At 64.0% G+C, this 54670-nt stretch carries 55 protein-coding genes, 1 tRNA gene and 2 pseudogenes (1 of these 58 running past the window's edge); 27 read left to right on the forward strand and 31 right to left on the reverse strand.

The features are described 5' to 3' along the window. The 7 genes from B4383_RS21040 to B4383_RS26795 all read right to left on the reverse strand — a co-directional run. Positions 1-54, reverse strand: partial view of a hypothetical protein gene (locus B4383_RS21040; RefSeq protein ID WP_078293127.1) — the 5' end (the start) only. Its footprint begins 231 nt before the window's first position; the window shows 54 of its 285 coding nt (coding positions 1-54); it begins with the start codon at positions 52-54; its stop codon lies beyond the left edge, outside the window. Positions 55-67: 13 nt separating this feature from the next. Beyond that, positions 68-322, reverse strand: coding sequence for a hypothetical protein (locus tag B4383_RS21045; RefSeq protein WP_078293128.1), 255 nt, complete (start codon positions 320-322; stop codon positions 68-70). Then, positions 319-486 (reverse strand): hypothetical protein, encoded by a 168-nt coding sequence (locus B4383_RS26790; RefSeq protein WP_176138416.1) that lies wholly within the window; start codon positions 484-486, stop codon positions 319-321. The genes B4383_RS21045 and B4383_RS26790 overlap by 4 nt, the downstream gene beginning before the upstream one ends. Continuing rightward, complete coding sequence (locus B4383_RS21050) at positions 483-1232, reverse strand: hypothetical protein (protein WP_078293129.1); 750 nt, start codon at positions 1230-1232, stop codon at positions 483-485. Before B4383_RS21050 ends, B4383_RS26790 begins: the two co-directional genes overlap by 4 nt. A gap of 168 nt (positions 1233-1400) precedes the next feature. Next, positions 1401-1625, reverse strand: a complete 225-nt coding sequence (locus B4383_RS21055) for a hypothetical protein (RefSeq protein ID WP_078293130.1) — start codon at positions 1623-1625, stop codon at positions 1401-1403. Further along, a complete protein-coding gene (locus tag B4383_RS21060) occupies positions 1622-1921 on the reverse strand; it encodes a hypothetical protein (protein ID WP_286154558.1) in 300 nt (99 codons plus the stop codon). The genes B4383_RS21055 and B4383_RS21060 overlap by 4 nt, the downstream gene beginning before the upstream one ends. A gap of 208 nt (positions 1922-2129) precedes the next feature. Continuing rightward, a complete protein-coding gene (locus tag B4383_RS26795) occupies positions 2130-2300 on the reverse strand; it encodes a hypothetical protein (RefSeq protein ID WP_164497502.1) in 171 nt (56 codons plus the stop codon). A gap of 112 nt (positions 2301-2412) precedes the next feature. Between B4383_RS26795 and B4383_RS21065 the strand changes: the two genes are divergently transcribed. Next, complete coding sequence (locus B4383_RS21065; RefSeq protein WP_078293132.1) at positions 2413-2991, forward strand: helix-turn-helix transcriptional regulator; 579 nt, start codon at positions 2413-2415, stop codon at positions 2989-2991. After that, complete coding sequence (locus B4383_RS21070) at positions 2984-4171, forward strand: site-specific integrase (RefSeq protein WP_078293133.1); 1188 nt, start codon at positions 2984-2986, stop codon at positions 4169-4171. The genes B4383_RS21065 and B4383_RS21070 overlap by 8 nt, the downstream gene beginning before the upstream one ends. 68 nt (positions 4172-4239) lie before the next feature. On the opposite strand, the gene B4383_RS21075 is transcribed toward B4383_RS21070, so the two are convergent. Next, a tRNA-Gly gene (locus tag B4383_RS21075) sits at positions 4240-4313 on the reverse strand. Positions 4314-4429: 116 nt separating this feature from the next. Further along, positions 4430-5098: a TetR family transcriptional regulator gene (locus B4383_RS21080; protein WP_078293134.1), complete on the reverse strand. Its 669-nt coding sequence runs from the start codon at positions 5096-5098 to the stop codon at positions 4430-4432. Between the two features lie 154 nt (positions 5099-5252). On the opposite strand from B4383_RS21080, the gene B4383_RS21085 reads away from it, so the two are divergent. The 4 genes from B4383_RS21085 (at position 5253) to B4383_RS21100 (ending at position 10522) form a co-directional block, all read left to right on the forward strand. Continuing rightward, positions 5253-5684 (forward strand): MmpS family transport accessory protein, encoded by a 432-nt coding sequence (locus tag B4383_RS21085; protein WP_078293183.1) that lies wholly within the window; start codon positions 5253-5255, stop codon positions 5682-5684. Next, positions 5681-8584: an RND family transporter gene (locus B4383_RS21090; RefSeq protein WP_078293135.1), complete on the forward strand. Its 2904-nt coding sequence runs from the start codon at positions 5681-5683 to the stop codon at positions 8582-8584. The genes B4383_RS21085 and B4383_RS21090 overlap by 4 nt, the downstream gene beginning before the upstream one ends. 303 nt (positions 8585-8887) lie before the next feature. Then, on the forward strand, positions 8888-10180 hold the full coding sequence (locus tag B4383_RS21095; protein ID WP_078293184.1) for a trypsin-like peptidase domain-containing protein: 1293 nt from the start codon (positions 8888-8890) through the stop codon (positions 10178-10180). 69 nt (positions 10181-10249) lie between these two features. Beyond that, entirely contained in the window at positions 10250-10522 is a 273-nt protein-coding gene (locus B4383_RS21100; RefSeq protein WP_078293136.1) for a DUF2218 domain-containing protein, read from the forward strand. Here the strand turns inward: B4383_RS21100 and B4383_RS21105 are convergent. After that, positions 10519-10710: pseudogene (locus B4383_RS21105) on the reverse strand (hypothetical protein); the annotation flags it as partial. The gene B4383_RS21100 and the pseudogene B4383_RS21105 overlap by 4 nt on opposite strands. A gap of 385 nt (positions 10711-11095) precedes the next feature. Between B4383_RS21105 and B4383_RS21110 the strand changes: the two are divergent. Continuing rightward, the gene (locus B4383_RS21110) at positions 11096-11308 is read left to right on the forward strand and encodes a CsbD family protein (RefSeq protein WP_078293138.1); all 213 of its coding nucleotides are present in this window, start codon (positions 11096-11098) and stop codon (positions 11306-11308) included. A gap of 31 nt (positions 11309-11339) precedes the next feature. Here B4383_RS21110 and B4383_RS21115 read toward each other — a convergent pair whose 3' ends face one another. The 3 genes from B4383_RS21115 to B4383_RS21125 form a co-directional block, all read right to left on the reverse strand. After that, positions 11340-12143 (reverse strand): transglutaminase family protein, encoded by an 804-nt coding sequence (locus B4383_RS21115; protein WP_078293139.1) that lies wholly within the window; start codon positions 12141-12143, stop codon positions 11340-11342. Between the two features lie 128 nt (positions 12144-12271). Then, on the reverse strand, positions 12272-13150 hold the full coding sequence (locus tag B4383_RS21120) for a formylglycine-generating enzyme family protein (protein WP_078293140.1): 879 nt from the start codon (positions 13148-13150) through the stop codon (positions 12272-12274). 17 nt (positions 13151-13167) lie between these two features. After that, on the reverse strand, positions 13168-14595 hold the full coding sequence (locus B4383_RS21125) for a DoxX family protein (protein ID WP_078293141.1): 1428 nt from the start codon (positions 14593-14595) through the stop codon (positions 13168-13170). A gap of 77 nt (positions 14596-14672) precedes the next feature. Between B4383_RS21125 and B4383_RS21130 the strand changes: the two genes are divergently transcribed. After that, the gene (locus B4383_RS21130) at positions 14673-15092 is read left to right on the forward strand and encodes an MmpS family transport accessory protein (RefSeq protein WP_078293142.1); all 420 of its coding nucleotides are present in this window, start codon (positions 14673-14675) and stop codon (positions 15090-15092) included. On the opposite strand, the gene B4383_RS21135 is transcribed toward B4383_RS21130, so the two are convergent. After that, positions 15085-15984: an alpha/beta hydrolase gene (locus tag B4383_RS21135; RefSeq protein ID WP_078293143.1), complete on the reverse strand. Its 900-nt coding sequence runs from the start codon at positions 15982-15984 to the stop codon at positions 15085-15087. The genes B4383_RS21130 and B4383_RS21135 overlap by 8 nt on opposite strands. A 23-nt stretch (positions 15985-16007) precedes the next feature. Here B4383_RS21135 and B4383_RS21140 point away from each other — a divergent pair, with 23 nt between their 5' ends. Continuing rightward, positions 16008-16715, forward strand: coding sequence for a L,D-transpeptidase family protein (locus B4383_RS21140; RefSeq protein ID WP_078293144.1), 708 nt, complete (start codon positions 16008-16010; stop codon positions 16713-16715). Between the two features lie 43 nt (positions 16716-16758). Then, the gene (locus B4383_RS21145; protein WP_139360953.1) at positions 16759-17436 is read left to right on the forward strand and encodes a L,D-transpeptidase family protein; all 678 of its coding nucleotides are present in this window, start codon (positions 16759-16761) and stop codon (positions 17434-17436) included. 688 nt (positions 17437-18124) lie between these two features. On the opposite strand, the gene B4383_RS27255 is transcribed toward B4383_RS21145, so the two are convergent. From B4383_RS27255 to B4383_RS21160, 3 genes are all read right to left on the reverse strand, one after another. Then, positions 18125-18904, reverse strand: coding sequence for a hypothetical protein (locus B4383_RS27255; RefSeq protein ID WP_286143778.1), 780 nt, complete (start codon positions 18902-18904; stop codon positions 18125-18127). Continuing rightward, positions 18901-20076 carry a hypothetical protein gene (locus B4383_RS21155; RefSeq protein ID WP_078293187.1) on the reverse strand — a complete coding sequence of 392 codons (1176 nt, stop codon included), beginning with the start codon at positions 20074-20076 and terminating at the stop codon, positions 18901-18903. The genes B4383_RS27255 and B4383_RS21155 overlap by 4 nt, the downstream gene beginning before the upstream one ends. A gap of 229 nt (positions 20077-20305) precedes the next feature. Then, positions 20306-20539, reverse strand: a complete 234-nt coding sequence (locus B4383_RS21160; protein WP_078293145.1) for a helix-turn-helix domain-containing protein — start codon at positions 20537-20539, stop codon at positions 20306-20308. A 76-nt stretch (positions 20540-20615) separates the two neighbouring features. Here B4383_RS21160 and dcd point away from each other — a divergent pair, with 76 nt between their 5' ends. The 3 genes from dcd (at position 20616) to B4383_RS21175 (ending at position 24444) form a co-directional block, all read left to right on the forward strand. Then, positions 20616-21185 carry a dCTP deaminase gene (gene dcd / locus B4383_RS21165; RefSeq protein WP_078293146.1) on the forward strand — a complete coding sequence of 190 codons (570 nt, stop codon included), beginning with the start codon at positions 20616-20618 and terminating at the stop codon, positions 21183-21185. A gap of 117 nt (positions 21186-21302) precedes the next feature. Continuing rightward, positions 21303-23003 carry a hypothetical protein gene (locus B4383_RS21170; RefSeq protein WP_078293147.1) on the forward strand — a complete coding sequence of 567 codons (1701 nt, stop codon included), beginning with the start codon at positions 21303-21305 and terminating at the stop codon, positions 23001-23003. A gap of 97 nt (positions 23004-23100) precedes the next feature. Beyond that, positions 23101-24444, forward strand: coding sequence for a UDP-glucose/GDP-mannose dehydrogenase family protein (locus B4383_RS21175; protein ID WP_078293148.1), 1344 nt, complete (start codon positions 23101-23103; stop codon positions 24442-24444). 17 nt (positions 24445-24461) lie between these two features. Here B4383_RS21175 and B4383_RS21180 read toward each other — a convergent pair whose 3' ends face one another. The 4 genes from B4383_RS21180 to B4383_RS21195 all read right to left on the reverse strand — a co-directional run bounded on the left by B4383_RS21180 (position 24462) and on the right by B4383_RS21195 (position 33292). Then, the gene (locus B4383_RS21180) at positions 24462-25772 is read right to left on the reverse strand and encodes a pyridoxal phosphate-dependent aminotransferase (RefSeq protein WP_078293149.1); all 1311 of its coding nucleotides are present in this window, start codon (positions 25770-25772) and stop codon (positions 24462-24464) included. Between the two features lie 7 nt (positions 25773-25779). After that, positions 25780-28809 carry a (Fe-S)-binding protein gene (locus B4383_RS21185; RefSeq protein WP_078293150.1) on the reverse strand — a complete coding sequence of 1010 codons (3030 nt, stop codon included), beginning with the start codon at positions 28807-28809 and terminating at the stop codon, positions 25780-25782. A gap of 161 nt (positions 28810-28970) precedes the next feature. Beyond that, on the reverse strand, positions 28971-31379 hold the full coding sequence (gene iniR / locus B4383_RS21190; protein ID WP_217697269.1) for an isoniazid response ATPase/transcriptional regulator IniR: 2409 nt from the start codon (positions 31377-31379) through the stop codon (positions 28971-28973). A gap of 62 nt (positions 31380-31441) precedes the next feature. Next, positions 31442-33292, reverse strand: coding sequence for an Hsp70 family protein (locus B4383_RS21195; RefSeq protein ID WP_078293152.1), 1851 nt, complete (start codon positions 33290-33292; stop codon positions 31442-31444). A 180-nt stretch (positions 33293-33472) separates the two neighbouring features. Between B4383_RS21195 and B4383_RS21200 the strand changes: the two genes are divergently transcribed. Continuing rightward, positions 33473-34114: an IniB N-terminal domain-containing protein gene (locus tag B4383_RS21200; RefSeq protein WP_078293153.1), complete on the forward strand. Its 642-nt coding sequence runs from the start codon at positions 33473-33475 to the stop codon at positions 34112-34114. Here B4383_RS21200 and B4383_RS21205 read toward each other — a convergent pair. From B4383_RS21205 to B4383_RS21225, 5 genes are read right to left on the reverse strand one after another with little or no spacing between them, the layout of a single operon-like run. Beyond that, positions 34111-34536, reverse strand: coding sequence for a DoxX family protein (locus B4383_RS21205; RefSeq protein ID WP_078293154.1), 426 nt, complete (start codon positions 34534-34536; stop codon positions 34111-34113). The genes B4383_RS21200 and B4383_RS21205 overlap by 4 nt on opposite strands. A 47-nt stretch (positions 34537-34583) precedes the next feature. Further along, positions 34584-35507, reverse strand: coding sequence for a M56 family metallopeptidase (locus B4383_RS21210; RefSeq protein ID WP_078293155.1), 924 nt, complete (start codon positions 35505-35507; stop codon positions 34584-34586). Next, positions 35504-35866 (reverse strand): BlaI/MecI/CopY family transcriptional regulator, encoded by a 363-nt coding sequence (locus tag B4383_RS21215; RefSeq protein WP_139360955.1) that lies wholly within the window; start codon positions 35864-35866, stop codon positions 35504-35506. Before B4383_RS21215 ends, B4383_RS21210 begins: the two co-directional genes overlap by 4 nt. Before the next feature lie 17 nt (positions 35867-35883). After that, positions 35884-36765, reverse strand: coding sequence for a cytochrome c biogenesis CcdA family protein (locus B4383_RS21220; protein ID WP_078293156.1), 882 nt, complete (start codon positions 36763-36765; stop codon positions 35884-35886). Next, complete coding sequence (locus B4383_RS21225) at positions 36762-37451, reverse strand: thioredoxin domain-containing protein (RefSeq protein WP_078293157.1); 690 nt, start codon at positions 37449-37451, stop codon at positions 36762-36764. Before B4383_RS21225 ends, B4383_RS21220 begins: the two co-directional genes overlap by 4 nt. A gap of 356 nt (positions 37452-37807) precedes the next feature. Between B4383_RS21225 and B4383_RS21230 the strand changes: the two genes are divergently transcribed. From B4383_RS21230 to B4383_RS21255, 6 genes are all read left to right on the forward strand, one after another. After that, positions 37808-39019, forward strand: a complete 1212-nt coding sequence (locus tag B4383_RS21230) for an IniB N-terminal domain-containing protein (protein ID WP_078293158.1) — start codon at positions 37808-37810, stop codon at positions 39017-39019. Between the two features lie 139 nt (positions 39020-39158). Further along, positions 39159-41018 carry a dynamin-like GTPase family protein gene (locus B4383_RS21235; protein ID WP_078293159.1) on the forward strand — a complete coding sequence of 620 codons (1860 nt, stop codon included), beginning with the start codon at positions 39159-39161 and terminating at the stop codon, positions 41016-41018. Further along, positions 41015-42517, forward strand: a complete 1503-nt coding sequence (locus B4383_RS21240) for a dynamin family protein (RefSeq protein WP_078293160.1) — start codon at positions 41015-41017, stop codon at positions 42515-42517. The genes B4383_RS21235 and B4383_RS21240 overlap by 4 nt, the downstream gene beginning before the upstream one ends. Before the next feature lie 4 nt (positions 42518-42521). Beyond that, positions 42522-43178, forward strand: coding sequence for a hypothetical protein (locus B4383_RS21245; RefSeq protein WP_078293161.1), 657 nt, complete (start codon positions 42522-42524; stop codon positions 43176-43178). 19 nt (positions 43179-43197) lie between these two features. Next, a complete protein-coding gene (locus B4383_RS21250) occupies positions 43198-43851 on the forward strand; it encodes a hypothetical protein (RefSeq protein ID WP_078293162.1) in 654 nt (217 codons plus the stop codon). Positions 43852-43929: 78 nt separating this feature from the next. Continuing rightward, positions 43930-44334, forward strand: coding sequence for a hypothetical protein (locus B4383_RS21255; protein ID WP_078293163.1), 405 nt, complete (start codon positions 43930-43932; stop codon positions 44332-44334). Here the strand turns inward: B4383_RS21255 and B4383_RS21260 are convergent. The 3 genes from B4383_RS21260 to B4383_RS21270 are packed head-to-tail and all read right to left on the reverse strand — an operon-like array spanning position 44328 to position 46297. Next, on the reverse strand, positions 44328-44810 hold the full coding sequence (locus B4383_RS21260) for a hypothetical protein (protein WP_078293189.1): 483 nt from the start codon (positions 44808-44810) through the stop codon (positions 44328-44330). The genes B4383_RS21255 and B4383_RS21260 overlap by 7 nt on opposite strands. A 58-nt stretch (positions 44811-44868) precedes the next feature. Further along, on the reverse strand, positions 44869-45336 hold the full coding sequence (locus B4383_RS21265; RefSeq protein WP_078293164.1) for a hypothetical protein: 468 nt from the start codon (positions 45334-45336) through the stop codon (positions 44869-44871). A gap of 25 nt (positions 45337-45361) precedes the next feature. Continuing rightward, complete coding sequence (locus B4383_RS21270; protein ID WP_078293165.1) at positions 45362-46297, reverse strand: LLM class F420-dependent oxidoreductase; 936 nt, start codon at positions 46295-46297, stop codon at positions 45362-45364. Between the two features lie 140 nt (positions 46298-46437). On the opposite strand from B4383_RS21270, the gene B4383_RS21275 reads away from it, so the two are divergent. Next, positions 46438-46929, forward strand: coding sequence for a redoxin domain-containing protein (locus B4383_RS21275; RefSeq protein ID WP_078293166.1), 492 nt, complete (start codon positions 46438-46440; stop codon positions 46927-46929). A 15-nt stretch (positions 46930-46944) separates the two neighbouring features. After that, complete coding sequence (locus tag B4383_RS21280; protein WP_078293167.1) at positions 46945-47796, forward strand: cytochrome c biogenesis CcdA family protein; 852 nt, start codon at positions 46945-46947, stop codon at positions 47794-47796. A 1-nt stretch (position 47797) separates the two neighbouring features. On the opposite strand, the gene B4383_RS21285 is transcribed toward B4383_RS21280, so the two are convergent. Next, positions 47798-48514: an MBL fold metallo-hydrolase gene (locus B4383_RS21285; RefSeq protein WP_078293168.1), complete on the reverse strand. Its 717-nt coding sequence runs from the start codon at positions 48512-48514 to the stop codon at positions 47798-47800. A 241-nt stretch (positions 48515-48755) separates the two neighbouring features. Between B4383_RS21285 and dnaK the strand changes: the two genes are divergently transcribed. The 4 genes from dnaK to B4383_RS21305 are packed head-to-tail and all read left to right on the forward strand — an operon-like array spanning position 48756 to position 52974. Beyond that, positions 48756-50624 (forward strand): molecular chaperone DnaK, encoded by a 1869-nt coding sequence (gene dnaK / locus B4383_RS21290; protein ID WP_078293169.1) that lies wholly within the window; start codon positions 48756-48758, stop codon positions 50622-50624. Then, positions 50621-51355: a nucleotide exchange factor GrpE gene (gene grpE, locus B4383_RS21295; RefSeq protein ID WP_078293170.1), complete on the forward strand. Its 735-nt coding sequence runs from the start codon at positions 50621-50623 to the stop codon at positions 51353-51355. The genes dnaK and grpE overlap by 4 nt, the downstream gene beginning before the upstream one ends. A gap of 45 nt (positions 51356-51400) precedes the next feature. Further along, positions 51401-52585 (forward strand): molecular chaperone DnaJ, encoded by a 1185-nt coding sequence (gene dnaJ / locus B4383_RS21300; protein ID WP_078293171.1) that lies wholly within the window; start codon positions 51401-51403, stop codon positions 52583-52585. Further along, entirely contained in the window at positions 52582-52974 is a 393-nt protein-coding gene (locus B4383_RS21305) for a helix-turn-helix domain-containing protein (RefSeq protein WP_078293172.1), read from the forward strand. The genes dnaJ and B4383_RS21305 overlap by 4 nt, the downstream gene beginning before the upstream one ends. On the opposite strand, the gene B4383_RS21310 is transcribed toward B4383_RS21305, so the two are convergent. Next, positions 52971-54125 (reverse strand): FAD-binding oxidoreductase, encoded by a 1155-nt coding sequence (locus B4383_RS21310; protein WP_078293190.1) that lies wholly within the window; start codon positions 54123-54125, stop codon positions 52971-52973. The two genes, B4383_RS21305 and B4383_RS21310, sit on opposite strands and share 4 nt — an antisense overlap. A gap of 396 nt (positions 54126-54521) precedes the next feature. On the opposite strand from B4383_RS21310, the pseudogene B4383_RS27480 reads away from it, so the two are divergent. Continuing rightward, positions 54522-54670: pseudogene (locus B4383_RS27480) on the forward strand (TetR family transcriptional regulator); the annotation flags it as partial.

Raw genomic sequence — 54670 nt, forward strand, 5'->3', positions numbered from 1 at the left:
GCACAGCCGGAACTTCGGCGGTGCGATGTTCTCGTCGGATTGGTTGTTACTCATTGGGCCTGGCCTTTCAGTTGCAGAGTCGTAGGAAGTTGTGGCGGTTGTATTCCCAGCCGCGTTGCTCAATGGCGAACTGAATTCCCTTGAGCCATCTGCGGTGGTCGTCGTGGATGATGTAGCCGACCTCTTGGAGGTAGAGCATCCAGTTGATCTCGTCGTCGTCAGTCGGTGGTTCGTAGCGCAGAAGATGCAGCTGCGATAGGCGCCTGGCCTCGTCCGGGTCGGCGAGCACCTTGTCTTTCCATGGCGGTGGGGTCCAGGTCATTGCGCTTGGCCTTCTGCCGTGGTGTCGTCGTCCATGGCTTCCCAGTTCCAGCTCAAAAGTGCCTTGCCGCAGGCGTCGTGGCCATGTCTGTATGGCGCGCTCTCGTAGGTGTTGACCAAGCAGAAGCAGATGCAGCAGGGCTTGTACAGGAGCAGTTGCGTCATGCCACGGCCCTGTTCTGCCGAAAGTTGGGGTGCAGGGGGCAATCGGTTAGGTCGTCTAGGCGTCCGGCTTGGTCGCATTTGTTGGGGCAGCTGTCGATAGCGGCTCGGATGGCTCTGTGCTCTGCCTCGATACGTTCGGCCTTGAACCGATCAAGGGCTTCTTTGCGTTCGCGTTCCAGACCGCACGGAGGACAGTCGGGTGGGTTCTCTACGCCGAAGTGCTTACGACAGCGGGGTTGTCCTAGAGGGTCAAGAAGAGGGGCGGGGGGCGGCGAGGCCGCACCTTCTCCTAAAAACTTCTCTAAAGAACTTATAGGGGTGCCGTTTTCGCTGGTAGGCGCGTTGGCTGTGTCGGGTACTTTTGGACTAATAGTCGGGTACTCGTCGACTAATAGTCGGGTACTTTCGGCTAAAGTAGGCGACTTTTTGTCGGGTACTTTAGCCACCCCCGCGCCAACATCGGTGGGCATCAACAGTCGATACGTATCGGACTTGCCCTTGCTTCCACGTAGGCGCTCTATCACTGGTTCCAGGTAGCCCAGATCCGTAGCGCGCTTGTAGGCACGCTGCACGGTGCGCTCATTAGTTGCGGTGCTGGCCGCTACGGTCTGCTGGCGCACACAGAAGGTGTCCCCACCATTCAGCACCGCCTTCACCACCTGACGGACCAGCACGATTTTCTCTCCCGCAGGGATACGGGAGTCCGCCACGACGAGGTCGAACCACTTCCACTTGTTGTACTTCATGCGACCTCCGTCTTCCACCGCGACCAATGAGGTGACTTCCGAGGCAGCCCGTTGGGCCACTTACACGGAAGTCCAGCGGGCGCAGCGCATTCGGGACAGGGGCGGATATCCGCCCCTGTCACCGAGTACGGGGTAGCTCGCTCGTGCGAGCCGGTTTCTTCGTCAAAGTCAGCCAACGGCCTGTACCTGATCGTCTTCGTATCCGTTGACATTCCGGTACGGGGGCAACGTGAGTAACCAGCTGGCGATCATCGCTGCCCTCGGGTGACTCCCCAATGCGGCGTGGTCGTCGTCGGTGGGCTCATCCAGCATGCGCAAGATCAACGATCTCGTTGGCGCATCGAACATTTGGAATGTCTCCAGGTCAGCGTCCTTTGTGTCCCAGGCCCTCATTTCGCACCACCCGACCACCGGACTGCCTGAAATACGGCTTTGATGATGGCGTTGGCAACGAGAAATGCGTCGGCAGGTGTGTAGCTGGTGTCCCCGACGTAGACCTCTGGGTGGTCCTCGCCGTCGGTGGCGATGCTGCCGTCCTGGTACTGCGTTACAACCGCGCGGATGTCCAAATCCGATATGCCTTCACGCAATTCGGCAGGACCGGACCAGACCAGACGGTATTGGACGCCGTCCAAGTTCTCTTGCCAGGCATCGACCCACTCGAGGTCGGCACCGGGAGGCAGTGGCACCGGGCCTGTTTGAGCATCTTGCCGCTGACTAGTTGAGGCTGTAGTGTTCATGGGAGATCGATTCCTTCCAAGGGATTTGATTGATTGCCCTCGACCTGGTGCTTGGCGGTGCTGGTCGGGGGCAGTTCTTTTTTCGGACGAAGATCTGGCGTTCGGTCGTCGTCGCGGATACCGATATCGGGGAACAGTTCCTGCGGGTAGTGGTGCATCAGGCGGCACCCGCCTCCAGGCGAGCGACATACTCGGCGATTTGTCGGTCAGTGGAGAAGCGGCGCTTACCGATCTTCACGCTGGGCAGTTCGCCCGTCCTCCACAGCTGGAACACCAACGAGCGGCAAATGCCACCCAACTTGAGGCCAACGGCCTCCCAATCGTTCATGGGCACCCTCCGGGTTGCTCTGAAATGAAACACTCAGATGGACTTAGAGCGTCATAACAGAGCATACACCTGATGCTCCCGAACGCAACGAGATGTATGCGAGAATGGTGCGATGCCGAACGTAGATGGTGTCGCCAAGGCGTGGCAGATGGAGCTGGCTGGTCGGGTCGGCAAGGCTGTCCACGACTACCGCAGATATCTCAACTTGTCGGCGCAGGCGCTTGCATCTCGCACCGCGGAACTGGGTTATCCACTCACGCGGGTTGCTATATCGAAGATCGAAAGCAACAGTCGCGCAGGAAAGCTCGATGTCTCTGAACTCGTGGTGCTCGCGGAGGCCATGGGGGTTCCCCCGGTTGCTCTGCTATACCCCAGGCTGCCGGATGGAGATGTGGAATTCCTTCCGGGGCAGCATGTTGCGTCGATCGTGGCGCTTTTGCGATTCACGGGTGAGCGTGACAAGGACCCTCAGTCAGACCTGGGATTGCTCGCGAAGCTATCCCGCGAGAAGTTCGATAAGCAGATCAGGATTGAGACCGCGCTAGAACTGTTGGAAGAACTGACGTCCAACAATCCCGGCGGTATCGCAGTCGAGGACATCACTGCAGTGGCCGACAAGAACGAGGAATTGAAGGCCTTGAACCGACAAATTCGTGCGATTCCGGAGTCAGAGGTTGCCGACCGTGACTAGGCAGCAGCTTCCTCCGCAGATTAGGAAGATCACGGTACTGGACCGTGCGAGCGGGAAAATGGTTGAGCGGTACCGGGTTAAGGTCGATGTCGGGGTCAACTCGGCGGACGGCAAGCGGCAGCAGGCAAAGCGGCATTGTCGAACCGAGGCCGAGGCGCGCAGGCTTCTGTCCGAACTTCAGTACAAGGCCACGACGGGCACCTACGTCGCACCGTCAAAGATTACCGTCGAGCAGATGTGTACGGAATACGTTGCGGGACGCCATAACCTGCGAGCTTCCTCTCTGTCCAAGCTTGAATATGATCTTGCCCCGCTGCGCGAGCGTCACGGCGCTCGACAGGTTCAGAAGCTCACTAAGGCTCATATCGACACTCTGGTAACGGATCTCGTGGCCGGTGGCACCGTCACCGCGAAGGGGCGTACGCGCCGGCCTTGGTCCCCGGTCGCAGTCAACAAGGTGATCTCCACTGTGGCGCAGGTGCTTGATGACGCTCGCGAGCAAGGGATTGTTCAGAAGAACGTCGCCGAGAAGGTAGCTCGCGTGTCGGTGCCCGACAGCGAGGTTGATACCTACACCACCGCCGAAGTCGAACAGTTGCGTAAGCACTTCGCGACCGACCGCATTGGCCATGCGTGGGAACTCGCCACATACGGCCTGCGGCGCGGGGAGATAGCAGGTCTCCGGTGGGCCGACATAGACCTGACGGCGGGGACTTTGAGTGTGGCCAACAACCGGGTTTCGGCTGGGGGGTCCACTGTCGAGAATGACCCGAAGTCGCAAGCTTCACGGCGTGTGCTTCCACTCCCTAGCCGGCTGGCGACAGTCCTGCGCGCAGCAAAAAAGCGCCAGACGATCGAACGGCTGGCGCTTGGGGAGCACTACGGTGCGGGGGAGTATGTGGTCTGCAATGAGGTTGGGGAGCCGTACAACCCCGCCGTTCTCTCGCGCTATTGGGCTAAGTCTGTCGCAGGCGCTGGCCTGCGGCACCTAAAGCTTCACGGTGGGCGACACACTGCGGCGACGCTGATGCACCTCGACGGCGTGCCCGTCGCCGTCATCGCGGCGTGGATCGGGCACTCAGACCCGACCCTGACGTTGCGGGTCTATGCGCACTCCCAGAACGACGCCTTGAAACTGGCGGGGGCCTCGTTGGACCGTCCGAACAAGAGTTCTGTCTGACTTGTGACCTTTGGTGACCCTGAGGGCCGCGGTCGAACAGTATCGAACGGTATCGACGCTGGTCAGAGTGGAGCCGATGACGGGAATCGAACCCGCGTATTCAGCTTGGGAAGCTGATGTTCTGCCATTGAACTACATCGGCGGAGAGTGGTCTGTCTAGCGGAACCAGTAGCACCTCTCGGCGTGTGAGCTTACATGTGAGAGCGCCTCCGAGTCCGCGTCATCACCGCTTTGGGGGCGTGAGATGCGGACAGGCAATCAGGAACTGCGCTTGACCAGGGCGCCGACGATCAGCCGGGCCAGCATGGTTTCCAAGTCGGCGTCGAAGTTCAAATGGATATCTGCCAGTGCGGGATCGGTCTCAATGGCGGCGATGGCGCTGGCTGACGGCCGCGCGTACATCCACAGCGCAGCGCTCGTCACCAGGATGGACAGGCACACACTCTGGGCATCGTCACCGAGCTCGGGAATGTAGCTCCGGATAGCTTCGGTGAGCGAGGCGATGCTGGCATGGGCGGATCGCCGGAAGCGCAGCAGCGTTCCATCCGAGACGTTGTGCTCCAGCACACCCGGTTGGGCCGTTATCAAGTCGCACAACACCGCGTGCTGCCGCAGAGACCTGCTGAGCAGGGTGGCTACGTGGTTGGCCCGTTCCTGCGCAGTACCGGAGTACGTGTCGCGAGAGAGCTCCGCCACAATTTCGGTCGCCCAGCAGCGCAGCGCGGCATCGAGCAGTTCCAGCAATACGGCCTCGCGAGACTCGAAGTACCGGACCATCGCCGACTTTGCTAGGCCGGTACGTCGACTCAGCTCATTAAGGGTTATCTGGCTGACTGGCATGTCGCTGAGCATGGAGGATGCGGTTTCCAGGATGGCTTGCCGGCGGATCTCGCGCTGCTCCTCGCTGCGTGCGCGCCGGAAGGTCATGGCCCGATGTTAATGCGCCGCCGGTCACCTCATAGTGAACCGCCGGTCTATTAACGTGGTACGGTTCCGCCGTAATAGACCGTCGGTACACAAGGTTGTGTCGCCGGTTGTCCGGTAGTGGCCTCATCGGCAGGTGCAGAAGGGGATGCGCACGGTGTATCGACTGTTGAAGCGGTTCTGGATTCCGCTACTGCTGGTAGTCGTTGTCGGGATCGGTGGATACGCGATCTCGCAGATCCGTAGCTCCATAAATCCCCCTCCTCCCAAACCGGGCGAGGGATCGGGCATCACCGCGAATTTCAACCCGAAGCACATCACCTATGAGGTCATCGGGTCGGGCGGCACTGCGAACCTCAATTACCTCGATGAGAACGGGCAACCCCATCTCGTTGAGAATGCTTCACTCCCTTGGTCTTTCACGATCGTGACAACAATGCCATCCATGTCGGCCAACATCGTCGCGCAAGGCGATCGCAACGTCAGCGGTCTTGGGTGCCGCGTGACGGTCGACGGGGGCGTGCGTGACGACCGATCCAGTACCGACAAGGTCAAACCGTTCATCTACTGCTTGGTGAAATCCGTATGAGCAATGTGCACGCGAAGCCGCACCGGCCGTTTGTTGGCCACCTGATCCGGATCTTCTCGCTGCCGATCATCTTGTTCTGGGTCGGGCTGGCGGTCGTCCTGGGCGCGATGATGCCGTCGCTTGATGAGGTAGCGGCCTCTCGTTCGGTTCCGATTAGCCCCACCAAATCTGAGGCCTATCAAGGGATGCTGAACATCGGCAAGGTGTTTCAGCAGTACGACTCGGACTCTTCGGCGATGGTCGTTCTGGAAGGCGACGACAAACTCGGCGATTCCGCGCACGAGTACTACGACGGCATCGTGACCAAACTCAAGGCCGATCACGAACACGTGCAGAACGTCCAGGACTTCTGGAGCGACCCGCTGACCGCGGCGGGCTCACAGAGCGTGGACGGCAAGGCCGCCTACGTGCAGATCTTCCTCAACGGATCACAGGGCACCAGTGCTAGTCACGAATCGGTGGCCGCGGTGCGCCAGATCGTCAGCTCCGTGCCCGCGCCCCCGGGCATCAAGGCCCACGTGGCCGGTAATACTGTGCTCAATGCGGACACGAGCGTAGCCGGTCATCAATCCATGGCGACCATGGAATTGGTGTCGGTGGGCGTGATCATCGTGATGATCCTGTTCATCTATCGCTCCATCGTCACGATGCTCATATCCATGGTCATCATTGGTCTGGAACTGTTTGCTGCGCAAGGCGTTACGGCTACGGCCGGATATCTGAACATTATCGGTCTGACCCCCTATGCGGTGAGCATGGTGACGATGCTGGCGTTGGCTGCCGGTACCGACTACGTGATCTTCCTCTTTGGCCGCTACCACGAGGAGAGATCAAAAGGTTTGAGCCGCGAAGACGCGTATTACGTTGCGTATCACGGTGTCTCGCACGTCATACTGGGCTCCGGTCTGACCATCGTCGGCGCGTGCATGTGCCTGACCATGACCACGCTGCCGTACTTCCAGAGCATGGCCCTGCCGTGCGCGATCTCGGTTCTGGTGATCGTGGCCGCGGCACTGACGCTGGCACCCGCAGTCCTGACGGTGGCCTCGAAATTCGGGCTTCTCGAGCCCAAGGGCAAGCTCTCCAGTACGGGCTGGCGCAAGGTCGGCACATCGGTGGTGCGCTGGCCCATCCCTATCATCGTGTTGACCAGCTTGGTTGCGATCATCGGCTTCGTCAGCTTGATGACCTACGTGCCGCAGTACAACGACCAGAAATTCACGCCCGCCGACATGCCGGCCAACCTGGCGATGGGAGTGGCCGACCGCCACTTCTCCCAGGCCCGCATGAACCCGGAACTGCTGATGCTGGAGGCCGACCACGACCTGCGCACCCCCGCAGACATGCTCGTCATCGACAGGGTGGCCAAGGGCATTGTTCACATGCGCGGAATCGAACGCGTGCAGACCATCACCCGTCCGCTGGGCGCGCCCATTGAACACAGCTCAATCCCGTTCCTCATGGGTGCGCAGAATGCGGGCACCCTGCAGACCGCAAAATTCAACAACGACAACTCGGCTCAGATGCTCGAGCAGGCCGACGAGATGAGCAAGACCGTCGCCAGCATGGAACGCATGTACAGCCTCATGCAGGAGCTGACCGCCACCACACACAGCATGGTCGGCCGGACTCACGACCTGGTGAAGGTCACCGAGGACATGCGCGACAACCTGGCCAACTTCGATGACTTCTACCGGCCATTGCGCAATTACCTGTACTGGGAGCCGCACTGCTACGACATCCCGATCTGTCAGTCGCTACGTTCCATCTTCGATGTCTTGGACGGCATCGATAAACTCACCGAACAAATGCAGGGCCTTACCGCCGATATGGATCGCATGGATCAGCTGATGCCCCAGATGCTTCCGGTATTAAGGACCACCATCGACTCGATGGGACGGATGCGCGACTTCATGGTGGCCACGCACAGCGTGATGGCCGGTACCCAGGCGCAGCAGCAGGAACTGGCCAAGGGCGCCACGGAAATTGGCCTCTACTTCGATCAGGCCAAGAACGATGACTTCTTCTATCTACCGCCCGACGTGTTTACCAACCCCGACTTCAAACGCGGGCTCAAAATGTTCGTATCGCCGGACGGTAAGGCGGTCCGATTCATCATCACCCACCAAGGCGACCCGGCCTCGGTTGAGGGCATCGAGCACGTCCGTGACCTCAAAGGCGTTGTCGCCGACGCGGTCAAGGGAACCCCGCTATCCAATGCGAAGGTCTCGATCGCGGGTACCGCGTCGATGTACGCCGACATGCAAGACGGCGTGACCGTAGACCTGGCCATCGCAATCATCGCCTCGATGATCCTGATCTTCGCGATCATGGTGCTCATCACCCGCTCCGTGGTGGCGGCCCTGGTCATCGTCGGCACCGTGGCCGCATCCCTGGGCACCGCATGTGGCCTGTCAGTACTGTTGTGGCAGGACATCCTCGGGCTGGGCGTGCAGTGGATCGTCATCCCTCTATCGATGGTGATCCTGCTGGCGGTCGGTTCGGACTACAACCTGCTGGTGGTTTCGCGACTCAAAGAGGAAATCCACGCCGGACTCAACACCGGCATGATCCGCGGCATGGGCGCCACCGGCCGCGTCGTGACCGCCGCCGGACTGGTGTTCGCGTTCACCATGATGTCGATGATCGTCAGTGACCTACGCGTGGTCGGCCAACTCGGCATGACCATCGGTATCGGCCTTATAGTCGACACGCTGATCGTGCGGGCTTTCATGACGCCGGCGATCGCCGCGGCACTGGGGCGCTGGTTCTGGTGGCCGATCAACACCTTCGAAATCGTTCGGCGTGGCCGCGACGTTCAGTCACCGGAACCGACGACGGCACCGCTTCCTGTAGTGGATGCGGGACCGCAATCGCCACCTGCCTCCACCACCCCCTGAAAAGTCTTGGGCTGCAGAGAGGAAATTCTCAGCCTGGCCTCAGTGGATGCAGGCACTGTGACAGTGCGTACCAGAGGCGGCCAGTGCCCTGACTGCATCTTGAGGAAGAAGGAACCATCCATGAACTACCAGCCTGGGCATCCGCCGTACGGAAACGAATTCCCTGTGGGCCAGCACGGCTATCGGCAGGTGCACGGTGCATCCACCACTGCTCGGACACGCTACCCCTATGACGAGATGTACCAGGACCGGGCGCCGCAGGCTCCGAACCCTGTGCACGGGAAGCGTCTTCGCACGCTAGGGCTGACCGCCGGTGCCGTCGTGGTGGCCATTGGTGCCAGCGCGGCCACGGCGGCCGTGGTGGTCAACCATTCCGCGCGCCCGGCCCCCGTCGCGCAGGTATCTGGCCCCGCGCCCGGCGGAAAGCCCTCACTGCCAACGGGTTCAATACTGGGAAAGCCTGGCAGCACGCCCGCAGGCAACTCCGTTGAAGAGGTGTCGGCCAAAGTGCTGCCCAGTGTGGTGCAACTGAAGATCCGAAGTGGACAGCAGGGCGAGGAAGGATCCGGCGTGGTCCTGAGCTCCGACGGGTTGATCCTGACCAACAACCACGTGGTGGCCGCGGCGATGTCGAGCAGCGGCGATCTGGCGCCCTCGGCTCCCGCGCCCCGCGGGCCACTCTCCAACCTTCCTCCCGGCATCCTTCCCGGCGGACAGCTGCCCGGCGGCTACCGGGACGGGCGCGACGGCTCCGAACTGGACGGCTCCGAACTGGACGGCTCCGACGGGCGCACCACGCGGCCTTCGGCCCGGACCGGTGACGGTGTCAAGGCAACGGTGACCCTGGCCGACGGCCGTACGGTGCCGTTCACCGTGGTCGGCGCCGATCCCGCCGATGACATCGCGGTGGTCCGCGCCCAGGGCGTTTCCGACCTCACCCCGATCACCATGGGTTCGTCGAAAGACCTGAAGGTGGGACAGAACGTTGTCGCCATCGGCTCGCCGTTGGGCCTGCAGGGGACGGTGACCACCGGCATCATCAGCGCACTGCGTCGACCGGTCGCCACCGGCGATGAGCAGAGCGGCCAGCATTCGGTGATGAGTGCCATCCAGACGGATGCGGCAATCAACCCCGGCAACTCCGGCGGTGCTCTCGTCGACATGAACGGCTCGCTCATCGGTGTGAACTCGGCGATCGCGTCGCTGGGTGGGGGCCAGGACTCGCAGGGTGGCGGTCAGGCCGGCTCGATTGGTCTGGGCTTCGCCATCCCGGTGGATCAGGCCAAGCGCATCGCGGATGAACTGGTGGCCACCGGAACCGTCCGGCAAGCCTCGCTGGGTGTCCAACTCGGCTCCGACCAGGACACGCGTGGCGCGCTCGTGGCAGGAGTTGTGCGTGGCAGCGCGGCGGCAACCGCCGGTCTGCCCAAGGGTTCGGTGATCACCAAGGTCGACGACCAGGTCATCGACGGCCCCGAGGCTCTGGTGGCCGCGGTGCGCTCGAAGGCTCCGGGGGACACCATGGCGCTCACCTACGACGACCCGTCGGGAACCTCGCGCACGGTCCAGGTCACCCTGGGACAGTCGGAAACGTGATCGCGCCAACGCCGACGAGACCTGCCGTGCACACTGACACCGCTGTACAGAATCTGGAAGAATCGTGAGATGGCCACTGTGCACGGCGTGATCGTCACGGACCGTCCTGAGCGCTATGCGAAACAACTCGCCCAGCATTGGGCAGTCAAGAGCACGGTGACCGAGCTCGATGGCGGTGCGATACAGATCGAGATGACCCACGATGCGATCACCGTGCTGCGCCCACAGCAGGGAGAACTGCACGTCGAGGCGAGCTCCGCGGAGTTCGGCGATGTGGTCAAGCGGCATCTTGAGCGCTTTGGTACCCGTGACGAACTCAGCCTGAACTGGGTGGCCGACTAGTCCCGCGCGAATGCTGCGCCTGACTCTTGCTCCAGATCGACGAAGGTCTCCTCGCTGACGTCTACCGCAACACCTTGATAGGGCCGGCCGGAGGGCACTGGCTTACCGTCAACGAAAAACATTGTGGTACAGAGGTACTCGCCGCATATTCCCTTATCCTCGCGGACGAATTCCATACCCAGAGTGCGCTCGGGTTTGGCGGTGTCCCCGGTGTCGGGTTCCACGGGTAGTCCTCGCGGAGCGAAGAATCTGGGTATGCAGTGACGTCACCCGTGGGCGCTATTCATCAACGTGATTCATGGTGTCTCGCCAAGATCCGGAAACGGAAGATGATCGCGAAGAATGGCGTGACGATGTGAATAGACATGCTCACATCGACGCTAGTGGACAGCGCGAGAGTGAGCATCACCCCTTTCGGGTGATTCGTCAGGAAGCCCGTGAACTGAACTCGTCGCACCAGGGAGGTTTCGTGCGTAGTGTCGGAAGTGGCGTTGACGATAACTGCCGGGAACCGATGTGATGAACCTTCGGCTCGCGCCTGTCTCGGGTGGAATACAGAAAGGTTTGAAACACATGGGAATTGCTGATGATGCCAAGAACACGGCCGAGGATCTCAAGGGCCGCGCCAAGGAAGCCGTTGGGGCTGCCACTGGTGATGAGGATCTGAAGGCCGAAGGCCAGGTCGATCAGGGGATCGCCTCGGTCAAGGAGAAGCTCACCGAGGCCGCTGACAAGCTCAAGGAAGGCGTGGACGCGGTCAAGGACAAACTGACCGGGAACTCCTAGCCCTCTCGCTCAGCTGGTCTCTCTTCTGGTGTCATCGCAGGGAGACCAGCTGATCGACGTGATCCTCGGGTAGGTCACCGTCGACCACGGCGGTGACGAACGATTGGTTCAATACGATCTGCCCACCGTGGTTGTCGAGGAATGCCGTGTCGGCGGCGTCGCGACCGGTGGTGATGCGAACCATCGTTTGCCGTGGTGCCAGACAGGTCGCGTCCACCACTTGCCAACGGTTGTCGACGACGGCCTCGGCAACAGCGTGAAAGTCCATGGGGTCACAGCCCGGCGCATATACCGCGACGAGCCGGGCCGGCACCTTGACGGCCCGAAGCAGCGCCACCACGAGGTGTGCGTAGTCGCGGCAGACCCCCGCGGCCGCCAAGAGGGTATCGACGGCGCCATCGATGGGATCGCTCGATCCCGGTGAATACGTCAAACGGGACCCGACCCAGGACGAGACCTTCTCCAACAGCACCGAGGGTTCGGTGTGTTCACCGAATTCGGTTGCCGCGAAACCGTAGAACTTGTCGGCCTCGGCGTAGCGGCTCGGGCGCAGGTACGTGGACAGGTCTGCGGCCTCGACGGGCACTTCGTCAGCCTGCCCGAGAATAGTTGCCGCATAAGAGACTTTGAGGTTTCCCTGCCCGACGTCGAGCCGGTGAATACGGTTACCGTGCTCGCCCGCGACCTCCTGGGCCTCGACGCGCTGTCCGTTCAGCTCCAGTGACAAGCTTTCCGTCACCTGGGCGCCGGGTAGCGGCGACACGGCGATCTGGAACTCCAATGTCGATGGCGCCAAGATGTCGACGTCGAGTTGAGCTCCGACATCACGTTTCATACCGTTCCTCCCACAAGTCAATACGATGATGTGCGCTGCCGTCAGACCGGATCAGTCTGACATCGGAACCGTCGGCCCGCTTGCTGCTAGTGGCGCCCTGCGGTGTGGGTGCCACTACAGCGTATGTGTTACGTCCGGCTCTCCACGCAGCGGAATCCGATATGGGTCGTTGCACTGTCCTGTGACTGTGGTGAGCGCGCCGCGGGCCGATAGCGGTGGCAGTACTCGGGCGCGCACAAATGCGAGCCGCCCTTGAGTGCCTGGATCACCGACGGGTCGGGGTTATCGGATGGGCTGCAGCACGACGTGGGGGCGTCCTGGCCGGGTTCGAATCGTGTCGAGGTCCATTCCCAGACATTGCCGATCATGTCGAGAAGGCCGAACTCGTTCGGCGGGAAGGTACCGACGGGAGAGGTACCGCGCCAGCCCAGAGCACCGTCGTTGCGATACGGGAAGCTGCCTTGCCAGGTGTTGGCCATCAGTTGCCCGCCGGGGGACACCTCATCGCCCCAGGCGTAGGTCGTATCGCCGCCACCGCGCGCCGCGTACTCCCACTCGGTTTCGGTGGGCAGCCGTCTGCCCGCCCAGCGGGCGTAGGCCTTCGCATCGGTGTACGCCACCTGGACGACGGGATGATCTGCGGCGCTGTCGATATCGCTGTCCGGCCCGGCCGGCCGCCGCCAGCAGGCACCCGGAACCCAATCCCACCATTGCTGCCAGTCATGCAGGTTCACCGGACCGCTGGTTGACCGGAACACCATGGCCCCGGGCACCAGATCGTCGGGTGAGGCACCCGGGTAGAGGGCCGGATCGGGGGCACGTTCGGCGACGGTCACATACCCGGTCTGGGTGACAAACTCCGTGAACTGAGCGTTGGTGACAGGGTGCCGTTCGATGGCCAAGGCGTCGACCGACGCGGTGCGTACGGGCCGTTCCTCGGGGTAGAAATTGTTGCAGCCCATGGAAAATGGCCCACCCGGTAGCTTCACTAGCTCGGTCAGTGCCATCCACCCGTTCTATCAGATCAGCGGTTGTAGGGCGCTTCCTGCACCCAGTTGAAACCGCGCTCGACAAGCGGGAACGAGGCGGGGTCCATCCTGGTGACGCGCAGATGGACCGTGTGGCCCGCGTAATCGTCACCGTCGACGATCATCTGATTCGGCTGTCCGGGCCACCAATAGGTGAGCCGGATCCGCACCGGGGTCTCCTTGTACGTGCCCAGCTCGATTTGATGGGTGAGGTCGATGAAGTGCTTGCGCGGATCGATGGTGCCGCCGAAGACCTCGAACGAATCGTCCATGCGCTGCACCGTTACCATTACTGGCGCAGACACATGGAATGGTCTGTCGAATATCACTCTGCGCCAACGGATTTTGTCCGTAATCAGCGGATCACGCGGATATCCCTCGGAAGAGAACGTCTCCACCTGCCAGATGCCGTACAGGTTGGGCGTGGGTCTGGTGAACTGCTGCCACCCTTGTCCACCGAAGGCCGCCAGCAGCGCAAGGCCCACCACCAGCTGGGTCGCCAGCGCGATCCGGTTGGCTCGGGGGCGGGCGAATAACTGCGGCATCGTGGCCGCGGGAACCGCACGATCGGTGAAGAACGCCGTCAACAGGCGTCGCGCGTAGGGAGCCAGCAGGAACAGGCTCAACAGCAGCAGCTGGGAGGACACCGTTTTGAGGCGGATGTCGTAAGTCATGTTGAGCAGGAAGACCTGCGTCAGGTCGACCACACACACCAGGGCCCCCGCCGCGGTGGTGCGGGGCAGCAGCAGGAGCAGGCCGCCGAACACCTCGGCCAGGCCGAGCAGGATTTGGTACGGCTGCGAAATGCCCACCTGTGCCCACAGCACCCCGGCCGGACTGAAGTTTCCGTACGGCTCCACGAGCCGGTTGAGCACGAAGGGCATCTGCGTCGGGATCACCTTCGCCATCCCGAAATAGAACATCGCGGTGGCGAGTACGAGCCGCAGGACGGTCCACACCCAGGCCTGCAGGCGGTCATAGCGTGGGCGTCCCCAATCGAGCACCGTCCACATCGCTGTCGCGACAGCAGCCAAGAAGGCGATGCAGAACAGCGCCGTCCATTGGAACGCGCTATCGCTACCCACCTGGGTGCTCTGCACGCTCAGACCCAGGAGATGTTCGCCGATCCATGCGATAGGGGCTCGGGCCGCGTGGAACAAACCGCGAATCACCGACCACGGGCCGTCGATGCCGATGCCCTTGAGGATGACCGGGATGAGACCGACGGCCACGACCAGCCCGAATGCGCCGAAATAGCAGGTCCCGAATCGAAAAGCGACCAGTGTCGCCTGCCCCCACACCGGCCCTTTGTCGTCCTCGCCGACCGTATCTTGCAGGTCGGCACCCCCCACGATGCTCATCACCCCATAGTCCGGACCTATCGGGGTTTGCTCAAGCAATCGAGCAGAAGTGCTCTCGATCACGGCCTCAGCAGACGCCCAGAAAATCCCTGTAGCGTGCCTAACGATCTGTAAACCCAACTGACATCTCGAGGTGTTCCATGACTGTCCGTCGACTACTTGCCGCGTCAGCCGTGGCCTCAGCCTGCGCGCTTAGCTTCCCCGCGGCGGCACACGCGGATGACAAGACGGTGACCTACGAGGTCATCTCGTCCACCGCCACCACGGCCAACGTCCAGTACTGGGACGGCACCGAGATGCAGCCCGCCGACGGCGTGACCCTGCCCTGGAAGGTCGACGCGACCGTCGGCGATCTGTCCCGTGGCGCCAAGATTCCCAACCACGCGGAGCTCAAGGCCGACTGGCGTTCCACCGCGACCCCGGACGCGGCCGTGACGGTGCGCATCTACCTGAACGACAAGGTGGTCTGCCAGAGCACGACCGGCACCGGAGAGGCCGACTGTAACTACGCGACCTTCTCGTCGTTCCTGGACATGGCCCCGCCGGCGCCGCCTAAGTAGTCACTCGATCGATGTGCGCGAGGAAGTGCGTGAGCACCGCTTCGGGCGCCTCGATCTGCGGCCAATGGCCGATGTTGTCGTCGAGTAGCACCACGTCGGGGTCGTGGATCACCTCGAGATAGCGCTCGGCCATGTGCAATCCGGAGTTCGGGTCGATCGGTCCGTCGATCATCCGCATCGGCACGGCGGTTTCGCGCATGGCCCGCACCCATCGGCTCCGGTTGTCATACCGGTCGTTGATGAATCGGCCCACCTGATGGGTGACGCGCGCGCCGTCGTTGTACTCCAACACCTGCTGGAACAAGGACAGTAGCCGCGCCGAGGGCTTGGTGTCGGGGCCGAACATCTCACTGACGGCGGCATCCAGGATCCGGCGCGACAGCGGTGTGCCCTGGAATCGGCTGACCAAGTCGCCCAACGGTGTACGCGACATCAAGGTCTGCGCGATGCGGGGACGGTAGGTCTCGATGAAGAGCCCGCCATTGAGCCACGTCACGGAGTCAATGGGTACCCGGCCGCGCGATTGTTCCTCGAATTCGAAGCGCGCCAACAACTCCTGGCCCACGGAGTTGCCCAGATCATGGGTGAGCAGGTGCACCCGCTCGATCCCCAGATAGGACAGCAATGCCTCGTGCATATCGGCGTGATCGAGAACCGAGTACCCGTACTGAACGGGTTTGTCGGAGAAGCCCATGCCGATCATGTCCGGTGCGATGACGGTGAATCGCTGCACCAACTCGGGCCAGATCAGCGCCCAATCCCATGAATTGAAGGGGTACCCGTGAATGAGCAGCAGGGGAGGCCCACTGCCCTCGATGCGGTGGAAGATGTCGAAACCCAGGTAATCGAAGTAATGCCCGGCGGCTTTCCATTCTTCGAGCTCTGCGTCCATGGCCGAACTATACCGATCGGTCCGTGGCGCAACTGTGTCCCAACCTTGAAGGATTCGAGAACAACATCGGCGAAGATGGTCTCGTGCTCCGTCCTGTGATGCTGCTGTGTGCGGCCGTCCTCGCCCTGGCTACCTCAACATCTGCTGCCGCGGAACCCTTCGTGCCCTGGTTCGCCCAGTCCGTCGGCAACGCGACGCAGGTGGTCGCGGTCAACGGTGCCGGCGGCTCCAAGGCCAAGATCGACGTGTTCCAGCGCAGCGGCAACGAATGGAAGGCAGTGTCCACGGGAATCCCTGCGCATGTGGGCTCGGCGGGATTCATCGACAAGGCACGCGAAGGGGCGTCGGCCACCCCCAACGGCGTTTACTCGCTGGACTGGGCCTTCGGTACTGCACCGCCGCCCCCGAGCGGGCTGCGCTACGTCCAGGTCGGACCGAACGACTGGTGGGACGGGGATAGCAACAGCCCCACCTACAACACACATCAGCAGTGCGCCAAGGCCGAGTGCCCGTTCAACACCTCGCAGAGCGAGAACCTCCCGATCCCGCAGTACAAGCACGCCATCGTCATGGGTGTGAACAAGGACAGAGTCCCCGGCGGTGGTTCGGCCTTCTTCGTGCACTCCACCGACGGCGGACCGACCGCGGGCTGCGTATCCCTGGACGACGGGATGCTCGTGCAGTTGATCGGCTGGCTGCGGCCGGGTGCGGTCATTGCCGTTAGGGGTTAGTTACTGACAGGCGTTTTCCAGGTTGAGCCAGCACCATGGATGAGTGTCCCCGATCCGTCTGCTGCCGCTGAGCGTTGTGCTTCTCGCGGGTGCGTGCGGCACCGGACCCGGGGTGCGGCCAGTCGCGGTCGTTCCCGCCGCCGCCCAGGCCACGCCGCCGCCGTGGTTTGCCGAATCCGTCGGTACCGCAACGCAGGTGGTATCGGTCCAGGGAACCGTCGGCACCAAGGCCTTCATCGGCATGTGGCGGCGGACGGGTAATACCTGGGAGCCTGTCGAACAGAACCTTCCCTCCGATATCGGTTCAGCCGGGTTCGCGGCCACCGCCAGCGACGACAACCCGGCGACCCCCACGGGCGTCTTCAGCCTGGACTACGCCTTTGGCACCGAACCGTCGGTGGCGCACGGCCTCGATTATCTGCAGGTGGACGCCGACGATTGGTGGAACGGCGATCCCGCCAGCCCGGGTTACAACACGCACCAACGTTGCGCGCAATCCGCGTGTGCTTTTGACACGTCACTGAGCGAAGAGCTCGACGGCTACCCACGCGCGATCGTCATGGGCGTCAACAAGTCGCACACACCCGGCGCCGGGTCGGCGTTCTTCGTGCACGCCTCCGACGGCGGCCCTTCAGCCGGATGCGTGACGCTGGACGACACCGCGCTCGTTCGACTCATCGGTTGGCTGCGGCCAGGAGCTGTCATCGCCATCAAGGGGTAGGTGCGCCCGATGTCTGCCTCCTCGGGGGTCCAGGGGGCACCGTAACGGGTTGCGTTCGGGCGAGTGACTTCCTGCATGCGCTGTGAGAAGGCCCGCGACCGCGCGCTGTCTTCACGCGGATCGATGGTGCGCTCCCGGAATTGTCGGCCGAACTCGCTGCAGCGCTCGCAGGTACAGCCGTGGAACCGCCACGCCAACAACGTCCCGTGCGCATCGGCGGGCACCTCGCGGCCATAGCGGCGCCGCGCGTAATACACCGTTCCTACTGAACGATTCAGGCGTTGGGCAACCTCGGCCGTGGACAGGGACCCATCCAACAGCACCTCGATATCGGCTGGCGTCCAACGCCGCCGCCGATCCGATTCACCCGAACGGCCATGCGAGTAAAGCGCCCGCGCCGAACGTACGGCCCCAACAGTTCGGCCTAATTGCTTGGCGGCCTGCGACATCGTCAACGACCGGTCTAAGGCCACCGCCAGCTCGGCGTCAGACCAACTCTGTGGCGCGCGGCGCTCGCCGGGATTGGGCACATTGGCGGCGTAGGCGATACGGGCCTGCTCCACTGCGGAGATCGAGCGGCCCAACTGTTCGGCGACCTGGCGTGCGGTCAGCGACCGATCCCGCAACACTGCGAGGTCATCGTCTGACCATCGCCGCATTCCACGCCGTCCAGCCACAAGACGGAAGTCTACTTCTGGGTCTCCGTGCACACCGTGAACTTGCGTACTGGGTGGGCGAATCCGCCAGTCGGGCAGGCACTCGCCGTGGTCACGTTTAGGACTATACGGACAGGCTTTTCGCGGCGCTGAGGCTCATTGTTACGGCATTGAACTCTCGATACCTCCCAGTCTTGAAATCCCAAGCAGCTATCGAGTGCCCACGCGTAGTCCAGGCAAGCCGTCCACTCTCCGGTCGAGGGGCGGTTTTGGTAGTACCGCTGATCTACGTCCGAGACACACTCAGAGGGCTTCAGGACCTTCTGCACGACCCGATAGTTGTTCTCGGGTGATCCACATGCCACCACTGTTAACTCGGAGGCAGCCTTGGTGCCGCCAAGATTCACGCAAGCGCCCACCGGTGCAAGTGAGTCTGCGGTGGATTTAATCTGTGACGGGTCGGGGTACTGCCCGTATTCACCATCTAAGACTGTTGTGGACTCATGCGCTTTGCTCGTCATCGAATTCACGGCATCATTCATCGAGAAATATCTAACGACGCCAAGAACAATGAGCACAGCGAGCACAGCGATCGCCGCAAGTATCAATACCTTGCGCAATGATGAGCCGCGATCAGAGTGTGCAGAGAGGTATGTCCGCACGTTCAGCACAATGGATCCGATCAACAAGACCCAGAATGCAACACCCAACGGCCCAGATATGCCGTCGCCGACAACAATAAGACATATAGCTGAAATCACTACGCCAACATTGACCGCGATGGCCGCTACTCGTTCAAATCGACTGGTCACCCGCACTCCTTGGTGTCGGTGGTGTAAAACGCGCCCCACCTATTGTCGATTCTGATGCATTGCGAATGAGAAATAGCGGATTGAATCGATTTGAGCATGTTTCCGTCGAAGAATTTTGCAGTTGCGCCACACATTGCCGCCACGGTGCCGAAGAGACCCGCCGATATACCGAGGAGTGTTGCCGTCGGGACTGTACCGACCGCCTGTGGTCCAGCGCTAGAAGCTGCCATAATCCCGGCCGCCGTTCCCAGCGTGCTGCCAATTCCGCCCAAAATTATTCCGCAGTTTTCGCTGCCTTCCTTATTAGCCTGGACAATTTTCTCCATGGCCTTCATGTCATCCATATTCTTAATGTCATGCCGTGTTCCCCACCAGTGGTTCGTAGTCTCAGACGGCGCGGATTTGATCAACGGATCAGTACTGCACCCACATCCATCACTTCCCGTCGGGGGATCAGAGCCCGGCTGCAACTTGCCGCCGATGATGCTTCCACCGGCACTAAGCACTGAAAATACCGGCTCTCCTACACCCAAAAAGCTCCCCGCCGAGTCACATTCCATCTTTCGTTGATCAAGCTGTTTCGTGTCCTGATCCTGCTGGTTCTGAGGCTGCTCGGGCTGCTGCGTCTGCGTGGGCGCCTGACTCGGCTGCTGCTGTGGTTGCTGTTGCTGGGAGTCCTGCTGAGGCTGTTGTGGTGAATTCTGTTGCGGCGCGTGATAATCGGGGTTCGCTTGACCGGGGCCCTGAGTGTACGGAGTCGCGGTCTGATAATTTGGCGGCTGGGTCCCATGTGCGGGTTGCTGTGCCTGCTGGGGCTGCTGCCCGGCCTGTTGGCCTGGAACCTGTTGCGCACCAGGCGATCCCGTGTTATAGATCGAGACCCCGTTGTCCTGGTTCAACGGCGGCTGGTTGTTGCCGCCCTGATAATCAGGCATTGAGCTGGGCATTTGCGGTGGCTGGAACTGCTGACCCCCGTCCATACCCGGCCCGCCGGTGGGTCCGGGCGGGCCGGTCGGCTCCGCAGCCGCGGTCTGGACAGTCGAAAACCCGCTGCCGGGCATCGTGTAATCGCTGGCGACCTTCGCCCCGGCGATAACGAGCGCCACAACGGCCACTACTGCTGATGTTCTACGCAAACCCGAAGGCATACGCCAGCGATCACTCATGGCCACGTTTGGAAGACCTTCCCCGTTCCTTGCCCCACGCATGTCCTGCGTGTAGCTATCACGAGGAGCATGACAGACCACAGCAGGATATGTCCACGCATCTGCCGAAAGTATGTGTTTGCTGTACCGGGCTGATCACCCCGGTGTGGGCGCTGAATCCGGCAGTAATCTGCAGCCACCTGGCAATATGATGATTGTCGGGTCAGTCTCCGGTGGTGGGCCTACCTGCAGCTACTTACTCCCGGCCAGGCACCGCCCGCGAACTCCGCCGCCGGTACCGCTTCTCCGGCGGGATCGGGACCGGGTTGAGGTTGTTCGGTCCACCCCGGCCACGCAACTGGGTGCCCGTCGCGACGAGTGCATCGTGGACGTACCCGTAGGAGTGGCCATGAGCGGCCGCCAGGGCACGGATACTCGCGCCCGCTTCGTAGGCCGCTTTCAACGCCGCGCGCTCCTCGGCGCGCTCCACCCCACATCGTTTAGTGAGGAGGCCCCGATGCCGCCCGAGCCGCCTCACGTGGGTGGCTCATCGGTAGGCTCGTCGCGTGCTGCTGTCCGATCGCGATATTCGCGCCGAGCTCGACGCCGGGCGCCTTGGCATCGAGCCCCTTGATCCAGCCCTCATCCAGCCATCCAGCATCGACGTTCGGCTCGACAGCCTGTTTCGGGTGTTCAACAACACCCGCTACACGCATATCGACCCTAAAGAACGCCAGGACGAGCTGACCAGTCTGGTTGAGCCGGACGAGGGCGAGCCGTTTGTGCTGCATCCCGGTGAATTCGTGCTCGGCTCCACGCTGGAGATCTGCTCGCTGCCCGACGACCTTGCCGGACGGCTGGAAGGAAAGTCCTCGCTGGGGCGCCTGGGACTGCTGACCCACTCCACTGCGGGATTCATCGACCCCGGATTTTCCGGACACATCACCCTCGAGCTTTCGAACGTCGCCAACCTGCCCATCACGCTGTGGCCGGGTATGAAGATCGGGCAGCTTTGCCTGCTGCGCCTGACGTCTCCGGCCGAGCACCCGTACGGAAGTGCCGGGGTAGGGTCGAAGTACCAGGGGCAGCGCGGTCCGACCCCGTCGCGCTCCTACCAGAACTTCATCGACCCCTAACCGGGGGTAACGGGGAAACGCGCCGCACCGATACACAATCGGCAACAACTCGAACTATTTGACGGCCTCGGCGCGTTTGTTCGGGTGACCCTGTCGATATGTAGCGGAGGATCTGACGTGGACGTCGTACTTGGTGTCTCTATGACACCGACGACTGCCCGGCTGGTACTGGTCGAGGGCGCGGGTGCGGACGGCAGGATCGTCGACACCGACACCATCATCGTGTCCGACGGCGAAGGCTCCGCCTCCGAACAGGTGCTTTCCGCCATCGTGGGCACCCGGGACGGCATGCTCGACGGCGGCCATCATCTGGTGTCCACCGGAGTGGTGTGGAGCGATCACGCCGAAGCCGCCGAGCTACGCGACTCCCTGGCCAGCCGCGGGATCGACGGTGTCGGATTCTTCTCCGCGCTGCATGCCGGCGGTGCGCTGGCCAAGGCGGCCAGCAATGTCACCGGGTACGACAAATCGGCACTGCTGGTCATCGAGCCGGAGAACGCGACGCTCGCGGTGGTGGACTCCGCCGACGGCTCGATCGTCGGTCTGGCCAGCGAGCCGCTCATCACCGGCGTTACCCCCGGGGTGTTGGCAAGCCTGGTGAATCCGCTCAAGGGTCACGAGAACGCACCCGATGGGGTGTTCTTGCTGGGCCTGGGCACCGATGTCTCCGATCTCACCGATCCGCTGGGCGAGGCGATCTCGCTACCGGTGAATTCCCCGGACCAGCCCGAGCTGGCGCTGGCCCGTGGTGCCGCGCTGGCGTCGGCGCAGGAACCGGATTTCGAGGCCAGCACCGCGCTGCTGGGGCAGGCCTACTCGCTCGAAGGGCCCACCGGAACGGGCTTCGCGCATCCCGGAGCGGTCACCGAGGGCGCCAGCGGGCCGGGGGAAGCGCAGACCGACCTGCACGAGTACGAGGACTTCGATGACCAACCCGCCGAACGCAAACCGTTCCTCCTGGTGGGTGCGCCGCTGCTGTTGGTGTTCGGCATCTGTTCGATAGCGCTTGCCGTCTCGCTGACAGTGACGGTGCGCTCCACGGTGGACCAGGGGCCGTCCTCACCGGACCGCGCGGTCGTGCAGAACCCGGTGCAGAACGCCCTGCCGCCCGAGGCCCCCAAGCAACCCCCCGCGGCACCCGTGGTGGAGGCGCCCGCGCCTGCCGCGCCCGCTCCGGTGCAACAGGTGGTGGTGGCTCCGGCGCCGCAGCACAACCCCGCGCCGGTGGCCGCCAAGCCCGCGGCCCCCGCACCTGCTCAGCCCGCGCCGCAGGCACCCGCACCGGAGGCACCTCCGCCGCCCGCCGCGCCGGCTCCCGCTCCGGAGGAGCCCGCGCCCGTCGCGCCGCCGCCCGCCATCGTGCCGGTGCCGATTCCGTTGTTCCCGCCGGTGTGGGAGCAGCCGAGGCGCCAGGAGAATCCGTGGTGGCCGGATCGCAACCGTCCGACGTACACGCCTCCTGCCCAGACTCAGCAGCCGCCGATTATCTCGATTCCGGGCCTGCCGCCGATCGGGGGCGGCGACTCCGACAGCGGTTCCCACAGTGGATCGCGTGGCGGTTCGGGTCGTGGTGGTTGGGGCGACGACGGAAGTTCGCGTGGTGGCTCGCGTGGTGGTTGGGGCGACAGCGGAAGTTCGCGTGGTGGCTCGGACAGTGGCTCGCGTGGTGGTTGGGGCGACAGCGGAAGTTCGCGTGGTGGCTCGGACAGTGGCTCGCGTGGTGGTTGGGGCGGCAATAATGGCTCTCACGGCGGTGGATCGGGAGGATCCGGCGGCGGTTCGAACTCGGGATTCCCCTGGCCGTTTGGCGGGCATTAATCCCTGATTCACAATGCTTTTCGCCGTACACCCGGCGTTAGGACACCGATGGTGCGGCGTATCCAGGTTGCTAACCCTGGCGGCCTATATAGGCAGTATGAGATGCACCGTTTTCGGAACCGGATACCTCGGCGCCACCCATGCGGCCTGCATGGCCGAGCTTGGCCACGAGGTGCTCGGGGTCGACATTGACCCAGGCAAGGTCGCCAAGCTCTCGGGCGGCGACATCCCGTTCTATGAGCCCGGCCTGCGAAAGATCTTGCAGAGCAACATCGAATCCGGCCGACTGCGCTTCACCACGAGCTATGCCGAGGCGGCCGAATTCGCCGATGTGCATTTTATGGGCGTCGGTACCCCGCAGAAGAAGGGTGAATACGGTGCGGACCTGACTCACGTCCATGCGGTGATCGACACGCTGGTCCCGCTGCTTTCACGGACGGCGGTCATCATCGGCAAGTCGACCGTTCCGGTGGGTACCGCACGCGAACTGGGCCAGCGGGCAGCCGGATTCGCGGCCGAGGGTGTTGATGTCGAGGTGGCCTGGAACCCCGAGTTCCTGCGCGAAGGCTTTGCCGTCAAGGACACCCTGCACCCGGACCGCATCGTGCTGGGTGTGCAGCAGAACTCGGACCGCGCCGAGAAGCTCGTCCGCGAGCTGTACCGGCCGATCCTTGATGAAGAAGTTCCTTTCCTGGTCACCGACTTGGAAACCGCTGAGTTGGTAAAGGTTTCGGCCAATGCCTTCCTGGCGACCAAGATCTCCTTCATCAATGCCATCTCGGAGGTGTGCGAGGCGGTGGGCGCCGATGTGACCACCCTGGCGGATGCGCTCGGATACGACCCGCGTATCGGTCGGCGATTCCTCAACGCGGGCTTGGGTTTCGGCGGCGGGTGCCTGCCCAAGGACATCCGGGCCTTCATGGCCCGCGCGGGTGAGCTGGGCGCCAGCCATGCCCTGACCTTCCTGCGTGAGGTCGACAGCATCAACATGCGCCGCCGCACCCGGATGGTGGAACTCGCCACGAAGGCCTGCGGTGGATCGCTGCTCGGCGCCAACATTGCGGTGCTGGGTGCGGCGTTCAAGCCGGAGTCCGATGACGTGCGCGATTCGCCGGCACTCAATGTCGCCGGTCTGCTACAGCTCAATGGAGCGGCAGTCAACGTGTACGACCCGAAGGCCCTGGACAATTCACGCCGGTTGTTCCCGACGCTGAACTACGCCACCTCGGTGCTGGAGGCCGCCGACCGTGCCGATGCCGTGCTGCTGCTCACCGAATGGCAGGAGTTCGTCGACTACGATCCTGATGAGCTCGCCAAGGTGGTGCGCACCAAAGTCATTGTGGACGGCCGCAATTGCCTGGACGCCGCCAACTGGGTCAACGCCGGATGGCGTGTGTTCTGCCTCGGCAAGCGTGTGGAAGAGCTACCGCACGCCTCCTGACGGACGCCCAGGGAACGTTACTGGCGGTAGCTTGCCAGGAAGTTGCCCAGCCGCTCGATGGCGACCGCCAGGTCGCGGGCCCATGGCAACGTGACGATCCGAAGATGATCGGGTTCAGGCCAATTGAAGCCCGTGCCTTGCGTCAGCAGGATCTTCTCGTTGAGGAGCAGGTCCAGGACGAGCTGGTCATCATCGTGGATCTCGTGCACCTCGGGGTCCAGGCGCGGGAACGCGTAGAGCGCGCCCTTCGGCTTGACGCACGAGACACCGGGAATCTCGTTGAGCTTGGTCCAGGCCACGTCGCGTTGCTCCAGCAGGCGACCGCCCGGCAACACCAGGTCGTCGATGCTTTGATGCCCGCCGAGTGCAACCTGAATCGCGTGCTGGGCGGGCACATTCGGACATAGACGCATGTTGGCCAGGAGATTGACGCCCTCCAGGAGGCTGGCGGCGTGATCCTTGGGCCCGGTGATGGCCAGCCAGGCCGACCGGTAGCCCGCCACCCGGTATGCCTTCGACAGGCCATTGAAGGTGAAGCACAGCAGATCCGGGGCCAGCGATGCGACGCTGATGTGCTCGGCATCGTCGTAGAGGATCTTGTCGTAGATCTCGTCGGCCAGCAGCAGCAGCTGATGCTTGCGCGCCAGTTCCACCATCTTGGTGAGGATTTCGCGGGTGTACACGGCGCCGGTGGGGTTGTTCGGGTTGATGATGACCAGGGCCTTGGTGCGCTCGGTGATCTTGGATTCCAGATCCTCGATATCCGGCATCCAGCCGTTGGTCTCATCGCACAGGTAATGCACCGCGGTGCCGCCGGCCAACGAGGTCGCTGCGGTCCACAGCGGGTAGTCGGGGGCCGGGATGAGCACCTGGTCGCCGTTGTCGAGCAGTGCCTGGGTGGTCATGGTGATGAGCTCGGATACTCCGTTGCCCAAAAAGACGTCGTCGACGTCAAGGTACGGGAACCCCTCGACCAGTTCATAGCGGGTCACCACCGCGCGCCGCGCGGGCAGGATGCCCTTGGAATCGGAGTACCCCTGCGCGTAGGGGAGCGCCTGGATGATGTCGCGCATGATGACATCGGGCGCTTCGAACCCGAATGGCGCCGGGTTGCCGATGTTGAGCTTGAGGATGCGGTGCCCCTCGGCCTCCAGCCGGGCAGCGTGAGCGTGTACCGGACCCCTGATTTCGTACAGGACGTCTTGCAGCTTGGTGGACTGCGCAAAGACCCGCTGATGCTGCCGCGGCGACAGGCTGGGCGCGCGCGGGGGCACGTCAGTCGGCAAGTTATCGGTACTCACGGTCTCAATGGTGGCATTGCTGTCCAGCCAATATCTAATTTCGGCGGCCTGGACGGCGTGCTCCCGGGGCCATACCCAGGCCCTTCACCGGCGGCTCCGGGGCGGTGTTGGCCTCGGGGGCCTCTTCCTTCGGGGCCGCGGCGGCGGGTTCGGGGGTGGATGCGGGCTGCTCGGGCTCCGGCGCCGGGGTGGCCGCGGCAGGAGCCGCCTTCTTGGCTCCAGGACGTCGCGCACCCGTGGCAATGCCGAGGCCCTTCACCGGAGGCTCCGGCGTGGCGGGGGCCGCTGCTTGCGCGGGTGCTGACGGTGTCGCCGCCTCAGGTTCGGACGTCGGCTCGGCAGCCGGTGCCACAGGAGCCACTGCGGGGGCCGCCTTCTTGGCGCCGGGACGCTTCGCGCCGGTGGCCATGCCCAAACCCTTGACGGGCGGTGCGGGGGTGGCAGCTGCGGCCGGTGGCTCCGCGGGCTCGGCTGCTGCGGGAGCAGCGGCTTCGGCGGCGGGGGCCGAAGCGGTGGCCTTCTTGGCACCGGGGCGCTTGGCGCCGCCTGCCATGCCGAGTCCCTTGACCGGTGGTACGGCCGCAGCGGGAGCGGCGGGTGCGGGAGCAGCGGCTTCGGCGGCGGGGGCCGAAGCGGTGGCCTTCTTGGCTCCTGGGCGCTTGGCGCCGCCTGCCATGCCGAGTCCCTTGACGGGAGCGGCTGCTGCAGCCGGTGTTTCGGTAGCGGCCGGGGGGGTCGCTTTCTTGGCTCCTGGGCGCTTGGCGCCACCCGCCACGCCCAGCCCGGTGATGGGCTTGGCGTCGGCCGTGGGTGCGGAGGACTGAACGGTTTCGGCCGTCGGCGCTTCTTCTTCGGCGACAACAGCTTCTGGCTCCGCGGCCTTGGTGGCGGCCCTCTCGGCTGCGGCAGCAGCGGCAGTTCCCTTGGCAGGCAAAGCCTTCCGGATCTCATCGGTGCGGCCCACGGATTCGAGCAGCAGCTGCGCGACGTCGACGACCTCCACGGCCGCGGAATCTTCGCGGGCGGTCACGCCGTCGGTCAGCATCACGCGGCAGAACGGGCAGCCGGTCGCGATCTTGGAGGCGGGCGTGGCCAGGGCCTCGTCGACGCGATCCATGTTGATGCGCTTGCCCAGCTGCTCTTCCATCCACATGCGGGCGCCGCCGGCCCCACAGCACATGGAACGCTCTCCGTGCCTTGGCATTTCAGTCAGCGCGGCACCCGAGGCGCCGATCAGCTCACGCGGGGCCGTGTACACCTTGTTGTGGCGACCCAGGTAGCACGGGTCGTGGTAGGTGACATCTTGTGAGACCGGTGCGATGGGCACCAGCTTCTTGTCGCGCACCAACCGGTTCAACAGCTGCGTGTGGTGCACCACCTGGTAGTCGCCACCGACCTGCGGGTACTCATTGCCGAGCGCGTTGAAGCAGTGCGCACAGGTCACCACGATCTTGCGCTGCTTCTGCTCCACGCCATCGAACACTGAATTGAGCAGCTCGATGTTCTGCATGGCCAGTTGCTGGAACAGGAACTCGTTTCCGGCGCGCCGGGCGGAGTCACCCGTACACGTCTCGTCCGCGCCGAGCACCAGGAACTTGGTTCCGGCGAGCGCGAGCAGCTCGGCGACGGCCTTGGTGGTCTTCTTCGCACGGTCCTCGTAGGCACCCGCGCAGCCCACCCAGAACAAGTATTCGAAGTCGGCGAAGCTATCGACGTCCTGACCGAAGACCGGGATGTCGAAGTCGACCTCGTCAATCCAGTTGAGGCGGTCCTTGGAATTCTGGCCCCACGGATTGCCCTTGTTCTCCAGGTTCTTGAACAGGCCCGCGAGCTCGCCGGGGAATTCGGATTCGATGAGCACCTGGTAGCGGCGCATGTCGATGATGTGGTCCACGTGCTCGATATCCACGGGGCACTGCTCGACGCACGCGCCGCAGGTGGTGCAGCTCCACAGCACCTCGTGATCGATCACGGCACCCTCGCCGCCGACCAGCTGACGCTCGCCCTCGGCGATCTCGGCCTCACTCAGCTTGGACTTGTCCTCACCGGCGAGCAGGTACGGCGCCTTGGCGTAGGTGTGGTCGCGCAGCGAGGTGATCAGCAGCTTGGGGGACAGCGGCTTGCCGGTGTTCCAGGCGGGGCACTGGCTCTGGCAGCGACCGCACTCGGTACACGTCGTGATGTCCAGCAGGTCCTTCCAGCTGAAGTCCTCGACCTTGCCGGCTCCGAAGGCGTCGACATCGGGGTCGGCGCTCTCCATTTCCAGCACCTTGCCGCCGGACATCATCGGCTTGGCGGCGCCGAGCGCGACGCTGCCGTCGGCATTGCGCTTGAAGTAGATGTTGAAGAAGGCCGCGAAGCGGTGCCATGCGACGCCCCAGACCAGGTTGCGGCCGACCAGAAGCAGGAACAGTCCGCCGAAGAACATGACGGAGAGTGAGAATGCCGACACCAACAGGGGGCTTTCCGGCAGCAGCTTCGCCAACTGCGAGCTGACAGGATCCGAATACGGGTTGGTGTGGTGATAGGTCGCGATCTTGGCGGACTTCACCAGCAGCATGCCCAGGCCCTCGCTGAGCACAACCATTTCGATGGTGTACGCGGCGATGAAGTTGGAGCCGCCGAAACGCGACAACCGCTCGGGCTTGCGCGGGTGGTTGAGCTGCCGGATGACGATCATCGTGACAATGCCGATGATGGTGCCGACACCGAGGAACTCGATCCAGACTTCCCAGGCGAAACTGGCGCCAAAGAAAGGCCAGTGGAATTCGGGGTTGAAGGTCTGCCCGTAGGACTCGAAGTAGTGCAGGAAGCCGCCCAGGAAGCCGACCATCACCAGCCAGTGCGCCCAGCCGACGGTGCGGAATTTGTTCATCCGGGTATGTGCGACCACCTCGACGATGACGGTCTTGACGCGGGGGACGATGGGGCGCCAGCGCGTCCCGTCCGGCTGACCGGAGAGGATGACACGGAGCATTTTGACGACGCCGCCGAAGAACGAGCCCCAGGCAACCAGGCTGTAGGTGACGCCGATGACTCCGAGAATGATCGTCGCGGTACTCACGGTGGTGCTGACCTCCCGGTCCCGAGAAGTTACTCGTCAGTAACACGTGTAATGTTACTCGCGGGTAACTTATGTCCGATGCCCGGCCATCGTCGCATTGACAGGGTCGAAAGTCCTAGTCAGGCTTACCTAACCCGCCCAATGGGTGAACTTTCTCGCACTTATGTCACCAAAATCGCGCGCAGCATCGAGAACATGTCCGAGCGCGACTCGGCGCCGAGTCGCCGCCGAATGCGCGCGACGTGATGCTCGACCGTCTTCGCTGAAATGAACAGCTGCGCACCGATATCGCGATAGGGAAGGCCTCGTAGCAGCAGCTCGGCAACCTCGCGCTCGCGATCGGAGAGCCGCGTCGACGTCGGCGATTGGGGAGCCGAGGAGGACGGGGCGGCCCTGTCGGGGCTGTCGGTCGCGGCCGACGGTGCCCGCAGGTCGCGGGCCAGCGCGAGCATCGCGGCGGCCACCTTCGGGTCGTTCGCGTGCAGCGCGGCCTGGCTGGCCAGGCGGGTGGCATCCCAGCCCAGACCGGCGTCGGCCAGCATCCGTGCGGCGCCGTCCACCTCCGCGCCGTCCACCTGATCGGCCAGCACCCGCAGCCAGGTACGCCCGGCGGTCGCCAGCGTGCGCGCATACGGACTGGATCCCGCGGCCGCGGCAAGCGCCTGTCCGTGCGGGGCGAGACTCTCGGGTGAATTGGTCAGGATCGCCGCGTGCACGCCTGCCCACCGCAGTGGCGCGGACCAGGCGATGGGATCGCCGAGCTGCGCCAGAACCGCGAAGGCGCGGTCGACGTGGTGCGCCATCGCGTCCAGGGTGCGCAGCCGAGCCGCGGCCACCCAGAGCTCACCGACGGGCAGCAGCGTGTAGAGGTCGATCGAATACGCCGACAAAGCATCCATGGAGGCCTGCCAATGCTGACGCAGTGGACCGGTGTCTCCGTGACGGCGGGCGATGCCCGTCCGTAGCGATTCGGCGAACAGGCGGTCGCGGCGGGAGAGCTCGGCTTCGGCCCCGGGCAGCCATTGGGTGGCTCCGCTCAGGTCGCCGGACAACATGGCGATCCAGGCCGCGAGCAGCCGGTGCCGCACCGCGAAGACATCATGCGGCAGGTCGGTGCGGATCGCTCCGCTGAGAATGCTGCGGGCACGTGCCGTGCCGCCGCCGTGCAGCATGGTCAACGCCGCGAGGGCCACGGTGCTGTCCGGGGTGAAGGAAGACGTTGATGGCTGCTGTGTGACGGCCTGTCCCAGCAGGGACAGTGCCTCCTGGCTCCGGTCCTCAACAGAGGCGATGACCCCCAGTGCTGCGTTTCGTGTCGCAGTGGCCGATGTCGTCGGTGGCGCTCCTACGTTGTCTTCCAATGCTTTCCGCGCACGCACCAACTGGCCGGTGCCGACGAAAACAGGCGCGGCGGACAGGGCCGTCTGGCTGTCCAGATCCGAACCCAGCCAATCGTAGAAGGCGGCGGCCTGACCAGAGTCTCCGTTATGGCATGCGATGGCCGCCGCGATACGCACGGCTGCCGCGCGATGTCGCGGGTCGGTGGCGGTGAGCACCTCGTCGGCCTGCGCGGCGGCCGCCGCCAGGTCACCCGCGCGAGCCAGGGACTCGGCCAGCGGCACTCGGAGCGGGCCCGGCTCGGCGCCTGCTGCCAGGGCGGCCCGGTACAGATCGGCGGCGCTGAAGGGATCGGATTCGGTTGCCGCCCAGTCTGCTAACAGTCCAGCAATCGCCGGATCACGCAGGCCGTGCGCTACCAGGGCCAGGGCCAAGTCGGCGGACACCGAACCGATGTCCAGCTGAGTGCGCAGCAGTGATCGCTCAAGATCGAGATGCCGTGCCGCTCCGAGTAGTCGTGCGGAGCACGCGTGCACTCTCGACGCGAATGCGATCTGACCGGGGCCGGGCACCAGTCCGCTCGCCAGTGCCTCGTCAACCAGGTCTTCGGCATCGGAAAGCGTAAGTGCTGCAGCGATATCGGAGGCCCCTATGCCGGGGTCCAGGGACATCAGCAGCACGGCGGCCTGGGCCGGCGGCGATAGTCGGCGCAGGTGTTCGTCAATGCGGGTATCGATCGCATGCAGTGCCGATTCGAGTGGATCTGCCTCGCTCAGATGATCGATGGCTGCTGCCGTCAGCGCCAGCACACCGCCGGTGGCGGCGGCGATCTCCTCGGCAAAAGCAGCCGAGCGAGGCGAAAGCCGGGTGATATCACCCGTGGTCACAGGGTCGAGCGTGATGGAGAGTGACTCGCGCTCCAAGGCCTGAAAGAGGGCGCGAAGGGCCGGATTGCGCCGGGGTGTCGCGGCCACGACCACGATTGCCGCCGGATCGGTCTCCACGACAGCGCGCAGGGTGTCGAGCTGGCGGTCGGTCAGACAGTGGGCATCGTCGATGACGAATGGGCCGACTTTCCCGCCGGGCGCCGTCTCGGGGACATGGTTGACCGGCGCTGAACCGTTGTTGCTCAAGACATCCCGAACCCGAGACAGGATCGACGATTTGCCGCTGCCCGCCGTGCCGGTGATGAGCACCTTCACGGCGCCGCCGGCGGATAACGCCTGCGTGATAGTCGTTATCGCCGAGGCGATTCCTCCGAATGTCCCGGATGTCCCGTTGTCCCGAGGGGCGTTCAGTTGCGCGGACCGATCGGGATCGGGGGCAAGCCCGGGATCGTGATCGCCGGGCGGGGTGTCGACGTAGAGACGGGCTGCGTCGTGGTCGTCGGCTGGGTGGTGGTCGTCGTCGGTGGTGTCGTGGTGGTAGTTGTCGTCGTCGTCGTCGTCGTCGTCGTCGTCGTCGTCGTGGTGGTGGTGGTGGTCGGCGGTGTCGTCGTGGTGGTCGTTGTGGTGGTGGGCGGTGGCGGAGGAGGCTCCGGCGATGGCGGCGGTGGTTGCACCGACTGCGTCACGGTGTGGGTCTGCGGCGGTGGCGGAGGCTCTGGCGACGGAGGTGGCTCGGGCGGGGCATCACCCGTGCTCGGCACCACGCTCACACTGGGTGTCGTCGGGGCTGGAGCCGGTGATTCATTGCTGGTCAACGACACCATCATTCCGGTGAAGGCGATACCGGCCACGGCGGCCGCCGCGATGAACCAGACCAGAGGGCGGCGGTACCACGGCAGCGGCGGGTAGTCGTCGTAGTCATTATCGGCCGCATACGGTTCATGACTGAACTGAAGCTCGGGGCGTGCGGTAGTGGGTTCGATGGGGCCGTGGTACTCATCGTCGAGGTCGACGGTGTATCCGGTGTCATACCCGCTCTGGTAGCCGGTCTCTTGCAGTGGGGCGAGGTCGGGGGCTGAATCGTCTTGAGACCAGGCTAATTCCGGTGTTTCGTTGGCGGCCGCGGCCACCGGGGCGGCGAAGGTTCCGGTGCCGGTCGGCGCCGGGCGCATCATGGTGGCGTCGCCCGGTGGTTGCTCGACCGGCCGCATCGCGGTGGCGTCCTGCGGGGGTAGATCGGGCCGGGTGGCAAGCAGGGCCACCCCACGCGCGGCCGCAAGCTGTGGCTGGGGCCCGGTGATGACCGGCACCCGCATCCGCTCGGAAAGCTGTTGGGTGACAAGGGGAATGCTCGCACCACCGCCCACCGAGGCGACGGCATTGATATTCGCCGGATGAATTCCGTTGCGCTCCACGGTGTCCTGAATGGCGTTGATCAGGTTGGACAACGGTCCACGCAGGTGGTCCTCAAGCTCGGTTCGAGTGAGCCGGACATCCGTGGTAATCCCGGGAAGCTCGACCGGCACCGTGGTCGCGGTCTCGCCGGAGAGTCGCTCCTTGGCCAGACGGCACTGCTCGCGCAGCCTCGTCAGCGCGCCCACCGACGTGGTGCCCTCCGGATCCTGATTCAGACCGGTGAGCACCTGCGTCAGCAGCATCTGGTCGATCTGCTGACCGGAGAACTCGGCGAATCGGACGGTCTGCCCGATCTGCTGGAATCCGCGCGCCGCATCGGCAAGGGTGATGCTGCTGCCCGAGCCGCCGAGATCGCACACCACCACGACGCCGCGGTCGGGCACCCCGGGTCCGGCCGCCAGTGATTCGAGCGCGGCGCGCGCATCGGGGATCAACTTCAGCTGGCGGCCGCCCGGAGCGAGGGCGGGAACGCGGTCGATCGCGTCCCGCAGCGTGCTGACCGTCTGCGGGCTCCAATGGGCGGGGACCGAGGCGGACAGCACCGGAGGCGCGGTGAATTCGGCAGCGGAGGCCGCGTCGGCGATCAATACGCGCATTGCCTCGGTGAGTGCCCATTCGGCCCGGTGCACCGATCCGTCCGCCGCCACGATGCCGACGGGGTCGCCGACCCTGCCGACGAATCCGGTGAGCGTCAACCCTGGATGGCTGGGGACCCCAACCTCGGGCTGACTGTCCTCATGCAGGGTGAGGATCGAACTGCGCACGACGGGTTGGCTCTGCGGGTCGTCGGGTGTCGCGACCAGTTGAGTGGCGCCGATCGACAGTCCCAGTGCGTTGGCCATACCTATCCGTTCGTTGTGCGGCGCTGTGGTGTTTCACCCCGCAGCCCAACAGTAGGGGATGACGGTCGTCACACCCCCTAATGACGACACATCCCCTAACGCGCGTCCCCCAATGGGTGTCGGTGGGAAACGGGTCGCGCCCCGTAGCCGGGGCTCAGGGTGGCTCCTACCATCGCAGACATGGGCAATAACCTGTTGGATTTCGTCATGGCGCTGGTGCGTGACCAGGACATGGCTGCGCAATACGCGGCCAATCCCGAACAGGTCATTGCCGATGCGCACCTGGACGGAGTCCAGCCCGCGGATGTCTCCGCGCTGATCCCGGTGGTCAGCGAGTCGATACCGGCCGCCCTGGGAACACAGGCCTCGCAGTTCGCCGCGAACCCGGCTGCGGCCGATCTGACGCACGCGGTGCATACGGCGATTCCAGCCGACAACATCTGGGCGAGTGGTGCCGCGACCAGTGCCTTCCAGGCGTTCGATTCACCGTTCACCGCGCCGACGCATGACCCGAGCCTGGATGCGGGCCTGCATGCCGCGACCAGTGCGGTATCGGACCAGGCCGTTCGTCAGGACGCGATCACCGTTCCCGATCAGTTCAGTCCACCGGCCGACAGTGCAGTCGCTGCGATCGACCAGTTCCAGGCTCCGTTGCACGCCCCGTCAGGAGTGGACGCAGCGGGGTTCGAGCCTGCGCATTTCGGGTCCGAACTGGGGGCCGGCGGTTCCGGCGATGCGGGTCTACAGGATCCGTTCTTCGATCACGGAGATCTTGGGCATCACCCCGGAACCGATCACAATCCGGGAATCGACCAGTTCTAGCACCGGGCGCGCCGCATGAGCACGCGGTCGAGCGATAGCCGGGCGTCATCCGTCGTGAGCGCCAGGAGTAGGAACCCCCAGCAGAACGTGACCGCGAAGGCCCCGCCGTTTTGCATAGGCTCCCAATGCACCGGCAGGTGCTCGAAGAAGTATGCGTAGGCCATCATTCCCGCCGCGAGGACTGCGGACACGCGAGTCCACAGTCCCACCGTCAGCAGGACCCCGAGTGTCAGCTCGAACACGCCCGCCCACCAGTACGGCCAGTTCAGGAAGGGCTCGGGGTGGCCGGAACCGGTGGGTGATCCGCTCCACCAGCCAAAGATCTTCTGGGTTCCCTCCAAGAGGAAGATGACTCCAAACACAAGGCGGGCGCCCGTGGGAATGACCCATCGCGCGATCGGACCGACGCGCCGAATGTTCATGAATTCTCCTCGTTGAGCCGATCGGCGTAGTGCGGCGCCGCGGGGTGTCAGAACGTGCAGTACGCCCTGAACAGCAAGACCAGTGCGGCGCCCGCGAGAGTTGTCGGAAGCAATGCGAAGCCGAGCGTTAGCCGGCCCCGCCCTATCGGTGTGCGGGTGGTGGCTCCCTGAGCCCGCAGCCAGATGAGCCGCACCGCCACCGATTCGCTGGACATGTTCAGGGCACCACGCACCGCCACACCTGACTTGCTCATTGCCAGGAGTGCGGCGCGCACAGTACGTGGCCCGTGAGCTCGCGCCGCCGTATCGTCGGCCGCCAGCTCCACCATCAGCCTGACCATTCCTGGTGCGCGGCGCATCAACGGCAGTATCGGAAGCGCCGCCGCTGCGATATCGGCGCACAGCACGGCCACGTGGTGCCTACCGCGGATATGTGCCAACTCGTGCTCGATCACTGCCGCGCACTGTTGTTCGCCGAGGCGGCGGAGGCCGTCAGTGACTACCACCGCTCCGCGAGAGCCACCGAGGCTGTAGGCGATCGGCCGGGGATCGTCGATCCAATGAACTTGCCCCGAGCGACATGTCGCCGCTCGCAGCATCCAGAAGTGACGGGCGCGGTGCCGGCGAGCGGCCCGCAGACTTCGAATCGCCACGACCGCGACCCGAGCCAGGATCGTCAGCGGCAGCAGCGAGATCCCCAGCTGAACAAGGGTTCCGAAGGATGAGTGCGGGATGGATCCGCTCAGGCACCCGCCCACGAGAGTCGTGACACCCCTGGTATCCAGTACGTGAGGGAAGAGCAGCAACATCGCGGACAACGCCGTGAGTACAAGGAAGGCCATCAAGGCTCCGAGCCAGGCCGCCAGCACGGCGGCGGGCAGCAACGTAGGACGCACGGTCGGTCGCAGGCATGCCGGTCCTGCGACACCAATGAGGGCGGCACTTGTCATCAACACCAGGGCGACGGTCATGTCAGGCCCCCTCGGCGGAGGATCCTGCGTAGCACCGTGGATTCCTCGGCTGAGGCAGATCCGGCGAAGTGTAAGAGAACCCCTTCGGCATCACCGCTGGCGGCCAAGACTTCCCGGACCATGCGCGCCGCCGCAGCCTCGCGCGTTTCTGCCGCTCGGTAGCGGAACGCCCGCCCGACCTTCTCGCGTGTGACGTGCCCCTTGTTGTGGAGGTTGTCGAGGACCGTCATGACCGTCGTGTATGCCAGGGGGCGGTCCAGCCGATCCAGGACATCACGGACAGTCGCTGGCTCAGACACGGACCACAACACCTCCATGATCGTCGCCTCCCGCTCGCCGAGGCCGAACATGTCACGCACCAGCCGTCTCCTTCTGTCTAGGCGCGGTCATCGGCGTCCTCCCTCGTTCTGTCACTTCGCTTTCGGGCGCCGCTCGCCGCAGTGGCGCGGGGACGCAGCAGGCGTATCAGGACTACTACGAATGCGATACAGGCGATCCCGAGCACCGCGGCAGCGTTCGGCAGGCCGGAGGTGAGATCTTGCAGCCGCGCCTGGATGTCGAACTGAGTATCGCTGCCGGTGATCCCGCCCAGTGCGGCCGTCCCGTCGGTGGCGACGAAAAATACTCCGATCACGATGAACATCCCGCCGGAGACGAGGTTGGTGGAGTGAGTCCGGAACCGTCCGATTCGGATCTCGCTGCCCCGGACCCAACGTCGGTTCGACAGCCCCAATCGCCCCCAGGCGAATGCCAGTACGAACAAGGGCGCCGCCATTCCCAGTGAGTACAGCGACATAAGCAGTGCGCCATAGACCGGGCTGGAGCCGATAGCGGCCACCGTCAACACGCTTCCGAGTATCGGCCCGGAGCAGAATCCCGCGAGCGCATACACGGTGCCGAGCATCAGGACTGACAGGCCCGAGGATAGATCGAGGCGAGCCGCCGCACGCGCGGCCGAGCCGATGTGGAAGCCGAACCCGGCGATGATCGCCACGCCGAGTGCGATCATCAGCAGGCCTCCGGCCGTTGTCACCTGGGAGCGGTATTCGGTAAGTAACGCGCCGATCGCGCCCACTCCCGCTCCTAATGGCACCAGTACCGTCAGCATCCCCAGGTAGAAGAGCCCGGTCCTGCTCAGGAGCAGTCCGGCTCGGTCGAAGGAGTACGCGAAGAACGACGGCAGGAGCATCGCTGAGCATGGGCTGACCAACGTCAGAACCCCACCGAGCAGGGCGCCGAGGACTCCGACATCGATCACCGCTGAGCCTGCTCGATGACCGATACGAAGACGTCCAAGGGCTGCGCACCGACCACGGGCTTGTCGTTGATCACGAACACGGGTGTAGAGGCCGCGCCGATCGCGACCGCTTCCTGGATGTCTTGTTGCACTGCGGGCAGCAGCCGATCGCCCGCGAGCGCTGCCTGGAAGCGGGGCAGATCTGCAACTCCGGCTTCGCGAGCCCGTTCGAGAAGGACATCGTCGGTCAGCTCGGCATGGCCGCGATCCGGCGCATGCCGATACACAGTCCGGTTGAACTCCCAGAACTTGCCTTGTTCAGCTGCTGCTCGACCGGCCTTGGCGGCCTGCGCCGATTGTGTGCCGAAGATCGGGAGATCGCGCCATTCGATCCGCAGTTTCCCGGTCTTGACGTAACGCTCGACGAGTTGTGGTTCGGTGTCCCGGCTGAACTTCGCGCAGAAGGGGCAGCGGTAATCCGAGTAGATGATCAGCACTGCCGGCGCATCGACAGGGCCGAGTGCCATCGGATCATCCGTGTGCAGCCGAGCCAGGCTGTTGTGGTGGCTGGTGGCCGCGGGGGAGTCGACCGACGCGGTGCTCGCGCTGCTGTGATCGAAGAACAGGTACGTGGCCAGCCCGATGATCAGTACCCCCAAGATCCCGGCGATCCAGATATCACGCTGACGGTTGTCGCTTCGCCGCACAGTTTCCCTCTTTCGACCTACTATTCAACTTAGTAATTAACTACTAGGGAAGATAGTAGATAATTACTAAGTTGGATAGTAATTACAGTGTCTCCGCAGCTCGGAGGGCTACAACCGCTGAGTTTTTGGCAGTGAGAAGCGGGTGCTTATGCCGGTGGCGGGTGGCCGGCGCACCCTGCCCCCTAGGCACCCCCTAATCCCCTAATGGGGATGGTCCCGAACCCCCGTGGGGGGTCGGAGTAGAAGGGGAAGTTCTCCCGTTTTCAGGGCGCTTGCAGGTTCGTAGGTTTGTATTCAGTTCGACCGGACAGGCCCGGTTGACTCCGACAACTGAGAGACCTTTAGGAGTAATCAAAATGTCCATCATCGACTTCATCCTCAACCTCTTCCGCGACCCGGTGCAGGCCGCAAGCTACGTCGCCGACCCGCAGACCTCTTTGGCCAACGCCGGGCTGTCGGCCGTCACCGCCGCGCAGGTGGGTGCGGTCATGCCGGTCGTCGCCGAGTCGGTGGCCTCCAACTACGGCTACCAGTCGCAGTGGGTCAACACCGGCAGCCCGATGAACGACCTGTCGGGCAACCTGCAGAACTACTACGCCGCGCAGCCCGATGCCCCGAGCATCCTGTCGCCGTCGCTGCTGAGCCCCCGGGACAACTTCAGCCCCCGCAACAACGACTTCATGAGCCACAACGACACCGAGTTCGCGAGCCACAACCCCATCGCGAGCGGTAACCAGGTCATGAGCCCGAGCGGGAACGTGGACAGCTTCAACCGCGGACCGCTGCTGGACCTGAACTTCGGCGATCTGCAGTTCGGCAACCGCGACACCAACGCCATCGGCGACGGTGCGGTGGCCGTGGGCGGAAGCAACTCCGGTCCCATCGCCTCCGGCAAGGGCTCCACCGCGGTCAATGGTGATGTGCGTGACAGCAACATCATCAACGCCGACCACGGCGGCAAGGTCAACGTGGACCAGAGCGACACTCGGGTCGGCGGCGACTACACCAACGTCAGCGGGCACGGCTCGGCCGGCATCGACAAGAGCGTGACCGTCGTCGACGATCATTCACAGCGCAACACCACCAACATCAACGATTCGTTCAACACCGATCGCTCGACGAACATCGGCTCGGGTAACACCACCCACACCGATATCGCCTCGCACAACCAGGTGAAGACGCAGACGGATATCGGCTCGCACAACCAGACCAGCACCAACACCGATATCGCGTCGCACAACAAGGTGAACACCGATATCGCGTCCAACAACCAGGCGCACACCGGCACCTCGTTGAGCAACTCGCACACCAACGCGATCAACGATTCGCTGAACACCTCGCACTCCGCATCCAGCAGCACCGCGGTGAGCAACTCGCACAGCAGTGCCATCAACGACTCGCTGAGCAGCCCGCTCAACGCATCACACAGCTCCTCGATGAACGAGTCGTTCAACTCCTCGCTGGGCTCGCATGGCGCGGCCGGTACCGGATTCGAGGCCCAGGCGCAGGCCCAGGGTCACGCGTCGGCCGCCGACCACACCACCCTGCCGGGAACCGAGCACCACTAGGTTGTCCGGACTCCCGTCCGGCTGTGATGCCCCGCACCAGAACGGTGCGGGGCATCCGCACGGATGCCGGATCGACCTGTGTCGGCCCGAAGAAATGGCACAGTAATGAAGAATTTCCAGCGAGAAGGGTTAGGGAGCCGTGTCTGACACCGCACAAGATGGCCAGCAGCAGCTTGCGCTCGTCAACGAGCTGCTGGGGCACGTGCGCAAGATCGCGGGCGAGAACGATCGGGGCGACCTGATCGACCGCTTGGACCGCGTGGACCAACTTCTCGTGGACCGTCCGCTGAGCGTAGTAGTGGCCGGACAACTCAAGCAGGGCAAGAGTCAGCTGGTGAACTCGCTGCTCAACATGCCGGTCGCGCGCGTGGGTGATGACGAAACCACTTCGGTGACAACCGTTATCAGCTACGGCGAACAGCCCTCGGCCGCGCTGGTGGTGGCCCCCGCCGAACAGTACGACGGCGGCGGGCTGGCCGGGGAGCCCGAGATCATCCCGATTCCGGTGGCCGATATCGGCAAGGACCTCAAGCGGGCACCGCAGGCCCACGGCCGCGAGGTGCTGCGGGTGGAAGTCAAGGTCGCCAGCCCGATGCTCAAAAGCGGTCTGTGCCTCGTAGATACACCCGGGGTCGGCGGTTTCGGTCAGCCGCACCTGTCGAGCACGCTCGGACTGTTGCCCGACGCCGACGTCATGCTCATGGTCAGCGACCTCAGTTCCGAATTCACCGAACCCGAACTGGTCTTCATCCAGCAGGCGCTCGACCTGTGCCCCGTCGCGGCGATCGTCAACACCAAGACCGATCTGTACCCGCACTGGCGGTCTGTGGTGGCCGCCAACTCCGCACATCTGCAGCGCGCCAAGGTCACCGTTCCCGCCATCACGGTGTCGTCGGCGCTGCGCTCGCATGCGTTGCAGCTCAACGACAAGGAGCTCAACGCGGAGTCGAACTTCCCCGCGTTGGTGACCTTCCTGAGCAATGCCATCGCAGACCAGCAAGCCAACACGCGGCGGCAGGCCGTGGCCGAGATCGGCTCGGCGGCGGAACATCTCACGCTCACCCTGGATGCCGAACTCAGTGCATTGCAGGACCCGAAGAGCCGCGATGAGCTCACCTCGGATCTGGAACGGCGCAAGCGTGAAGCCGAGGAAGCGCTGGCCCACACTGCGCTCTGGCAGCAGGTCCTCGGCGATGGCATCACCGATGTGTCGACCGATGTCGAACATGATCTGCAATCACGATTCCGGCGCATCCTGCAGCGGACAGAAGAGGTTATCGACCGCACCGACCCCACTAAGAACTGGGCCGAGGTTGGCGCCAAACTCGAACAGGCCGTGGCCAATTCGGTGGGAAATAACTTCGTCTGGGCGCACCAGCGGGCGATGCACCTGGCTGCCCAGGTGGCTGAGACCTTCGCCACCGCCGGCCTGGACTCGGTGAAGATGCCACGCCTGCGGGCCAGCGAGATGGGCGCGGATCTGAGCGACCTGAACTCGCTGTCGAAGCTGGAGGCCAAGCCGATCAAACTGGGGCACAAGGCGGTCACCGGACTGCGCGGGTCTTACGGTGGCGTCATCATGTTCGGCATGCTGACCACCGTCGCCGGGCTCGGCATGTTCAACCTGATCTCGCTGGGAGCCGGCGCGATGCTGGGAAAGAAGACCTACAACGAAGACATGGAGAATCGGATGCTGCGCATCCGGGGCGAGGCCAAGACCAACGTCCGCCGTTTCCTCGATGACGTGTCCTTTGTGGTGCTCAAGGAGTCGCGGGACCGGCTGCGGCTGGTACAGCGCCAGCTTCGGGATCACTTCCGCGACATAGCCAATCAGACCACGCGCTCGCTCAACGAATCGCTGCAGGCCGCCATCGCGTCGGCACGGCTGGAGGCAGAGGATCGCGATGCACGCACCCGCGAGGTGGAGCGCCAATTGCATATCCTTCGCCAGGTCGGCACCCATCTTGAGGGGCTGGAAGGGCTGCGGCCGTCGACATGAGCAGCGTTGATCTGGCTCGCGTCATCATCGGTGACGCGATGCGCGCCTACCAGGGCGATCCGCGGTACGCGCGGGTGGTCGAGCCGCATGAGGAACTCAGGCACATCGCCGCCAGGCTCGACGAACCGCTCCGGGTTGCCATCGCGGGAACCCTCAACGCCGGTAAGTCCACGCTGGTCAATGCGCTTGTCGGAGAAGACATCGCACCCACGGACGCCACTGAGGCCACCCGAATCGTGGCGTGGTTTCGCCACGGCGCTGCCCCGCAGGTCACTGCCAATCTGTACAGCGGCGCACGCCAGGACATTCCGATTCGTCGTGACGGGGGCCTTTCCTTCGTGCTTGACCGGCTCGACCCGGCCTCGGTGTCCGACCTTGATGTCCATTGGCCCGCACCGGAATTGAATGAGATTACCCTCATCGATACCCCGGGGACATCGTCGCTGTCTACCGATGTCTCCGCACGCAGCCTGGCGCTGTTGGTGCCCGAAGACGGTGTGCCACGGGTCGATGCGGTGATATTTCTGCTGCGCAGCCTGAACGCCGCCGATATCGGCTTGCTGACCCAGATCGGCAAGCTGGTCGGTGGGGAGCGTGGGGGAGCTGTCGGGGTGGTCGGCGTGGTCTCGCGTGCCGACGAGATTGGGGTGGGGCGGCTCGATGCGATGTTGTCCGCGCGCGAGGTGGCCGCCCGGTTCGCCGCAGAGATGGAACGCACCGGAATCTGTCAGGCCGTTGTGCCGGTCGCGGGTCTGCTGGCGCTGACCGCGCGTACCCTGCGACAGGCGGAGTTCATCGCGCTGCAGAAGCTGGCCGAAGTGGATCCGCAGATGCTTGCCAAGGCCCTGCTGTCGGTGGACAGGTTTGTGCGTGAAGATGATTCGCTGCCGGTCGACGCGCAGACCCGGGCCGCGCTGCTGCATCGGTTTGGCATGTTCGGTATCCGGATCGCGGTGGCCGTCATTCGGGTCGGAGGCGCCGCCGAGATCACCGCGACCGGGCTGGCCGAGGAACTCCTCGAACGCAGCGGCCTGGTGGAGCTGTACAACATCATCGCGAATCGGTTCGGTCAGCGCGCGGGCATCCTCAAATCGCATACCGCCCTGCTGTCGGCTCGCCAGGTACTGACCGCTCATCCGGTCCAGGGCGGGCGCCAGGTCATCGACGACATCGATCCGCTGCTCGCAGACACGCACGCCTTCGACGAGCTGCGGCTGCTGGCGGAGCTCTCGTCGCGGACCACCACGCTCACCGAACACGAGACGGTGCTCATTCGCAGGCTGCTGGGGGCGTCCGGCACCGATGCCGCTGCTCGATTGGGTCTGGACGAGACGCGCCCAGATCCGCGGCGTGCGGCCCTCGATGCGGTGGGACGCTGGCGGGCGCGGGCCGCGTATCCGCTCAATGATCCGTTCACCAGTCGGCTGTGTCTGGCCGCGGTCCGCAGTGCCGAAGGCATACTCACCCAGTTGTCTACGCACGAGCGCCCGGCATACTGAACACATGATGATGCGTCTGTTCGCCGCGACCGGGGTCCTCGCGGCCGGATTCAGCACGGCGACGGCGGCGGCCGATCCCACCCCCAATCCGGCCGGGCCCGCATCCAGGCCCGTGCCCGCCAGTGTGTGGATAAGCCCCGGCGAGATTCCCATGAACGGCGAATACCACTGGTCAGCGGCCAACCCGACCGCAACAGGCCGGGCTTCCTTCCTCAGCATGCGGCTCTGTGGCACCACGTCGGCGGACGTGCTGCCGCCGGCGTCAGCCATCGCCACGCAGGCCGCCTCCGGCACCGCGGCGTCCGTGGTGCAGGCGGCGGGGCAGTGGCCCGAAGGAAACACCGATGGGGCCTCGGCCTTCCAGAGCGCTATTCGGTCTCAGCTCAACTACTGCCCGGGAGTCGGTGACGTCATCAGCGTCGACTTGCGCCCTGCGCCTTCGTGGTACGGCTTTGCGGCGACCCTGCTGGTTGGCAAGGAGCGCGACAACCCCACCAGCGAGGTGCACATCTACAACGTGGTACCGCCGGAGTCGGGCACCGTTTCGGAGCTTGCGGTCACGGTGCCCCGCACGGGCCGCGAGCCCTCGCCGTGGAAGCCCGTCGATGATGCGACGGTCTTGCGTGCGCTCGCCCAGCCGTTGTGCAAGGGCTCCTGCTAAGGCGGGATTTCGTGTGACGATGCGCGGGTGGCTGCGGGCAGTTTCGGCGATGGCCGTGGTTGCCTGCGTGGGCACTGCGGTGCCGGCGGTGGCGGAGCCGAAGCCCTTGCCCGACACCGTGTGGACCAACCCGCGGGACATTCCCATGGACCACGTCGCACACTGGGCTCCCTTGGCGCGCAACGCAACCTCGGTTGACCGCCCGGCCTTCTGGTCGGCGAATCTCTGCTTCTCGCTGGGAGAGAGTCTGCCGCAATCGCCCGAATCGGCGTCGTCGTCGGTGAGCTCGGACGAGTCCGGATGGACCGCAGTGCAGGTGATCGCGCACTGGCCCGGCGACACCTCGGTGACCGATCAATACGCCTCGACCGTCTATCGGTCCCTGCGCGCCAGGCTGGATCATTGCTTCAACGCCGTCGGCGCTCAGGTGACGGTGACCGACCTACCCAACGGGCATGCGGCCACCGTGATCCTGCCGGCGCAGGGCGGCAAGCGACCCCAGTACCGGCTATACGTCGTGGCGCCGCCGGGCACCGGGACGGTGGCCGAACTGACCGTGACAAACGCCATCACCGGTGCCGGCGGTTCGCCCTGGGTAGACGCCGACGACCAGCAGGTTCTGCGAAATGTGGCAGCACCGATCTGCCGGACCGCTAAGAGCACCGCCTGCTGAAATTTGCGGCCAATTTTTTGTCGCTTCGGATACCGAATCACCATCAAGGCGTGCCCTTGACGGCGTAGCGTCCGGGGTATGCACGGACGCGGAGTCCTTTCAGGCGTATGCGGTATCGCGACGATCATTGCGATGGCTGTGTTGTTGACACCGGTGTCGATTCAGGTCGATACGGGTGGCGGATCGCAGTCGGTGACATGCGGTATGCCTGTCGGGCCCCGACTTACCCGCACGGCAGAGCTGGACAAGATCAGCTCCGCCGCGAACCAGTCGACGAATTACCACGATCAGTGCGCGGCCAAGCTCGATACGCGGCGCATCTGGGCTATTCCGATCGGTGTGCTGTCGTTCGTGATTGCGCTATGCGCGGCAGGCCATCTGTGGAAAGAGAACTCTCCGAGCAGTCCCGGACAGACGCACCGTGGTCTGTCCGGGCCGCCCGGCGGGATTTCTGGTCCGCCCGGGATACGGGTGGCTCACTGACCCCCAACCGGCACTTGAACGTTGCCGCCACCGGGAATCGGGATAACTACTGACCTGCCGGTGGTTGTTGTGGGCTGCGTTGTCGTGGTTGTCGGTTGAGTCGTGGTGGTTGTCAGTTCGGTAGTGGTCGTCGTTGTGGTCGTCGTCGGTTCGGTGGTTGTCGTGTCCTGGCTGGTGGGCGATTCCGAAACCGTCTGAGTCTCGGTCACCGTCGAATCGCCGCCGCCAGTGTTTCCGCCGTGACCGCCGTGGCCCTCGTGGCCGCCGCCGGAACCCGCGGGTGCGGAGCTTGTGGTCGACGAGACCGATGAGGTGCTCCCGGCAGGGGCTGGCTTGTCGCTGCTGGTGATCACCAGTGCGGCAATCACGGCGATGACGGCCACACCCGCGCCCGCTAGCGCGATGAGCACTGCCGGCTGTTTGTACCAAGGATTGGGCTGGTCGGGTCCCTGGTCGTGGTACTGCTCGTTGTAGATTGTCGGGTCTTCTGGCGGCTCCGGATAAGACATGGTGCGGAGCGTAACCCAACTTCCTTTAAAGCCCGGGGATGTGCGGGATAGCCGGAATCTGGGGGATTGGAGGTATCGGCGGGATCGGCGGAATGGCTGGTGGCGACGGAATTGGGGGTGCTTCGTACCGATACGTCGGCGACTCTGTGGCCGACGGGGGCTCGTCGTACGTGGACTCGGACGTCGGTGCGGACACCACCGGTTCCGACGACGGCTCGGCCGTGGTGGGGGCGGTCGTCGAGGACTCGGAGGATGGTTCGGTAGTGGTGGTGCTCGGTGTCGAGGTCAAGGGCGTGTTGTCGTTGACCACACGCTTATCCGTGGACAACACGATCGTCATGAGCACCGCGACGATGGCGATGATCGCGGCGATGGTGCCTACGATTGCCGGTCCGGTTCGGTACCAGGATGTCGGCTTCTCGCTCTCCTCGATCAACCCCGAGAAGTAGCTCTCGTCGTCATCGGGAGCGTTCGGTGTCTGGTGCTCACTCATCAGGTGCGGAGCCTAACCCAGAAAGTCAGCCGAATTGCGGGATCACCGTCGAGGCGAAGAACTCCAGGTGATCGAGATCCTGCATATCCAGCAGCTGGACATAGACCCGCTGGACACCGGCGTCCACGTAGGCGCCCAGCTTGTCCACCACGGCATCGGGTGTGCCCGCGAGCGGGCTGTTCTCGGTGATCTCGTCCACTTCGCGGCGTGCGTTCGCCGCGCGGCGGGCGACATCGGAATCCGTGTCGCCGATGCAGACCGCGAAGGCCGCCGAGTAGATCATCGAATCCGCTGGCCGTCCAGCGGCTTCCACCGCCTGTGCCACGCGCGCGTACCGATCGGTGATGACGTCGACGGGTTGAAAAGGCAGGTTGAATTCGGCGGCGAATCGAGCGGCGAGAGCCGGAGTGCGTTTGACGCCAAGACCACCGATGACCATGGGCGGATGCGGCTCCTGCACCGGCTTGGGCAGCGCGGGGGAGTCGGTCACCGTGTAGTGCTTGCCCGCATAGGAGTAGGTGTCGCCGGTGGGTGTGGTCCACAGTCCGGTGAGAATGTTGAGCTGTTCTTCGAGGCGGTCAAACCGTTCGCCCAACGGCGGGAAGGGAATCGCGTACGCCTCGTGCTCCTCGCTGAACCACCCTGCGCCAAGGCCTAAATCGACTCTGCCGCTACTCATTTCGTCGACCTGCGCGACGGTGATGGCCAGTGGTCCGGGATGCCGGAAGGTGGCCGACGTGACCAGGGTGCCCAGCCGGACGGTGGTCGTCTCCCGGGCGATGGCCCCGAGTGTCACCCAGGCGTCGGTGGGGCCGGGTAGCCCGTCGGCACCGCCCATCGCCAGGTAGTGATCGGACCGGAAGAACGCGGTGAACCCCAGCTGTTCTGCGGCTTGTGCCACGCGCAGTTGATCGGAATAGGTGGCGCCCTGCTGCGGTTCAACGAATACCCGGAAGTCCATGACCGCCAGCGTACGTAAGGTCCCATCCCGGGTGCCGGCGACTTGTACCGATCGTTACGGTGGGTGGACACGGATCTGCGTGAGTTGGCGGGTATGCGGTGAGAAGAGGGAAAGTGATATCACGCGTTGCGGTTTCGGTCATGGCGGTATTGGTTCTGGCTCTAGGTATGGGGCTGGTCGGTTGTTCCGGAGCCGAGAAAAATGAGACGTCCTCCGGTAGCTCGCAGGCCCAATCCTCGCGATTGCTGAACTTCAATGCCAAGACCATCGACGGGGCCGACTTCGCCGGCAGCAGCCTTACCGGAAAGAAGGCGGTGCTGTGGTTCTGGGCGCCATGGTGCCCGACGTGCCAGAAGGAAGCCCCCGATCTGCAGAAGGCAGCCATCGCGCATCCGGATGTCACCTTTGTGGGTGTGGCCGCACAAGACCAGGTGTCCGCGATGCGCGATTTCGTGGCCAAGTACGGCCTCACCTTTGTTCAGTTGGCAGACACCGATGCCAAGGTGTGGGCACTGTACGACGTCACCCACCAGCCGGCCTTCGCGTTCCTGGGATCTGAAGGCACGGCCGAGGTGGTCAAGAGCCCGCTGTCGGGACCAGAGCTCGACGAGAGAATCGGGCAGCTGCGCTGACGCTGCGGTACTGACGTGATTGATACTGCAGCACTCACTTTCGCATTGGGAGCCGGGCTGGTGGCCGCGCTCAATCCGTGCGGCTTCGCGTTTCTTCCGGGCTATCTCGGGCTGGTGATAGCCGGTAGCGATGGCACGACGTCGAGGCTGACGGCGGTTGCCCGGGCGGCGACCGCGACCGTGGCGATGGCAGCCGGGTTCCTGACGGTGTTCGGGATTTTTGGGCTTGTCATCTCGCCGGTGGTCGCGTCGGCCGGCCGGTACATGCCCTTCGCGACTGTAGTGATCGGTATTGCGCTTGTGGCGCTGTCGATCTGGTTGCTATCCGGGCGCGAGCTCACCGTTGTGCTGCCCAGGGTCTCCGGCGGGACGCCGACAGCCTCACTGCTCTCGATGTACGGCTATGGGCTCACCTACGCGGTGGCATCGCTGTCCTGCACCGTGGGGCCGTTCCTGGCAGTCATCAGCACCACCTTCAAACAGGGGTCCATCGTGTCGGGGGTACTGGCATTTATCGCCTACGGCGCGGGTATGGCGGTGACCGTCGGTGTCGCGGCGTTAGCAGTTGCGCTGCTGGGAAATTCGGTACAGACCACGATGCGGAAGGTCCTGCCCTATGTGGGACGCATCGCCGGGGTGATCGTGCTGCTGACAGGTCTGTACGTCACCTATTACGGCTACTACGAGATCCGGCTCAACTTCGGCGAGGGGGGCGCCGACGATCCGGTGATCAACGCGGCGAGCGAGGTGCAGATCTGGCTGGTGAGTATGGTCGACGACGTCGGGATATGGCCGCTGGTGGGTGGCATCGCGCTGATTGTGGTTGTCGCGGCGCTGAGTTCGTATGCCGTCAGAAGAGGACGCTGAGCTACCCGCGCTCCGCGAGTTCTGCGTATCCGTCCCGCAGTGAGCGTAGCTGCGCGGCCCCGTCACCCGCGTACGACGATCCGTGCATGATGGCGAGCGTGGTCGGTCCAAGGTCGGCGAGCTGATCAAGCGTCGGCGTCAGCGTGGTGGTCAGGCCGGTCGCGTGGAAGACCCCCTCGGCCGCTAAGGCCGGCGCCACGCAGTCGGATTCGGTGAGCGCCGGGCCCTGCCCGGTGTGGGTGAACAGGTCTCCGCAGAACAGTGTCGCGGTGACGTCATCGAACCAGAGCCCGGCCTCCCAGTTGTGGGGGATATGCGGAGTGGCAAGGAACCTCAGACGGTGCCCGCCGATGTCATGCGCCTCCTCACTCACGGCGACGGGTGGCCGGTCGCACATGTCGTTGAGCGAGAGCATGCACGCCAACGGACTATGAATGACCTCGGCGTGCGGGGCCGCGGCGAGGAACTGGTTCGTCGAGCCGCATTCGTCTGCCTCGACATGACCGAACGAGATCCAGCGCAATGACTCCAGCGCAATGACGCGTGACACAGCCCGGGAGACGTTCGGATAGAGGAATTTCTGGCCGGTGTGAAAGAGGAACGGTTGGTCGCCGGTGAGCAGAAACTGGTTGAAGGTGAAGCCGTGCTCGGTGATATCCGGGATCCAGGTCGAGAACCGGAAGACGCCATCTGCGATCTCATCGACGGCGGTGTCCATGGCTTTAGTCTGCGCCCCGTGTATGCCGCGGGGCCAGAGAATCGGCTGCAGCGGGGTGACCAAAACCCCAGCTTGGAGCCGTGGGAACAAATATGGGCAGTGACCCGTTGAGCCGTATGTTGAACTTGAGTCGTATAGGCTCAACTATGGCTTGACGAAACGATTCGGGCAAGGCAAACTTGAGTGGATATCACTGAAGCTCTGGATAGGCAGATTAGCAATACAACAGGAGGAATGAACTATGGCTCGTGCGGTCGGAATCGACCTCGGGACCACCAACTCCGTTGTCGCCGTCCTCGAAGGCGGCGACCCGGTAGTTGTCGCGAACTCGGAGGGCTCTCGCACCACCCCGTCTGTCGTTGCGTTCGCGCGCAATGGCGAGGTGCTGGTCGGGCAGCCTGCCAAGAACCAGGCGGTGACTAACGTTGACCGAACCATTCGTTCGGTCAAGCGGCATATGGGCACCGATTGGTCCGTTGAACTCGACGGAAAGAACTACACCCCCCAGGAAATCAGCGCCCGCACGCTGCAGAAGCTGAAGCGCGACGCCGAGGCCTATCTGGGTGAGGACATCGAGGACGCCGTCATCACCGTGCCGGCGTACTTCAATGACGCTCAGCGTCAGGCCACCAAGGAAGCCGGCCAGATCGCCGGCTTGAACGTGCTGCGCATCGTCAACGAGCCGACTGCGGCCGCGCTCGCCTACGGCCTGGACAAGGGCGAGAAGGAACAGACCATCCTGGTCTTCGACCTCGGTGGTGGCACCTTCGACGTGTCGCTGCTGGAAATCGGCGACGGTGTCGTCGAGGTGCGGGCGACCTCCGGTGACAACCACCTCGGTGGTGACGACTGGGACGAGCGTGTGGTGACCTGGCTCGTCGACAAGTTCAAGGCCAGCGCCGGTATCGACCTGACCAAGGACAAGATGGCTCTGCAGCGTCTGCGCGAGGCTGCAGAGAAGGCGAAGATTGAGCTGTCCAGCTCGCAGAGCACCTCGATCAACCTGCCGTACATCACGGTGGACGCGGACAAGAACCCGCTGTTCCTCGACGAGCAGCTGACGCGGGCCGAGTTCCAGAAGATCACTCAGGATCTGTTGGACCGCACTCGCAAGCCGTTCCAGTCGGTCATCAAGGACGCGGGCGTTTCCGTAGCCGATATCGACCACGTGGTGCTGGTGGGTGGTTCCACCCGCATGCCCGCAGTCACCGATCTGGTCAAGGAACTGACCGGCGGCAAGGAGCCCAACAAGGGCGTCAACCCCGATGAGGTTGTCGCCGTGGGTGCCGCGCTGCAGGCCGGTGTACTCAAGGGCGAGGTGAAAGACGTTCTGCTGCTGGACGTCACCCCGCTGTCCCTCGGTATCGAGACCAAGGGCGGCGTGATGACCAAGCTGATCGAGCGCAACACCACCATCCCCACCAAGCGGTCTGAGACCTTCACCACGGCGGACGACAACCAACCGTCGGTGCAGATCCAGGTGTACCAGGGTGAGCGCGAAATCGCTTCGCACAACAAGCTCCTGGGCTCCTTTGAGTTGACCGGCATCCCGCCGGCCCCGCGCGGTGTGCCGCAGATCGAGGTCACCTTCGACATCGATGCCAACGGCATCGTGCACGTGACCGCGAAGGACAAGGGCACCGGCAAGGAGAACACGATCAAGATCCAGGAGGGCTCAGGCCTGTCCAAGGAGGAGATCGACCGGATGATCAAGGACGCCGAGGCGCACGCCGACGAGGACAAGAAGCGTCGCGAAGAGGCGGATGTCCGCAACCAGGCCGAGTCGCTGGTCTACCAGACGGAGAAGTTCGTCAAGGAGCAGCGTGAGCCCGCCGAAGGCGCCGAGAAGGTTGTCTCCGACGAGACCCTCGCCAAGGTCGACGACGCCATCGCCGATGCCAAGAAGGCACTGGAAGGCACCGATATCGGCGCCATCAAGGAGGCCATGGAGAAGCTCGGCGAGCAGTCACAGGCGCTGGGTCAGGCCATCTACGAATCCGCGGCCGCCAAGGCTCAGGCCGAGGGCGCCGGTGCCGAAGGTGGCGCAGGCTCCGCGGACAGTGATGTCGTGGATGCCGAGGTCGTTGACGAGGAGAAGGACAGCAAGTGACCCCGTCAGGTGGGCAAGATCGGGATGAAGAGCGCGAACCGGTGACCGTTACCGATAAGCGCCGGATCGATCCCAACACCGGCGCGGTTCGCGAGGAGGCAAAGGTGGCCGGAGCCGCGGGGTCGGCGACATCCAACCCCGAAAAGCGGGCTGCCACAGCGGAACCGGGTGCTTCGGCACCCGGGGCCGCGGCCTCCGAGGGCGAATCGGATGTGGACGCCAAGGTGGCCGAACTGACGGCCGACCTGCAGCGTGCGCACGCTGATTTCGCCAACTACCGCAAGCGGGTGGAACGGGATCGGCAGGCCGTCATCGATTCGGCCAAGGCATCCGTGGTCACTCAGCTGCTGGGTGTGCTCGATGACCTCGACCGCGCGCGGGAGCATGGCGACCTGGAAGCAGGTCCGCTGCGCAGTGTTTCGGACAAGCTGACCGCAGCCTTTGAAGGGCTGGGGTTGGTGACATTCGGTGCCGAGGGGGACGACTTCGATCCCTCGCTACACGAGGCGGTTCAGCACGATGGCCAGGATGGCCACCCCGTGTTGGCTGCGGTACTGCGTAAGGGCTACCAGATGGGTGATCGGGTGCTCCGGACCGCGATGGTCGTGGTGACCGACGGCAGTCCGAAAGATCCGGCCGCGCCTGAAAGCGGCGACACGGCGCAGGGTCAGCCCGAAACAGGATCCGAATTTGGGGATCCCGATACGCAATCCAAGACAGAATCAGAGTAAGAACTGCACAGCACGACCCGATGGACGCGAAGGAGGTGATGTCGGGTGACGCAACGTGAATGGGTCGAGAAGGACTTCTACAAGGAGCTCGGCGTCTCCTCCACCGCGACCCAAGACGAGATCAAGAAGGCCGCGCGCAAGCTGCTGGCCGAGAATCACCCGGACCGCAACCCGGGTAACCAGGCCGCCGAGGATCGCTACAAGGCCGTCAGCGAGGCCAAGGATGTGTTGTCGGATACGGCCAAGCGCAAGGAGTACGACGAGACCCGTCGGCTCTTCGCCGGTGGTGGGTACGGACGGCGGTTTGGCGACAACGGATTTGGCGGTGGCGGTGGATTCGGCGGTGGCAGCAATAGCGCCGAGTTCAACCTGAATGACCTCTTCGGCAATGCCGACACCTCCGGTGGAGGTGGAATCGGCGACTTGTTCGGTGGCCTATTCGGGCAGCGTGCGCAGCCGCGTGCCAGTCGTCCGCGCCGCGGAAACGATCTGGAGACCGAAACCCAGCTCGACTTCGTCGAGGCGTGCAAGGGCGTGTCGGTTCCGCTGCGGCTCACCAGTCCGGCGCCATGCACCACCTGCCACGGCAGCGGTGCTCGCCCCGGCACCAGCCCGAAGGTCTGCGGCGCGTGCAACGGCAGCGGAGTCATCAATCGCAACCAGGGTGCTTTCGGCTTCTCCGAACCATGCGCCGACTGCCGCGGTACGGGCTCGATCATCGAGAACCCTTGCACGGACTGCCAGGGCACCGGGGTGACCACTCGCACCCGCACCATCACCGTGCGGATTCCGCCGGGAGTCGACGACGGACAACGTATTCGGCTGGCCGGACAGGGTGAGGCCGGTTTGCGCGGCGCTCCTTCCGGTGACCTGTATGTCACCGTGCATGTGCGGCCCGACAAGGTTTTCACCCGCGACGGGGATGATCTGACCCTCACCGTTCCGGTGAGTTTCACCGAATTAGCTCTGGGTGCCACGGTTTCCGTCCCCACATTGGAGGGCCGTGTCGGGGTGAAGGTGCCTGCGGGCACCTCCGACGGGCGCATCCTGCGGGTGCGCGGCCGCGGTATCCCTAAGCGTGCGGGCGGTAACGGCGATCTGCTGGTCACCGTCAAGGTCGCGGTGCCCTCGAAGCTGGAAGACAGTGCCCTGGAGGCATTGCAGCGCTACCAGGTGGCCGAGAAGGCGAGCGGATTCGATCCGCGGGCCGGCTGGGCGGGTGCGCGATGACGTCCCGCCGCCATCCGGAGCGGGGTGCTCGTACCTTCCTGATCTCGGTGGCCGCCGAGCTCGCCGGAATGCACGCGCAGACGCTGCGTACCTACGACCGGCTTGGGCTGGTCAGGCCGGAGCGCACGAGTGGTGGAGGTCGGCGCTACTCGCAGCGTGATGTGGATCTGCTGCGCGAAGTGCAGCGCCTGTCACAGGACGAGGGTGTCAATCTCGCTGGTATCAAGCGGGTTATCGAACTGACCAACCAGGTAGAGGCCCTGCAGGCCAAGTTGTCCGAATTGGCGGCCGAGGTAGCCCAGTTGCGTGCGGCGACATCGGGTCGCGAGGTCGCGATCATTCCCAAGAGCACCGCTGTGGTGGTCTGGCAGCCGCGTCAGCAACGCTAGACCGGGTCGTGCTGAATCCTGGAGGCATCGGCCCCCTTTGAGACCAGGGCCTCCTTGGTGGCCTGGATCATCGATGCCGAGCCGCCGAGCAGAATCTGGCGGTCACCCCAACCCCCATAGGCGGTTACCACCTCGGAGAGCAGCCCCGTTTGGCGGACATGGAGGCCGCGGGGTGGTGTCGGATCGTGGTATTCGTTGGCCCAGTCCGGGTTTCGTGGGTATTCGGTGACCGGTGTGACCGACAGCCACGGATTCATCGAGGCGATATGCCACAGTGTCCACAGGTCATAGAGTTCCTGCGGATAGCGTGCCCCGTAAAACAGATGAACCCGTGGATTCTCGGCCCATTGGGACAGCTCCATGATGAGGCACCGCAGCGGTGCGATACCGGTGCTGCCTGCCACCATCAGTACGTCTCCACCGTCACGGTTCACCGACAGCGCGCCGAGCGGCGGCGAAATTCGCCAAGTGTCGCCCACCTTGGTCTTGTTGACCATATCGCCGCTGACAAGTCCGCCGGGTACCGCCTTAACGTGAAATTCGATGTAGCCCTCAGGATCCGGTGGAATGGCCAAGCTGAGATAGCGCCAGCTCCGCGGACTCTGCGGTACCTGCACATGAACGTACTGTCCGCAGTGGTAGTTCATGGGCGCGTTGAGCTTCAGCCTGATCAAGGCGAGATCTCTTGAGGTTCGGTGGTATTCGATGACCTTCCCGTCCCACCAAGGCTGGCCGCTATCCGAGGCGGCGGCGCTGCGCATCACCTCGATCATGACCGTGTAGACCTCGGTGGCGGTGGCCTCCATCCGCTGGTCCCAAATCGGTTGCAGCACCTCACGTGTGGTGTCGAGCAAGGCCTGACGCATGGTGCCGTACTGGCTGTCGGTGGCCCCAAACTTGCGATGATCGCGACCTAGCTGGGCGAGGAAGTTGACCAGGCCTTCGGTGCGGTATGCCGCCATCTCCCAGAGTACGAACTGCAGTGCCTGACGGAAATGCTCGCGTTGCGAGGACATGTCGGCGGGAAAGAGATCGCCGACGGTGGGGTCGATGGCGAACCAGCGGCTATAGAAGCTTCTGACAAGTTTTTCCCCCGATAGCTCGACCCCGCCGACCAAGTCGTGCAGCGCTTCGACGTCCTCAAGGCCCACGAGCTTCTGTTGCCTCACCTTTCCGGGGTCCTGCCTACCGAGACGCCAGTCTAGGAGGGAAGTTCCCGGCCCGTCTGGGACTGCGTGAGGTCAGATCGGAGAGGGAGCAGTTCCGCGGCGGTACAATCATGTGCTGGGATTTGCCGATTTTGCATGCTTTCGCCACTACAGGCCGGGTGGGTATGCGGTAATGGTGTTTGCCGGTAACGGTTGGTGCAGGTGTATGGGGAATCACGAAATTCCTGTCGGCACCTCATGTGGAGACCAGCTCCGGTTCCTGTTTGGATGCAAGCGGTCCGCCACCACCAACGACGATGTACATCGCGTGTTTCGTGAGTTCATGCGGAACTACGTGCTGGCCGCGGTCAGTGAGGAGTTAGGCGGGGGCCCGAGGAGTGGACGCGATTCGCGCTGGCGGCCACCTCAATGGTCGGGACCGCGCTCCTGCGATACGCCCTCAAGATCGATCCCCTGGTTGCTCTCACCAGGGAGCAGCTGGTTGCCATTTTGGCTCCTACCGTCGACCGGTACCTTACGATTAATGC

This window comes from Mycobacterium sp. D16R24, assembly GCF_002013385.1.
In the GTDB taxonomy this organism is placed as follows: Bacteria; Actinomycetota; Actinomycetes; order Mycobacteriales; family Mycobacteriaceae; genus Mycobacterium.

Coding starts and splice junctions, on each gene's coding strand:
- B4383_RS21045 (WP_078293128.1), bottom strand. CDS start 322: ATGACCTGGACCCCACCGCCATGGAAAGACAAGGTGCTCGCCGACCCG.
- B4383_RS26790 (WP_176138416.1), bottom strand. CDS start 486: ATGACGCAACTGCTCCTGTACAAGCCCTGCTGCATCTGCTTCTGCTTG.
- B4383_RS21050 (WP_078293129.1), bottom strand. CDS start 1,232: ATGAAGTACAACAAGTGGAAGTGGTTCGACCTCGTCGTGGCGGACTCC.
- B4383_RS21055 (WP_078293130.1), bottom strand. CDS start 1,625: ATGAGGGCCTGGGACACAAAGGACGCTGACCTGGAGACATTCCAAATG.
- B4383_RS26795 (WP_164497502.1), bottom strand. CDS start 2,300: ATGAACGATTGGGAGGCCGTTGGCCTCAAGTTGGGTGGCATTTGCCGC.
- B4383_RS21065 (WP_078293132.1), top strand. CDS start 2,413: ATGCCGAACGTAGATGGTGTCGCCAAGGCGTGGCAGATGGAGCTGGCT.
- B4383_RS21080 (WP_078293134.1), bottom strand. CDS start 5,098: ATGACCTTCCGGCGCGCACGCAGCGAGGAGCAGCGCGAGATCCGCCGG.
- B4383_RS21090 (WP_078293135.1), top strand. CDS start 5,681: ATGAGCAATGTGCACGCGAAGCCGCACCGGCCGTTTGTTGGCCACCTG.
- B4383_RS21100 (WP_078293136.1), top strand. CDS start 10,250: ATGGCCACTGTGCACGGCGTGATCGTCACGGACCGTCCTGAGCGCTAT.
- B4383_RS21110 (WP_078293138.1), top strand. CDS start 11,096: ATGGGAATTGCTGATGATGCCAAGAACACGGCCGAGGATCTCAAGGGC.
- B4383_RS21115 (WP_078293139.1), bottom strand. CDS start 12,143: ATGAAACGTGATGTCGGAGCTCAACTCGACGTCGACATCTTGGCGCCA.
- B4383_RS21120 (WP_078293140.1), bottom strand. CDS start 13,150: ATGGCACTGACCGAGCTAGTGAAGCTACCGGGTGGGCCATTTTCCATG.
- B4383_RS21130 (WP_078293142.1), top strand. CDS start 14,673: ATGACTGTCCGTCGACTACTTGCCGCGTCAGCCGTGGCCTCAGCCTGC.
- B4383_RS21135 (WP_078293143.1), bottom strand. CDS start 15,984: ATGGACGCAGAGCTCGAAGAATGGAAAGCCGCCGGGCATTACTTCGAT.
- B4383_RS21175 (WP_078293148.1), top strand. CDS start 23,101: ATGAGATGCACCGTTTTCGGAACCGGATACCTCGGCGCCACCCATGCG.
- B4383_RS21195 (WP_078293152.1), bottom strand. CDS start 33,292: ATGGCCAACGCACTGGGACTGTCGATCGGCGCCACTCAACTGGTCGCG.
- B4383_RS21200 (WP_078293153.1), top strand. CDS start 33,473: ATGGGCAATAACCTGTTGGATTTCGTCATGGCGCTGGTGCGTGACCAG.
- B4383_RS21205 (WP_078293154.1), bottom strand. CDS start 34,536: ATGAACATTCGGCGCGTCGGTCCGATCGCGCGATGGGTCATTCCCACG.
- B4383_RS21210 (WP_078293155.1), bottom strand. CDS start 35,507: ATGACCGTCGCCCTGGTGTTGATGACAAGTGCCGCCCTCATTGGTGTC.
- B4383_RS21230 (WP_078293158.1), top strand. CDS start 37,808: ATGTCCATCATCGACTTCATCCTCAACCTCTTCCGCGACCCGGTGCAG.
- B4383_RS21240 (WP_078293160.1), top strand. CDS start 41,015: ATGAGCAGCGTTGATCTGGCTCGCGTCATCATCGGTGACGCGATGCGC.
- B4383_RS21245 (WP_078293161.1), top strand. CDS start 42,522: ATGATGATGCGTCTGTTCGCCGCGACCGGGGTCCTCGCGGCCGGATTC.
- B4383_RS21250 (WP_078293162.1), top strand. CDS start 43,198: ATGCGCGGGTGGCTGCGGGCAGTTTCGGCGATGGCCGTGGTTGCCTGC.
- B4383_RS21255 (WP_078293163.1), top strand. CDS start 43,930: ATGCACGGACGCGGAGTCCTTTCAGGCGTATGCGGTATCGCGACGATC.
- B4383_RS21265 (WP_078293164.1), bottom strand. CDS start 45,336: ATGAGTGAGCACCAGACACCGAACGCTCCCGATGACGACGAGAGCTAC.
- B4383_RS21270 (WP_078293165.1), bottom strand. CDS start 46,297: ATGGACTTCCGGGTATTCGTTGAACCGCAGCAGGGCGCCACCTATTCC.
- B4383_RS21275 (WP_078293166.1), top strand. CDS start 46,438: ATGGCGGTATTGGTTCTGGCTCTAGGTATGGGGCTGGTCGGTTGTTCC.
- B4383_RS21285 (WP_078293168.1), bottom strand. CDS start 48,514: ATGGACACCGCCGTCGATGAGATCGCAGATGGCGTCTTCCGGTTCTCG.
- dnaK (WP_078293169.1), top strand. CDS start 48,756: ATGGCTCGTGCGGTCGGAATCGACCTCGGGACCACCAACTCCGTTGTC.
- B4383_RS21305 (WP_078293172.1), top strand. CDS start 52,582: ATGACGTCCCGCCGCCATCCGGAGCGGGGTGCTCGTACCTTCCTGATC.